Origin of the sequence: Moritella sp. 36, from assembly GCF_018219415.1 — a bacterium.
Taxonomy (GTDB): domain Bacteria; phylum Pseudomonadota; class Gammaproteobacteria; order Enterobacterales; family Moritellaceae; genus Moritella.
In genome coordinates this window covers 2537544-2595214 of the sequence record NZ_CP056120.1, presented here as the reverse complement: position 1 = coordinate 2595214, position 57671 = coordinate 2537544, and the positions used below count along the sequence as shown (strand labels likewise).

51 protein-coding genes (2 of these 51 cut by a window edge) are annotated in these 57671 nt (G+C 38.1%); 34 read left to right on the top strand and 17 right to left on the bottom strand.

Going from position 1 to position 57671, the window contains the following annotated elements; all coding sequences use genetic code 11:
- The 4 genes from rsmF to HWV03_RS11600 all read right to left on the bottom strand — a co-directional run.
- Window positions 1-316: the start of a 16S rRNA (cytosine(1407)-C(5))-methyltransferase RsmF gene (rsmF, locus tag HWV03_RS11615; protein ID WP_211676055.1), read on the bottom strand. Its footprint begins 1145 nt before the window's first position; the window shows 316 of its 1461 coding nt (coding positions 1-316); the start codon lies at window positions 314-316; its stop codon lies off the left edge, out of view.
- Window positions 317-408: 92 nt separating this feature from the next.
- Window positions 409-3123 carry a PqiB family protein gene (locus tag HWV03_RS11610; protein WP_211676054.1) on the bottom strand — a complete coding sequence of 905 codons (2715 nt, stop codon included), beginning with the start codon at window positions 3121-3123 and terminating at the stop codon, window positions 409-411.
- A complete protein-coding gene (locus tag HWV03_RS11605; RefSeq protein ID WP_211676053.1) occupies window positions 3110-3733 on the bottom strand; it encodes a paraquat-inducible protein A in 624 nt (207 codons plus the stop codon). The genes HWV03_RS11610 and HWV03_RS11605 overlap by 14 nt, the downstream gene beginning before the upstream one ends.
- Window positions 3720-4328 (bottom strand): paraquat-inducible protein A, encoded by a 609-nt coding sequence (locus HWV03_RS11600; protein WP_211676052.1) that lies wholly within the window; start codon window positions 4326-4328, stop codon window positions 3720-3722. The genes HWV03_RS11605 and HWV03_RS11600 overlap by 14 nt, the downstream gene beginning before the upstream one ends.
- A gap of 247 nt (window positions 4329-4575) precedes the next feature.
- Between HWV03_RS11600 and HWV03_RS11595 the strand changes: the two genes are divergently transcribed.
- The 13 genes from HWV03_RS11595 (at window position 4576) to HWV03_RS11535 (ending at window position 25330) form a co-directional block, all read left to right on the top strand.
- A complete protein-coding gene (locus HWV03_RS11595; protein WP_211676051.1) occupies window positions 4576-4887 on the top strand; it encodes a YebG family protein in 312 nt (103 codons plus the stop codon).
- Window positions 4888-5092: 205 nt separating this feature from the next.
- A complete protein-coding gene (proQ, locus tag HWV03_RS11590) occupies window positions 5093-5725 on the top strand; it encodes an RNA chaperone ProQ (protein WP_211671634.1) in 633 nt (210 codons plus the stop codon).
- A 113-nt stretch (window positions 5726-5838) separates the two neighbouring features.
- Window positions 5839-7839, top strand: a complete 2001-nt coding sequence (gene prc, locus HWV03_RS11585; protein WP_211676050.1) for a carboxy terminal-processing peptidase — start codon at window positions 5839-5841, stop codon at window positions 7837-7839.
- Between the two features lie 91 nt (window positions 7840-7930).
- Window positions 7931-10543, top strand: coding sequence for an aminopeptidase N (gene pepN / locus HWV03_RS11580; RefSeq protein ID WP_211676049.1), 2613 nt, complete (start codon window positions 7931-7933; stop codon window positions 10541-10543).
- Window positions 10544-10802: 259 nt separating this feature from the next.
- Complete coding sequence (locus HWV03_RS11575) at window positions 10803-15653, top strand: NAD-glutamate dehydrogenase (protein WP_211676048.1); 4851 nt, start codon at window positions 10803-10805, stop codon at window positions 15651-15653.
- A gap of 90 nt (window positions 15654-15743) precedes the next feature.
- Window positions 15744-16754, top strand: a complete 1011-nt coding sequence (gene pyrD / locus HWV03_RS11570; RefSeq protein WP_211676047.1) for a quinone-dependent dihydroorotate dehydrogenase — start codon at window positions 15744-15746, stop codon at window positions 16752-16754.
- Between the two features lie 101 nt (window positions 16755-16855).
- Complete coding sequence (locus tag HWV03_RS11565; protein ID WP_211676046.1) at window positions 16856-17416, top strand: cell division protein ZapC domain-containing protein; 561 nt, start codon at window positions 16856-16858, stop codon at window positions 17414-17416.
- Window positions 17417-17569: 153 nt separating this feature from the next.
- Window positions 17570-19702 (top strand): bifunctional 23S rRNA (guanine(2069)-N(7))-methyltransferase RlmK/23S rRNA (guanine(2445)-N(2))-methyltransferase RlmL, encoded by a 2133-nt coding sequence (rlmKL, locus tag HWV03_RS11560; RefSeq protein WP_370629405.1) that lies wholly within the window; start codon window positions 17570-17572, stop codon window positions 19700-19702.
- The gene (locus HWV03_RS11555) at window positions 19702-19938 is read left to right on the top strand and encodes a glutaredoxin family protein (protein ID WP_211676045.1); all 237 of its coding nucleotides are present in this window, start codon (window positions 19702-19704) and stop codon (window positions 19936-19938) included. Before rlmKL ends, HWV03_RS11555 begins: the two co-directional genes overlap by 1 nt.
- A 166-nt stretch (window positions 19939-20104) precedes the next feature.
- A complete protein-coding gene (uup, locus tag HWV03_RS11550; protein ID WP_211676044.1) occupies window positions 20105-22015 on the top strand; it encodes an ATP-binding cassette ATPase Uup in 1911 nt (636 codons plus the stop codon).
- A gap of 15 nt (window positions 22016-22030) precedes the next feature.
- A complete protein-coding gene (locus HWV03_RS11545) occupies window positions 22031-23779 on the top strand; it encodes a DUF3466 family protein (protein WP_211676043.1) in 1749 nt (582 codons plus the stop codon).
- 149 nt (window positions 23780-23928) lie between these two features.
- Window positions 23929-24105 (top strand): ribosome modulation factor, encoded by a 177-nt coding sequence (gene rmf, locus HWV03_RS11540; RefSeq protein ID WP_067049208.1) that lies wholly within the window; start codon window positions 23929-23931, stop codon window positions 24103-24105.
- 370 nt (window positions 24106-24475) lie between these two features.
- Window positions 24476-25330 carry a hypothetical protein gene (locus HWV03_RS11535; protein WP_211676042.1) on the top strand — a complete coding sequence of 285 codons (855 nt, stop codon included), beginning with the start codon at window positions 24476-24478 and terminating at the stop codon, window positions 25328-25330.
- Window positions 25331-25544: 214 nt separating this feature from the next.
- Here HWV03_RS11535 and HWV03_RS11530 read toward each other — a convergent pair whose 3' ends face one another.
- Entirely contained in the window at window positions 25545-25964 is a 420-nt protein-coding gene (locus tag HWV03_RS11530; RefSeq protein WP_211676041.1) for a hypothetical protein, read from the bottom strand.
- Window positions 25965-26663: 699 nt separating this feature from the next.
- Here HWV03_RS11530 and HWV03_RS22785 point away from each other — a divergent pair.
- The 7 genes from HWV03_RS22785 to HWV03_RS11495 all read left to right on the top strand — a co-directional run bounded on the left by HWV03_RS22785 (window position 26664) and on the right by HWV03_RS11495 (window position 31443).
- The gene (locus tag HWV03_RS22785; RefSeq protein WP_211676040.1) at window positions 26664-27953 is read left to right on the top strand and encodes a methyl-accepting chemotaxis protein; all 1290 of its coding nucleotides are present in this window, start codon (window positions 26664-26666) and stop codon (window positions 27951-27953) included.
- 527 nt (window positions 27954-28480) lie between these two features.
- The gene (locus HWV03_RS11520; protein WP_211676039.1) at window positions 28481-28882 is read left to right on the top strand and encodes a putative signal transducing protein; all 402 of its coding nucleotides are present in this window, start codon (window positions 28481-28483) and stop codon (window positions 28880-28882) included.
- A 101-nt stretch (window positions 28883-28983) separates the two neighbouring features.
- On the top strand, window positions 28984-29469 hold the full coding sequence (locus HWV03_RS11515; protein ID WP_211676038.1) for a GNAT family N-acetyltransferase: 486 nt from the start codon (window positions 28984-28986) through the stop codon (window positions 29467-29469).
- Between the two features lie 22 nt (window positions 29470-29491).
- A complete protein-coding gene (locus HWV03_RS11510; RefSeq protein ID WP_211676037.1) occupies window positions 29492-30019 on the top strand; it encodes a GNAT family N-acetyltransferase in 528 nt (175 codons plus the stop codon).
- Between the two features lie 24 nt (window positions 30020-30043).
- Complete coding sequence (locus HWV03_RS11505) at window positions 30044-30520, top strand: GNAT family N-acetyltransferase (RefSeq protein WP_211676036.1); 477 nt, start codon at window positions 30044-30046, stop codon at window positions 30518-30520.
- A 93-nt stretch (window positions 30521-30613) separates the two neighbouring features.
- Window positions 30614-30955, top strand: coding sequence for a hypothetical protein (locus HWV03_RS11500; RefSeq protein ID WP_211676035.1), 342 nt, complete (start codon window positions 30614-30616; stop codon window positions 30953-30955).
- Window positions 30956-31113: 158 nt separating this feature from the next.
- On the top strand, window positions 31114-31443 hold the full coding sequence (locus HWV03_RS11495) for a low molecular weight protein tyrosine phosphatase family protein (protein WP_211676034.1): 330 nt from the start codon (window positions 31114-31116) through the stop codon (window positions 31441-31443).
- Here HWV03_RS11495 and HWV03_RS22780 read toward each other — a convergent pair.
- Window positions 31440-31607: a hypothetical protein gene (locus HWV03_RS22780; protein ID WP_446724904.1), complete on the bottom strand. Its 168-nt coding sequence runs from the start codon at window positions 31605-31607 to the stop codon at window positions 31440-31442. The genes HWV03_RS11495 and HWV03_RS22780 overlap by 4 nt on opposite strands.
- Window positions 31608-31738: 131 nt before the next feature.
- Here HWV03_RS22780 and HWV03_RS11485 point away from each other — a divergent pair, with 131 nt between their 5' ends.
- The 10 genes from HWV03_RS11485 to HWV03_RS11440 all read left to right on the top strand — a co-directional run bounded on the left by HWV03_RS11485 (window position 31739) and on the right by HWV03_RS11440 (window position 40772).
- The gene (locus HWV03_RS11485; protein WP_211671577.1) at window positions 31739-32047 is read left to right on the top strand and encodes a hypothetical protein; all 309 of its coding nucleotides are present in this window, start codon (window positions 31739-31741) and stop codon (window positions 32045-32047) included.
- Window positions 32048-32172: 125 nt separating this feature from the next.
- On the top strand, window positions 32173-32562 hold the full coding sequence (locus tag HWV03_RS11480; RefSeq protein WP_211676033.1) for an HIT family protein: 390 nt from the start codon (window positions 32173-32175) through the stop codon (window positions 32560-32562).
- Between the two features lie 191 nt (window positions 32563-32753).
- Window positions 32754-33329, top strand: coding sequence for a YdeI/OmpD-associated family protein (locus tag HWV03_RS11475; RefSeq protein WP_211676032.1), 576 nt, complete (start codon window positions 32754-32756; stop codon window positions 33327-33329).
- Window positions 33330-33377: 48 nt separating this feature from the next.
- Window positions 33378-33728: a cupin domain-containing protein gene (locus tag HWV03_RS11470; protein ID WP_211676031.1), complete on the top strand. Its 351-nt coding sequence runs from the start codon at window positions 33378-33380 to the stop codon at window positions 33726-33728.
- Window positions 33729-34209: 481 nt separating this feature from the next.
- Window positions 34210-35037 carry an NAD-dependent epimerase/dehydratase family protein gene (locus HWV03_RS11465; protein WP_211676030.1) on the top strand — a complete coding sequence of 276 codons (828 nt, stop codon included), beginning with the start codon at window positions 34210-34212 and terminating at the stop codon, window positions 35035-35037.
- Window positions 35038-35096: 59 nt separating this feature from the next.
- Window positions 35097-36863, top strand: coding sequence for a protein adenylyltransferase SelO (locus tag HWV03_RS11460; protein WP_211676029.1), 1767 nt, complete (start codon window positions 35097-35099; stop codon window positions 36861-36863).
- 126 nt (window positions 36864-36989) lie between these two features.
- On the top strand, window positions 36990-37493 hold the full coding sequence (locus HWV03_RS11455) for a GNAT family N-acetyltransferase (RefSeq protein WP_211676028.1): 504 nt from the start codon (window positions 36990-36992) through the stop codon (window positions 37491-37493).
- A 92-nt stretch (window positions 37494-37585) separates the two neighbouring features.
- Entirely contained in the window at window positions 37586-37927 is a 342-nt protein-coding gene (locus tag HWV03_RS11450; protein WP_211676027.1) for an AAA family ATPase, read from the top strand.
- A 292-nt stretch (window positions 37928-38219) separates the two neighbouring features.
- A complete protein-coding gene (locus HWV03_RS11445; protein ID WP_211676026.1) occupies window positions 38220-38969 on the top strand; it encodes a hypothetical protein in 750 nt (249 codons plus the stop codon).
- A 267-nt stretch (window positions 38970-39236) separates the two neighbouring features.
- Window positions 39237-40772 (top strand): Ig-like domain-containing protein, encoded by a 1536-nt coding sequence (locus HWV03_RS11440; protein WP_211676025.1) that lies wholly within the window; start codon window positions 39237-39239, stop codon window positions 40770-40772.
- Window positions 40773-41188: 416 nt separating this feature from the next.
- Here the strand turns inward: HWV03_RS11440 and lepB are convergent, their stop codons facing one another.
- From lepB to HWV03_RS11415, 5 genes are all read right to left on the bottom strand, one after another.
- Entirely contained in the window at window positions 41189-41722 is a 534-nt protein-coding gene (gene lepB / locus HWV03_RS11435; protein WP_211676024.1) for a signal peptidase I, read from the bottom strand.
- A gap of 828 nt (window positions 41723-42550) precedes the next feature.
- Entirely contained in the window at window positions 42551-43069 is a 519-nt protein-coding gene (gene fabA, locus HWV03_RS11430; protein WP_211675836.1) for a bifunctional 3-hydroxydecanoyl-ACP dehydratase/trans-2-decenoyl-ACP isomerase, read from the bottom strand.
- Window positions 43070-43163: 94 nt separating this feature from the next.
- Window positions 43164-45137, bottom strand: coding sequence for an AAA family ATPase (locus tag HWV03_RS11425; protein WP_255546781.1), 1974 nt, complete (start codon window positions 45135-45137; stop codon window positions 43164-43166).
- 243 nt (window positions 45138-45380) lie between these two features.
- Complete coding sequence (locus HWV03_RS11420; RefSeq protein ID WP_211676022.1) at window positions 45381-45920, bottom strand: DUF2058 domain-containing protein; 540 nt, start codon at window positions 45918-45920, stop codon at window positions 45381-45383.
- Between the two features lie 159 nt (window positions 45921-46079).
- The gene (locus HWV03_RS11415) at window positions 46080-46913 is read right to left on the bottom strand and encodes a Tim44 domain-containing protein (protein ID WP_211676021.1); all 834 of its coding nucleotides are present in this window, start codon (window positions 46911-46913) and stop codon (window positions 46080-46082) included.
- A 271-nt stretch (window positions 46914-47184) separates the two neighbouring features.
- Between HWV03_RS11415 and HWV03_RS11410 the strand changes: the two genes are divergently transcribed.
- Complete coding sequence (locus HWV03_RS11410; RefSeq protein WP_255546780.1) at window positions 47185-48216, top strand: S1 family serine peptidase; 1032 nt, start codon at window positions 47185-47187, stop codon at window positions 48214-48216.
- Between the two features lie 66 nt (window positions 48217-48282).
- A complete protein-coding gene (locus tag HWV03_RS11405; RefSeq protein WP_211676020.1) occupies window positions 48283-49197 on the top strand; it encodes a L,D-transpeptidase family protein in 915 nt (304 codons plus the stop codon).
- Between the two features lie 94 nt (window positions 49198-49291).
- Here the strand turns inward: HWV03_RS11405 and HWV03_RS11400 are convergent, their stop codons facing one another.
- The gene (locus HWV03_RS11400; protein ID WP_211676019.1) at window positions 49292-49558 is read right to left on the bottom strand and encodes an Lpp/OprI family alanine-zipper lipoprotein; all 267 of its coding nucleotides are present in this window, start codon (window positions 49556-49558) and stop codon (window positions 49292-49294) included.
- 282 nt (window positions 49559-49840) lie between these two features.
- Here HWV03_RS11400 and HWV03_RS11395 point away from each other — a divergent pair, with 282 nt between their 5' ends.
- Window positions 49841-50830: a phospholipase A gene (locus HWV03_RS11395; protein ID WP_255546779.1), complete on the top strand. Its 990-nt coding sequence runs from the start codon at window positions 49841-49843 to the stop codon at window positions 50828-50830.
- Here the strand turns inward: HWV03_RS11395 and HWV03_RS11390 are convergent.
- Window positions 50825-51193: a PilZ domain-containing protein gene (locus HWV03_RS11390; protein ID WP_211676018.1), complete on the bottom strand. Its 369-nt coding sequence runs from the start codon at window positions 51191-51193 to the stop codon at window positions 50825-50827. The genes HWV03_RS11395 and HWV03_RS11390 overlap by 6 nt on opposite strands.
- 432 nt (window positions 51194-51625) lie before the next feature.
- On the opposite strand from HWV03_RS11390, the gene HWV03_RS11385 reads away from it, so the two are divergent.
- The gene (locus HWV03_RS11385) at window positions 51626-52327 is read left to right on the top strand and encodes an oxidative stress defense protein (protein WP_211676017.1); all 702 of its coding nucleotides are present in this window, start codon (window positions 51626-51628) and stop codon (window positions 52325-52327) included.
- A 110-nt stretch (window positions 52328-52437) separates the two neighbouring features.
- Here the strand turns inward: HWV03_RS11385 and HWV03_RS11380 are convergent, their stop codons facing one another.
- From HWV03_RS11380 to HWV03_RS11365, 4 genes are all read right to left on the bottom strand, one after another.
- Entirely contained in the window at window positions 52438-53988 is a 1551-nt protein-coding gene (locus HWV03_RS11380; protein WP_211676016.1) for an alpha/beta hydrolase, read from the bottom strand.
- Between the two features lie 185 nt (window positions 53989-54173).
- Window positions 54174-55724: an alpha/beta hydrolase gene (locus HWV03_RS11375; protein ID WP_211676015.1), complete on the bottom strand. Its 1551-nt coding sequence runs from the start codon at window positions 55722-55724 to the stop codon at window positions 54174-54176.
- Between the two features lie 212 nt (window positions 55725-55936).
- Window positions 55937-56932: a polysaccharide lyase gene (locus HWV03_RS11370; protein WP_211676014.1), complete on the bottom strand. Its 996-nt coding sequence runs from the start codon at window positions 56930-56932 to the stop codon at window positions 55937-55939.
- Between the two features lie 130 nt (window positions 56933-57062).
- Window positions 57063-57671: the 3' portion of a polysaccharide lyase gene (locus HWV03_RS11365; RefSeq protein ID WP_211676013.1), read on the bottom strand. 381 nt of this gene lie beyond the right edge of the window; the window shows 609 of its 990 coding nt (coding positions 382-990); its start codon lies off the right edge, out of view — the gene reads right to left on this strand; its stop codon occupies window positions 57063-57065.

Below are 57671 nucleotides of genomic sequence, written 5' to 3'. Positions count from 1 at the left end.
CAGGTAGCATTGAACTGGCTTCTTGAATATAAAAAAGACCTGCGATATGTTCCCAGCTATTACCTAGCTTGGTATCTGTATTTTCTTGTTGTAACCAAAACCCTTCTTCACACCAAGGGATTGATGTGAGTGCCCATTGCTTGGTTTTTGCTAATTGTTTAAATTCTTCAACAGAAATTTTAAGCGTGTTAACACGAACACTGGTTTTCAATGGTGTTTTACAGCAAGCAATAAAGTCGTCCATAGAAAGATGGTCAGGGATAATGTTACCCATTAGTGTAAGGTAATCTTCAGGCAGTTTTATATTGGAATGCACTTTGCGGGCTCAATTTAGAAAGATGCGGGCATTTTACCATATACCCCAGCTACTTCAAGTTTATGAAACTCGTCGTAGCGGGGTATTATTTCTTATTTAGCGGGCTTTTGGATTTTGGTGTCCCACATCAACCAGTCGGGATTAACTTCTTGTGCCAAATTGAATTGTGTGAAAGGCGCAGCTAATTTGCTATTTTTATCTGGATTTGGTGTCGCAAACGCAATACCGCCAGCCAGAATCGTTTTTAATGATTCAGCTTTTAGGGTTGCACCAGTTAAACCAATATCAACATTAAACCCTGATACCGCCCAAAATTGGCTATCGTTACGAACAAGGTGTTGATACTCTGGCAGAATATTAAGCGTAATTAATATCTTATCACTAAGCGCCGACAATTCAGAGTGCGTAACTGAGCCAACTTCTACCTGACGGTAATAAACGGGGGTTCCAGCTGTTAATGACATTAATCGTTTACTTACTAGTGTCACCGATAAGCCTGCATCTTCAGCTGCGATATCCGGCGCAGCGTTGAGTACGTTAAACCGGTGAGCTTCATTACCTGTGCCTTTTGTTACGTTGATGAATGCGCCTGAAATTAAAGTATTCGCATTCTTAATACCATCTAGGCCTACTTCTATATTTTCTAACCAGTATAGGCTGCCTTGACGTGCAAAATAGTTAGCGTAATCAGTTTCTAATTTAGCCGTTGCTTCAACAAAGCCTTGGTCAACTTTAAGTTTAATACTGCTGATTTCACCAACCTTTATACCTTTATGTTTTATTTCGGTGCCAATGTTAATGTCTGAACCAGAATTAAACGTTAGCGTGACTGTTGGGCGGTTATCAGTTGCCGCAGCAAAGCTTTTGAAAAGTTTATAATGGCTCAATCTTGACTTGGCAAGACTCATTTTATTGTTATTGACAGGTTTGATGTTATCGAAGTTAATACCACCTGCGGCAATGGTTAATAATGACTCTGTTTGAACTTGTAAGTTACTTAAACTACCAGATATTTCAATACCTGATACATCCCAGAACACACTGTTTTTGTTGATAAGGTGTGCATATTGGCTAAGAATATCAAGCGTGATAATGACGTGTTCGTTGTCGGGTGCTAAATGAAAATCTGCAACGGTACCAACAACTAATTTACGGTAATATACAGGTGCGCCGTTAGAGATAACATGGTCTGGTTTACTGACTAAGGTAACCGTCTTATTTGCTTTGAAGGCGTTGTTACCTAATTTAGCAAGTGCTAAATTAGGGTAGAGGCGGTATCCCTGTTCTTTTCTTTTGGCTTTAAACGCAGGGTTGTTAACCAGTTCAATACCGCCACTGACTAAGGCTGCGATGGGGGAGGATTTAACGTTTATGCCAGATATACTCGCATTCACCGATACACCACTAACATTGATAAAACGTGATGATGGGGTAAGTAAATGCGCATAGTCTTGGTAAAGATTAACGTTTAAATCAATTAGGTTAGTTTTAGTATTAAAGCTCACATGACTAATATGGCCAATAGGGTAATTCTTATAATAAACCTTGTTACCTACGGCTAAGCCGTTAGCATCGTTAGCGGTAATCGATATTTGTTTATGTGGAATAAGATCATCTACGTTTGACACTAAATCAAACGTAGTCCGTAATTCACCTTGGCCTGGCGTAAAGAGAATGTAATTACCAGTGACTAAATTCACAATGTTTTTACTTTCAGAAAGGGACAGGTTTGCTTTTTCAACCCAAAATTGTGTGCTGTCACGAAACAGGTCTACAACGTCAGGATCAACATCGGCAATTGCGGTGGCGACAGATGGCGAGCCTTGTGTCGTCGGGATTAATGGTTGTGTCATTACTTGTGTTATTTCACCGACTTTCAAGCCGTTGAAGTAAATATTATTACCTATTTTAATATCATTACTGTTACTTAATTTGAATTCAATTTGAACAGCACGCTGTGCATCACTAATGCTGTTATATAGAGGGTATATTTGATTATCACTTGCTGGTTTACCAATGGGCGGTGAATCAAATGCAAGTGCACCACTGATTATGGCTGTTAAACTTTCTGTTTCTACTTTTACGCCATCAACCCCAAACTCAGCGTTAATACCACTTGCATTCCAAAATCGAGATGTGTCTTTAACAAGATAGCTATATTGTTTATTTATTACGGCTTCGACTAGGATCTCATCGGTTTTTTTATCCAGCGTAAAACTATGTACTTGACCGACAGGGATCTTCTTATAGAAAATCTCTGAACCAGGGCGCACAGATGAAAGCTTGTCAGCTGTTAAATGCACAATCAACCCCTCATCATCTGGCGGATTGTTCGGCGCATTCTGTATCGCTGTAAATTTGATACTGTATTCACCATCACCCGGTAAAAGGTCAATATAGTTTCCTGTTACTAGGGCGTCTAAACCTGAAATTCCTGCAATAGAGGCTTTTGGCGCAACGAGCCAAAATTGTGTGTTACGGCGCAGTACTTGTTCTGCTTTATTATCAATTTCAGCAGTGACGTAAACGCCTTTAAGGTTGTCATCTAGCGCGATGTTTTTTACCTTACCTATTATTAAGCCTTGATATTTAACCAGTGTTTTACCAGCGACAATGCCATTCGCATTCGAGAAGTGTACACGGATCTCGATACCGGCTTGGGTAATGCTTTGGTACATAAGGTAGAGTCCTAGTATGACTGCTACAATGGGTAACAACCATATTGGCGACATCACATTCGGCTTATGTAATACAGGTTTAGGTGCATTACAGTTATCCGGCATTTGTGGTTCGTTATTTTCTTTCATTTGTATGGTTTAAATCCCAAATTAAACGTGTATCAAAACTTTCTGCGGCGAGGATTGTTAATATAACAACCAACCCAAAGCAAGTTGCTCCATATCCGGGATCAACTGAGAGTAAATTTCCTCGGTTGAGCACCGCGACCATAATCGATATAACAAACAAATCCATGATGGACCATTTACCGATCCAATGAATTGCATTAAATAGCAATAATTTTCGTTTTTGTGTAATAAATATTTTATTTTGAATCGATAATAAAATCAGCATTAAACCTATTATTTTAAATAGGGGAACTAAAATAGAGGCGATAAATATAATGATCGCAATACCTAAATCATCACTTTTTGCGAGTGCGATGGTACCAGACATAATGGTGTCTGGCGTAGACTGACCAGCACTTGTTAGCGTACTTATCGGTAAAAAATTGGCCGGAATCATCATCACTGCCGCCGTAATCAAGAGTGCCCATGTTTTTTGGATACTACGTGGTATACGAAAATGAACACGCGTGAAACAACGCGGACAACGTTGTCGTTTAACATCCTGCTTCACATCGATTAATAAGTTACATTCATGACATTGGGCAATTTTATTATCTTTAGCGTTTTGCATTTTTCTCCATTTTCTGCCAGAAGATTTCTAGGTTGAGTCCATACATAATAAGGCTAGAAATAAACATAAGTGAAACAAAGCTAAGTAAACCTAACTGAAATTGGATATCAGCAATGTCAGAAAGTTTAAATATAGCGATCAAAAAACTAACAAGATAAACTTCTAACATACTCCATTCGGTAAAAAACTTAACGAGTTTGAGTAATAATATGAGCTGTGGTGTATTACGTTTAGTTAGTAGTAATAAACAAGCTTGTACGAGACAAGATAAAAATAGAAAGGGCGCAATAAAACTACAAAAAATAACGAGTAAACCGACGAAGTAAGACTTTTTTTGTAATAAGGCCCAAGCGCCTTGAATGAGTGTCGCTGATTCTTCGGCCCCGAGCATGGTGATCGTGAACATTGGAAACACATTTGCAATAACAACAAGTATAAGCCCGGTTAGTGAAAGAGCTAATATGGCGCTAATGGAAAAAGCATTATTTGTATATAATAACGAATTACAGCGGGGGCACAGTGCATGCCTATTTTTTGCAATAGGTATATGATCAACAATAAGATCACATTTATTACAGACATTAATATTCGACATTTACACCCGCCAATAGTTAATTCACTATGCTTTTAAAGTTAGCACAATCATATTCCGTTCATTAATAGCATTATTTTATTGCAAATATCAACAGTATCACAAGTTTATCCTTCATGATTCTGATTATTATTTGACTTAATTAGTCTGCCTTAACTTGAATCGGGCATATTTTATGATCAGTGACTTGAATTAACAGGGAATACTAAATACACTGTCATAATATACAGTGTATTTAGGGAATTAGTTTATGGCCGTAATAGTAAAGTATGTAGTTGAGCGAAATGGTGTGGAAAAAATGGTATCTACAAGTAAAAAAGAAGCGGATGCATATGACAAGATGTTAGATGTGGCGGATGGTCTTACAGACTTTATCGGTACGTCATCACTTGAAATTGATGACCGTCTTACAGAAGAGTTAGCATTATACTTGGCACAAAATAGTGCTTCGCTACAGGTAATCTTGAAAGGTGGTAAATTGAACGCGACTGAAGAGAATAAAGAAAAGGCACCAAAAGCTAAAAAATCGCCAAAAGTTACGGAAGGAAAAGAAGCTGATTAATCTTTCATACGCTTAATTATTGTTTGTCAAAGCATAAAAAATCACCGGAAGAGTTATTTTTTAACACCTTTTTGGGCTAAGTTGGCGGATTAAAGATAGCATTTAATTGCAATCGCTTTATAATAGCGATAAATTTTATACATGCGATATAGCAAGATTACAATTTTGTTATATCAGAACAATTAGAAGTAATTTAAGGTAATTCATGGAAAACATTGAAAAGCTAAAAAATAGCAAAGAAGTTATCGCTTATTTGGTAGAAATATTCCCAAAATGTTTCACTGCAAAGGGCGAAGCTAAACCGCTAAAAATTGGCATTTTTCAAGATCTAGCTGAGCGTCTAAAAGAAGATGATAAAGTTAGTAAAACATTATTACGTACGGCACTTCGTCAGTATACTGCAAGCTGGCGTTACCTTCACGGCGCTAAAAAAGATGCTGTACGAGTTGACTTAGATGGCAACGACGCAGGTGTTTTAGATGCAGAGCACATTGAGCATGCACAAAAAACACTTGAAGAAAGCAAAACTAAATTTTTCGCTGAACGTAATAAGAAAAATGCAGAACAAAAGGCAAAAGCTGAAAAGCAAAAACCTGCTGTTAAAAGAGCACCTAAAAAAGTAGCTAAAAAATCTGCACCTAAAGTAGATCAAAAGCCTACAGTTAAAGTTGAACGCCCTGTAAATGAGGCTGAACTTAAATCAGGTCAATCTGTCAAAGTTGTAATTGGTAAAGCACCGGTACAAGCAACTATCGTTGAAGTATCTAAAGATGGTGTTCAAGTTGAACTGCTATCTGGACTTTCTCTAAAAGTAAAAAAAGAGCACCTTTTTGTATAAAGCAATAAGAGTGTTCTGAATTTTTAATGGTCGAGTGTTAGCTAAATATATGAAATTTCGCTAATACTTGACTATTATGAGTTTAGCGTTACTTATTCTCAAAAGGATTTTTAATGAAAAAAGTTTTACAAAGAACTTTTATCAGTGCTTCGGTACTATTGGCCACGCATGCTTTTGCATTTGACCCTGCCATTTCTATTCAAGAACTCCCTACATTAAAGCAAGAAGCTCAGCATTCTGAAGCAAGTAAACGTCTTGTTAATCTCTTTACTCGTTCGCATTATAAATCGGTTGATTTTGATAGCGGTTTTGCTGTCGAAGTTTTTGATCGTTATTTAAAGCAACTTGATGCCTATCGCACCATTTTCTTGCAAAGTGATATCGATAGTTTTAATAAATACGCTCTGTCGTTTAAAAAAGATTTTCGTCAAGGTCGACTTGCACCTGCATATGATATTTATACTGTAGGTCTTCAACGTCGTTATGAACGTTTTGCATACGCATTAACGTTACTTGATACTGAAATCAAGTTTGATAGTGATGATGCGTATTATTTTGACACATCTAAATTAGACTGGGCAAAGTCGACTGATGAATTAAATGAGTTATGGCGCCAGAAAGTTAAATATGAAGCACTTAATTTAAAATTAACCGGTAAAGACTGGCCTGAGATTCAAAAATTACTGCGCAAACGTTACGATACTGCCATTAAGCGTTTAAAACAGACACAAAGTGAAGATGTGTTCCAAACATTAATGAACTCATACGCACGGAGTATCGAACCGCACACGTCTTATTTATCCCCACGTAATGCGGATCGTTTCAAAACTGAAATGAACCTTTCTTTAGAAGGGATCGGGGCAGTATTACAAACCGTTGATGACTACACCGTTATTCGTTCTTTGGTTTCTGGTGGCCCTGCTGCTGCAACTAAGCAACTCAAAGCAGAAGATAAAATTGTTGGTGTTGCGCAAGATGATAAGACGATTGTTGATATTGTTGGCTGGCGTCTTGATGATGTCGTCGACAAGATCAAAGGCCCTAAAGGCACAAAAGTCCGTCTCGAAATCATACGTGGCGAAGGTGCGAGTGCCAAGCATAAAATCGTGGAAATAATTCGCGATAAAGTACGTTTAGAAGACCGTGCTGCAAAATCGAACGTTATCGATGTTGAAGGCGAGAAGGTTGGTGTTATTGAAATACCAAGTTTCTATGACGGTTTAACTGAAAATGTACTGACTGAATTAACAAAGCTTAAAAAAGATAATGTGAGCTCTATTATTGTCGACTTACGCGATAATGGTGGCGGTGCATTAAAAGAAGCAAACTTACTTTCAGGTTTATTCTTCGATTCAGGCCCGACAGTACAGGTTCGTGATGCGAGAGATAAGGTAAATGTGCTCGAAGATCGTGATGGAAAAACGTACTATGATGGTCCGCTTGTTGTATTAGTTAACCGTTATAGTGCATCAGCGTCTGAGATCTTTGCTGCAGCATTACAAGATTATGGCCGTGCACTCATTGTTGGTGAGCAAACATTTGGTAAGGGCACTGTACAACAGCACAGAACCTTAGCACGTTTGTACGATCTATATGACAAACCAATCGGTAGTGTGCAATATACTATATCGAAATTCTACCGTATTAACGGTGGTAGCACTCAATTACGTGGTGTGCTGCCTGACATTACCTTTCCATCGGCAGTGAAACCCGAAGACACTGGTGAGTCAATTGAAGATAATGCGCTGGCTTGGGACCATATCCGTAAAGCAAGCTATCAACAATCGTTAGCATTGCAGTCAAAAGTGAATAAGTTAACTGAAAGTCACAACAAGCGTGTTGCTGTGAATCCTGAGTTTAGTTATATCCAAGAAGATATTCTTAAATATAAACAGGAACTTGATAGTAAAACAATTTCTTTAAAAGAGTCTGTACGTATTAAAGAACGAGAAGAGAGTGAAGCGATTCGTTTAACTCGTTTGAATGAACGCTTAGCACGAAAGGAATTACCTGCGGTTAAATCATATGATGATAAACCAGAGGACTTTGAGTTTGACGATACATTCTTATTAGAAGCAGCCAACATAGCGATTGATTTAAGCAAATCTAGCTAAACCACCTCTATTTTTACTTCAAGTGCAGCGGGATGCTGCACTTTTTTCCTTTATTTTTACGTCTCTATCCGTCGATAGATTAGGACTATAAATGACAGTTATGCCTAGTGCTAAGCATTTAAAAGACTATACAGCTCCCAATTATTTCATAGACAATATCGATCTTGATTTTAATCTTGATGATAGCAACACTAAAATTGTTGCGATCAGTAAGGTTCGTCGTAGTGGTAGTCATAATGACCCGCTTATACTAGACGGTGTTGACCTTACATTATTATCAGTGTCTATCGATGGTCATCGTATTGATAACTACTTAGTTAAAGATAATCAGCTGATCATCTCTGATTTACCCTCTGAATGTGTATTAATCATTGAGACGGAAGTCAATCCACAGGAAAACACCAGTTTAGAAGGCTTGTATAAATCCGTCGACGCATTCTGCACGCAATGTGAATCTGAAGGCTTCCGAAAAATCACTTATTATCTTGATCGTCCTGATGTACTGGCTGTGTTTAGTACTAAGATCACGGCTGACAAAGCGGCTTTCCCCTATTTATTATCTAATGGTAACTGTGTTGATCGTGGTGAATTAGATAATGGTCGTCATTGGGTTCAATGGCGTGACCCTTACCCGAAACCGGCGTATTTATTTGCGCTGGTTGCGGGTGATTTTGATGTATTACGTGATAACTACATCACGACATCTGGTCGTGATGTGAAATTAGAGTTGTTTGTAGATAAGGGTAACTTATCGCGAGGTCATCATGCGATTGAATCTTTGAAAAGTTCAATGAAATGGGATGAAGACCGCTTTGGCTTAGAATACGACCTCGATATTTATATGATTGTTGCCGTTGATTTCTTCAACATGGGGGCAATGGAAAATAAAGGGCTTAACGTATTCAACTCTAAATATGTATTAGCAGATGCGGCGAGTGCGACGGACGTTGATTATCTGGGTATCGAAGCTGTTATTGGTCATGAGTATTTTCACAACTGGACGGGCAATCGCATTACTTGTCGAGATTGGTTCCAGTTAAGTTTGAAAGAAGGCCTCACGGTATTCCGTGACCAAGAATTTAGCTCTGATTTGGGTTCGCGTGCAGTTAACCGCATTCAAAACGTTAAAATTTTACGTTCTGCACAATTCCCTGAAGATGCAGGGCCAATGGCACATCCAATTCGTCCAGCGTCTGTGATTGAAATGAATAATTTCTACACTGCAACAGTCTATAATAAGGGCGCAGAAGTTATCCGCATGATCCACACGCTTCTTGGTGAACAAAATTTCCGTGCAGGTATGGATCTTTACTTTAAACGTCATGACGGTCAAGCCGTGACGTGCGATGACTTTGTTGCGTCCATGCAAGATGCATCTAGCGTAGATCTCACCTTATTTAAAAACTGGTATTCACAATCAGGTACCCCGCAAGTAACGGTGACAGATCATTACGATGCTGAAAGCAATATTTATACGTTATCAATGCAACAACATACGCCAAGTACTGCTGATCAAAAAGTAAAACAAGTACTTCATATTCCTGTTGATATTGAATTACTTGACGCGCAGGGCGGCAAGATTGAATTAATATTTGAGGGTGAGGGCGTTCACAATATTCTAAATCTTACTGAAAAGCAGCAAGATTTTGTGTTTGAAAATGTAATGTCTGCACCAGTACCAAGCTTATTTAGAGAGTTTTCAGCGCCAGTTAAGCTTAACTATGCTTATACCAATGAGCAGCTTACAATGCTAATGGTTCATGCGAGTAATGATTTTGCACGTTGGGATGCATCACAGCTATTGATTAATAAGCATGTGATTGAAAATGTAACTCGTATTCGTGATAAACAGAATCTTGTTTTACCCGCAGTGTTTGGGCAAGCGTTCCGTGATTTAGTGAGCAATGAAGAGCTCGACCCAGCCTTAAAAGCTGAGATGTTGCAGTTCCCATCGACGAACAGTTTAATGGGCTTGTTTGACGAAGTCGATGTCGACGCCTTACTGACAGTGACTGCTTTTATTAAAGCTGAAATCGCTGTTAATGTTGCAACAACCTGCGCCTCTATTTATGCTGACATGCCTAAACGTGCTTACGAAGTAGAGCATGCACATATTGCTTTACGCTCATTAAAAAATGTGTGCCTTGAATATATCTCATTAGCGGGCGTTACTCATGTTAATGAATTGGTATTAGCTCAATTTAAACAGTCAGATAATATGACCGATACCATGGGGGCGATAAGTGCTGCAAATAAAGCACAATTACCTTGCTTTAAAACCATGATGGCTGCATTTGAAACCACCTGGTCTCATGATGGGTTAGTGATGGATAAGTGGTTTTCGCAAATCGGGGCTAGCCCAAGTGAAAACTGCCTCTCTGTCGTTAAAAATACACTGAACCATGTTAGCTTCTCTTTAGCTAATCCAAATCGAACGCGTTCATTAGTGGGTAGTTTTTCTGCACATAACACCAGCGCTTTTCATGCGATTGATGGTAGTGGTTATGTTTTCTTAACGGATATTTTATGTCAGTTGAATAGCAGTAACCCGCAAATTGCATCTCGATTAATTACGCCGCTTATTGAATTTAAGAAATTTGATCAAACGCGCCAAGCTTTAATGAAAGCGCAACTGATCCGTTTAAGTAAGCTTGGTGGTTTAGCCACTGACCTATTTGAAAAGATAGACCGTGCTTTAGCTTAACTCTACACCGCAGAAATATTTAACATTAAGTTAAACGTTTGTTTATGAAAAGTGGGTATTTTGATTAATTTTGGCGTCATATACCCACCTTGAGTAATTATTCAAGGTTTTATTCTTAAAAACCTTCATTTATCTTTCTATCTTGTTGCCTCTGTAGCATTTTTATTACAAATATTAATGTTAGAATGCCCGCTTGAATAACCTCATAAGTTACTTTTTTAGCTAGACTTAATAAACCAAGATTTGAAGGATTGCTAGTATGTTGAATAAAACGCCTATTCCCGTGTTACTGGAAAACGTAATCAGCCTTGTAAAGACTAAAGTAGATGCAAAAAACAATACATTAGTCGAGCAGTTTGTCACTGCATTATATGCTGGGATGAGGCAAGAAGATCTCTCTTCGCGTAGTGATAGTGATCTGTATTGTGCTGCAATTAGTTTGTGGAACAGATTGAATAGCAGTAACAATAGTGGCCCCGATATTTGTGTTTACAATCCAGAGATCAGCCTCAATGGTTGGCAATCAACACACACGATTGTTGAAATCATTGTCCCTGATTCATCTTTCCTGACCGAATCTGTAATGATGGCGTTATCTCGACTTGGCGTAATTTCACATTTGATGTTACATCAGCCAATTGCTTTGAAACGAGATGAGAACGGCCGTGTAAATAAAATTTTAACAAATCCTAAAAATGCGAAAAATTTCACCTCAGAAACAGTATTTTTAATTGAAATTGATCGTCAAACAGAAAGCAAAAAATTAGATGCGATTAGTGCAGAATTAAACTCTGTATTAAATGAAGTTGCTTTAGCTGTTGGTGACTGGTCTCCAATGCAAGAGAAACTAACATCTGTAATCACAAGGTTATCTTCGAAACCTAAACAAAAAGGTATCGACTATTCTGATACGCTTAAATTCCTAAAGTGGTTGTGTGATCATAACTTCACTTTACTTGGCTATCGCCGCTACGATATTGAAGCAATAAAAGGTGATTACGTTATTACACCTGACTGTGATTCAAGCCTAGGCATCATGAAAAATTCGGTTAATAACAAAGGCTATGCCTTAGCAAATCTTTCAACTGACGCACGACGCGAAGTATTATCACAGAACACGCTTATCTTAACGAAGAGTGATGCGAAATCTCGAGTTCATAGACCTGCTAATATCGATTATATTGGCATTAAATTGTTTGATGAAAATAATAACGTTATTGGTGAAGAACGCTTTATTGGTTTGTATGCGTCATCAATTTATAATAGCAGCGCAATTGATATTCCGCTTATCAGCGATAAAATTAAACGTGTACTTGTTGCATCTGGTTATAACCCGGTAAACCACTCTTATAAAGCACTATTAAACATTTTAGAAACGTATCCACGAGATGAACTTATTCAATCAAGTGAAGCAGATATCTTACATTGTGCGCTCGGTGTTTTACACATGCAAGATCGCGATCAAGTTAAGCTGTTTGTGCGTAAAGACTTATTCGGCCGTTATTATTCTTGCATGGTGTATGTCACAAAAGAACGCTACAACACGTTATTACGTGAAAAAACACAGCAAGTGTTAGCTGACTACTTAGGTAGTGATAAAGAAGTTGAATTCAATACTTATTTCTCTGAAGGTAACATGGCTAGAACGCAATATATTGTACACGTTGATCCAAATGATAAAGAATTGAAAGTTAACTTAGCTGAAATTGAGCAAAACTTATCTGAAGCTGCTAAATCATGGAATGATAAGCTTAAAACTGCGATTGTAAGTCACTATGGTGAAGAAAAAGGTCGTTATTTATCTGAAAAGTATATTCACGCTTTCCCACAGTCATACAAAGAATATGTGTTACCAAGCTCTGCAGTCGCAGACATTATTAAGTTAGAAGTGCTGTCGGCTGAGCACAAGCTTGAAATGATTTTCTATCGTGCGCAAGAAGAGCAGCATGACTCTAATCACGTACGTTTAAAACTATTCCATAAAGATCACCCAATTCATTTATCTGATGTTTTGCCTATGTTAGAAAATATGGGCTTGAAAGTACTTGGTGAAACACCATTTAAAGTAAAGACTGCTGACGGTGATGTGTACTGGGTGCTAGATTTCACCATGCTTTACACGGGTGATAATGTGCTTGATACAACAGAGCGCAGTGCAGACTTTATGTCTACTTTCCATCAGGTTTGGGAGCGTCGTTTAGAAAATGATGGCTTTAACAAGTTGGTTCTTAAGACTAAGTTGTCTGGTCGTCAAATTTCGGTGCTTAGATCATACGCAAAATACATGCGTCAAATTGGCAATAACTTTAGCCAGGCATACATCGAGAATACGTTAGCCTCACTACCTGAACTAGCGAATAGTTTGTATTGTTATTTCCATCAAAAATTTGCAATGGACCAAGGGCCGATTGACAGCCTCGATATTATTGCAAACTTTGAAAGTAAGCTTGAAAAAGTAAATAATTTGGATGATGACCGTATTATTCGTCGCTTTATCGATTTAATCACAGCAACATCGCGTACGAACTTCTATCAAATAGATCCAAAATCAACCGCGACTGATCAAAGTAAAGCCTATATTTCGTTCAAATTTGAATCGTCATTAATTCCGGATATGCCGTTACCATTACCTAAATTTGAGGTGTTTGTTTATTCTCCACAAGTTGAAGGTGTCCATTTACGTGGTGGTAAAGTGGCCCGTGGTGGTCTCCGTTGGTCTGATCGACGTGAAGATTTCAGAACTGAAGTACTTGGTCTTGTAAAAGCACAGCAAGTTAAAAATACGGTAATTGTACCTGTGGGTGCAAAAGGTGGTTTTGTTTGTAAAGAAATCCAGCCAAGCCACAGCCGCGATGAAGTATTTAGTATTGGTAAGCAATGTTACCGTACATTTATCCGTGGTTTACTTGATATCACAGACAACATTGTAGAAGGCGAACTGGTTCATCCACAAAACGTACGCTTCTATGATGAAGATGATTCATACTTAGTTGTTGCTGCAGATAAAGGTACTGCTACTTTCTCTGATATCGCGAATGAAATCAGCGATGAATATAACTTCTGGCTTGGTGATGCGTTTGCATCGGGCGGTTCAGTAGGCTATGACCATAAGAAAATGGGTATTACAGCGAAAGGTGCTTGGGAATCTGTTAAGCGTCACTTCCGTGAAATGGGTATTAACTGCCAGGAAGAAGAGTTCACTTGTATTGCCGTCGGCGACATGGCTGGTGATGTATTTGGTAATGGTATGCTGTTATCTAAAAGCACCAAGTTAATCGCTGCATTTAACCACATGCATATCTTTATTGATCCAAATCCAGATTGCGCAACAAGTTATGCAGAACGTGATCGTTTATTCAATCTGCCTCGTTCTAGCTGGACTGATTATGATCGTTCGATCATGTCTAAAGGCAGTGGTATCTTCTTACGTTCAGCAAAAGCTATCACGCTAACACCAGAAATTAAAAAGATGCTTGGTACAAAGGTGTCACTTATGACACCAACTGATTTGATTAAAGCTATCCTAACATCACAAGCTGATTTGTTGTGGAATGGTGGTATCGGTACTTACGTTAAAGCAACATCAGAAACAAATAACGATGTAGGTGACCGAGCTAATGACCACGTGCGTATTAACGGTAATGAACTGAACGTTAAGATTGTTGGCGAGGGTGGTAATTTAGGTTGTACTCAACTTGGTCGTATCGAATATGCTAAAAATGGCGGTCGTATTAATAGTGACTTCATTGACAATGTGGGTGGTGTAGATTGCTCAGATAATGAAGTTAACATTAAAATCTTGCTTAACAGCATTGTAAGTAATGGTGATTTAACTCGTAAGCAGCGTAATGAGTTATTGTATTCGATGACAGATGAAGTATCTGAAATTGTATTGAACAACGCATACAAGCAAACCCTATCTGTATCGGTTACTCAAACACGTGCAGCAGAACAGTTAAAAGAACAAATTCGCTTTATGCAAATGCTTGAGCGCTCAGGTAAGTTAAACCGTCAACTTGAATTTTTACCAAGTGAAGAAGAGTTGGCAGAACGTTTAGCTAAGAACGAAGGCCTAACGCGTCCAGAACTTTCAGTGTTACTTGCTTACGCTAAAATGCAATTGAAAGAACAGCTTAATTGCCCAGAAGTATTCGAAGACGAATTTTTATCTGAACTACTTATTATGGCATTTCCACAGCTACTACAAGACAAGTACAAAGATCAGATGCAACTTCATCCGTTGAAAAATGAAATCATTGCGACGCAACTTGCCAATGATATTATTAATGACATGGGGATGAACTTTGTTGGTCGTATGCAAGATGAAACTGGCTCTAGTATAGTTGAAATTGCAAAATGTTTTGTTATCAGCAAACATGTTATCGGTATGGAAAACATGTGGGATGTTGTGACTGGGCTCGATAATCAGCTTGATTCTGAAACACAACTAGATATGTTATTTGAAAGCCGTCGTTATATCCGTCGTGCCGTTTGTTGGTTAGTTCGTTACCGTGACCGTAACATGAGCATTGCAGAGACGATTAATTTCTACAAACCTATCTATGATGGTATGAAAGAAAATACAGAAGAAGTCCTTGTTGATGCAGACAAAGAAAAACAAAATATACGTATCCAAGGCTTGGTTGAAAAATCTGTGCCGAGTGCAATTGCAAACGAAATTGTACATCAGAACACGTTATTCTCGGCGTTTGATATTGCTGATGTTTGTAAACAACACCAAGTACCGATGTCATTAGTGCAGCATATTTTCTTTGCGTTAGGTAATAAGTTGCAGTTACATGACTTTATGCATCAAATTAACTTGCAACCCGTTGCTAACCATTGGCAGGCGCTTGCAAGAGCTGCATTTCGCGAAGAGCTTGCGCTACAACAACGTAGCTTAACATCTGTGGTGTTATCTACTTGTTCATCAACAGGTAAATGCGATATAATCATAGACGAATGGTTATCTGAACATGATGTGCTTGTTGTTCGTTGGCTGCAAATGTTGGCTGATTTTAATATGAGTTCTTCGCATGAATTTGCTAAATTCTCCGTTGCGTTACGTGAATTGAATTTACTTCACTTAAGCTGCCGTAATGCGAGTTAATGGATAAATTAGTGTTTACGTATACACTCAATTAAAATGATTTAATTATGAAGCACTGTTGATACAGTGCTTTTTTATGAGGAATAGAAAATGTTATATCGTATTGCACGTGAATTTTTGTTTATGCAAGACCCAGAAGTAGTGCATGAAATGACAATTAAAGGGTTAAAATTAACTGGCTCTACTCCTTTAAGTTGCTTATATTCGCAGAAATTACCGAGCAAACCAGTCACTGTAATGGGGCTGAAGTTTGATAACCCTGTTGGTTTAGCGGCTGGCCTAGATAAAAATGGCGAGAGTATCGATGCTTTTGCCGCAATGGGTTTTGGTTTTATCGAAGTTGGCACAGTGACTCCGCGTCCACAAGCTGGTAATGATAAACCGCGTATATTTCGAATTGTAGAATCGGAAGCGATCATTAACCGAATGGGTTTTAACAATGCAGGTGTTGACGCACTTGTTGAAAATGTAAAAAAAGCCAACTATAAAGGTATTTTGGGTATTAACATTGGTAAAAACAAAGATACGCCAATCGAAAAGGGGGATGAAGATTACCTGATTTGTATGGATAAGGTTTACCAATATGCGTCTTATATCACCATTAATATCTCATCACCAAATACGCCTGGATTACGTACACTTCAGTATGGTGAAGCACTTGATAGTTTATTAAGTTGTCTTAAAGAACGTCAGGCTGAATTAACTAAAATACACGAGAAATACGTACCGTTAGCGGTTAAAATTGCACCAGATTTAACCGATGAAGAGCTAGCGCAAGTTGCTGAGTCATTAGTAAAATATAAAATGGATGGTGTAATTGCGACGAATACAACGTTAGACAGAACATTAGTGCATGATATGCCACATGCTTGTGAAGCGGGGGGGTTAAGTGGTCGTCCTGTTCAGCACGCGAGTACTGAAATCGTACGTAAATTAGCAGTGTTGCTTGATGGTCAACTACCTATCATAGGTGTAGGTGGTATTGATTCTGTTGTCGCAGCAAAAGAAAAGTTCATTGCCGGGGCAGAATTAGTTCAGGTATATAGTGGATTTATCTATAAAGGCCCTAAATTAGTTAAAAACATTGTAAAAAGTTTGTAACTTTTAGCTTGGTTTTCGTCTATATTTCTGATATGGGTATTTACTTATGGATAGGGTGTAGTTAAACTACCTGAAGAGTTAATTACATTACTGGTATCAGGATGTTACTAGAACCAAGCAACAAGTGGTATTGGCAATACGACTGCGCAAGTCAATTCATCGTCATTCAATTATCCGATGGGCTTGCGATGTCTTGCCATTTAGATAAACGAAACATGAATAGCTTGTGTAAAGGCCGAATCAATTTTTGCGCCGAGGATTCAAGCTATTATTACTATTTCTTAGAATCCCTCAAAGATTTAGCATTAAGTGTGCCTGCAAAAGTACAAATTGCATTGAACGGGGTGACTAATTTACGGTTTCATAAAGTAAAAATGCCGCAAAGCTGGTTCTTTGAATATAATTATTCTGATGACAAGTTTAGTACGGGCGACGTTATTACTTTATCGTTAAGGGGTGATAATGTTCAGTTTGTTATTTTAGAAGCTGATGATCGTGTTTCAACGTGTATGTTATTAGAAAGTAGTGTGCAACTTTCTGACTCTAAAACGTTAAATCAGTTTGATGTTATCCGAGTAATGAATGATCGTGTTAAACTACAGAATACAGTAGAAAAAGCGCTAACAGATGATTCTTTTTCCTACGTTCAGATCATGGCATAGCATAATCTATCAATAATCCCCCGTTTATCTAATAATTTCCTCAACATTACTATGCGACTATAATGCCGCGTGGTACAATTCGCCCCCATTAATAATCACATTCCTTACTTTCTTTCTACTAGAAAGTATCTCGAAATAATATAGGCTTTCAAATTGACTACAATCAACACTTATTTTGCTTCTTCTCCGAAGGGATTGGAACTTCTACTTAAAGAAGAGCTAATTGAACTTGGCGCACAGGATTGCCGTGAAACCATGGCTGGTGTTTCATTTAAATCGACTCAATTAACAGCGTATAAAATTTGTTTGTGGAGCCGCTTAGCATCTCGAGTGACCTTGCAATTAAAAACATTCAAAATCTTCGATGTATTAGATCTATACCTTGCGGTATCAGGCATGCATTGGGAAAAAATATTCGATCTTGATAAAACTTTTGCCGTCTCTTGTTCTGGTACCAATGACAGTATTCGCGATACACAGTTTGGTGCGTTGAAAGTTAAAGATGGTATTGTTGACCGCTTCACTAAAAGTATGAGCGACCGTCCAAATGTCGCTAAAAATGATCCTGATGTACGTATTCACCTACACATTCGTCGTGAAGAAGCGACGCTTTCTCTTGATCTATGTGGTAATGGTTTACATCAACGTGGTTACCGTCAAGGTACTGGTGCGGCACCGTTAAAAGAAAATCTAGCGGCTGCAATTATCAAACGTAGTGGTTACACGGATGGTCTACTTGTAGATCCTATGTGTGGTTCTGCAACATTACTTATTGAAGCTGCATTAATGGCATTAAAAGTACCGGCTGGTATTTTACGTTCACGTTATTGTTTCCAACAGCTGAATGATTTCGATCAATCAGGTTGGGAAGAACTGGTTGCACAAGCTAAATACCAAGCACGTAAAAATATTGCGAACAGCGATCTTAAAGTATACGGTTTTGATAAGAGCTGGCGTGTACTTGATCAAGCAAGAGCCAACGTACGTGCAGCAGGCCTAGAACACATTATTGAATTAGAAACTGGTGACGCTAAAAACCTTGTTAACGATTTCACCAGCGAAGGTACATTAATTTGTAACCCTCCATATGGTGAGCGTATGGGTGAGCAACCTGAACTTATCGTGTTACACCAAGTATTAGGTGAACGTCTGAAAAGTGAATTCTCGGGCTGGAATGTTGCATTCTTCTCATCAAACCCAGATTTACTCTCACGTTTAGGCATGCGTGCAAACAAGCAATACAAATTGTTTAATGGTTCATTAGAATGTTTCCTTAAGCTTTACCAAATTTCATCGATTGCGCGTCAAGCCAAGGCACACGTTGAAACACAAATGACCCCTGGTTTTGCCGAAGACTTCCGTAACCGTTTAAAGAAAAATATAAAACAGTTAACGAAGTGGGCGAAAAAAGAGCAAGTTAACTGCTACCGTCTCTATGATGCGGATTTACCTGAATATAATGCTGCTATCGATTTATACGGTGATTGGATAGTTGTACAAGAATATAAAGCACCGAAAGACGTACCAGAGCAAAAAGCCAAACAACGTATCATGGATATTGTTGCTGTTACGCTTGATGTGACTCAAATTGATCCGAACAAGCTTGTATTGAAAGTTCGCCAAAAACAAAAAGGCAGTAACCAATACGAAAAAATACAACAAGTTAAGTCAGTGTTTACGGTAAGTGAATATGGTGCTCAATTTGAAGTGAACATGAAAGACTATTTAGATACGGGTCTGTTTATAGATCACCGTTTAACACGTCGCATGGTTGGTCAAATGAGTGCGGGTAAACGTTTCTTAAACTTATTCTCATATACAGGCAGTGCAAGTGTTCACGCTATTTTAGGTGGGGCTGAATCATCAGTGACTGTTGATATGTCGAATACTTACCTTGATTGGGCAAAACGTAACTTTGCGTTAAACAACATCAGCATGCGTAAGCACGAAGTTGTACAAGCAGACTGTCTCGCTTGGTTAGCACGTTGTGAAGATAAATTTGACCTTATTTTTATTGATCCTCCAACATTCTCAAACTCAAAGCGTATGGAAGACAGCTTCGATGTAGAACGTGATCACATACAACTGTTTACTTGGTTAGAGAATATTCTATCTGCACGTGGTGAAATTGTTTTCTCTAACAATAAACGTAACTTTAAGCTAGATTTTGAAGGACTCGAAAAACTGGGCCTTAAAGCAACCAATATTACTGAAAAAAATCGTTCTAAAGATTTCGCGCGTAACAAAAACATCAGTAACTGTTGGCTTGTTGAACGAGTAGCATAATGACTAAATACGCGTTCTATACCACAGAAGGTTGTCACTTATGTGAACAAGCTTGGGAACTGGTGACAGCTCAACACTTGGTCAGTGAAATCACACAAGTAGAGATCATCCATGATGAAGATGACATCGCCCGTTATGGTATTCGTATTCCTGTTATTAAGAACAAGGTGACTGATAAAGAAATTGGTTGGCCATTTGATTCTGAAGAATTGGCTGACTTTATCGCACAAGACTAATTTACGTGACTTTATCCGAGTGGATTCTCAATTACAGGTTAATTGTTAACGCTCGGATTTTTTCTATTTTACAACTTTATGTTAGAATCTATCTAACTGCTTGTTTCAACATTACCTATAATGGTTTTATTTTTGAAACAATTGAATTTTATATTGAGGAATTATCGTGGCTGTTATCACGTTACAAAATGCATGTTTAGCCTTTGGCGACTTACCATTATTAAACCATGCCGATGCTGTATTTGAACGAAAAGAACGTGTTTGTCTTGTAGGCCGTAATGGTGCAGGTAAATCGACAATGATGAAAGTTATTGGCGGCGAAATTCAACTTGACGATGGTGTCCTTAGAATTGAACAAGATGCAGTTGTTTCTCGTTTAGAGCAAGATCCACCAAAAGTAAGCGGCGTGACAATCTTTGATTTTGTTGCGGGTGGTCTAGCGGACATCGGTCAAGTACTAAAAGATTACCATCACCAAGCGATCCTTGTTGGTGAAGATTACAGTGAAAAAGCATTAAACAAATTGATGCGTCTACAAGAAGAACTTGATAACCGTAATGGTTGGGAGTTTGAACAAAACATTGAACAAGTACTTACGCGTTTAGATTTAGAAGCTGACATGTTACTTGATGATTTATCAGGTGGTTGGTTACGTCGCGCAGCATTAGCGCGCGCACTAGCAAGCAAACCAGATATCCTATTACTTGATGAACCAACGAACCACTTGGATATTGAATCTATTCTTTGGTTAGAAGAGTTCTTAAAAGATTTCGCCGGTACAATCATTTTCGTAAGTCATGATAGAAGTTTCATTCGTTCTATGGCAACACGTATTATTGATATTGACCGTGGTAACTTAATGTCTTTCCCTGGTAACTATGATGAATATCTAGTAGGTAAAGAAGAAGCATTACGTGTAGAAGATGAACAAAATGCATTATTCGACAAGCGCCTAGCGCAAGAAGAAGTATGGATCCGTCAAGGTGTTAAAGCACGTCGTACACGTAATGAAGGTCGTGTTAAAGCACTTAAAGAAATGCGTAACGAACGTAGCGAACGCTTGAACGTACAAGGTAAAGCGAAAATTACCGTTGATGAAACATCACGCTCAGGTAAACGTATCTTTGAAGGCGAGGACGTATTCTACGCTTACGAAAACAAGAAAATCGTTAACGACTTTACCTTTAACATTATGCGTGGCGATAAAATTGCATTCGTTGGTCCAAACGGTTGTGGTAAGAGTACATTAATCAAGTTATTGCTTGAAGAATTACAACCACAAGCTGGTATCATCAAATGTGGTACTAAGTTAGAAGTGTCTTACTTCGATCAACATCGTACAGAACTCGATCTTGAAAAAACAGTAATAGACAATTTAGCTGACGGCAAACAAGAAGTCGTGGTTAATGGCAAACCGCGTCATGCACTCGGTTATTTACAAGACTTCTTATTCCACCCACAACGTGCGCGTACACCAGTTAAAGTATTGTCTGGTGGCGAGCGTAACCGTCTGTTGTTAGCAAAATTATTTCTAAAACCATCTAATCTTTTGATTATGGATGAACCAACCAATGATTTAGATATCGAAACATTGGAACTTTTAGAAGAATTACTTGCCAATTATCAGGGTACGTTATTATTAGTAAGCCATGACCGTAACTTTATTGATAACACAGTAGAAAGTTGCTGGATGTTTGATGGTGAAGGTAACATCACTAACTTTGTTGGTGGTTACCATGATGCTAAGAATCAACAAGCAAATACGCAATCTATATCAGCAAAGCCAAAGGCAAAAGCTGAGGTAGTTGAAAAGCCAGTAAAACAAGAAAAACCAGTTAAGGCTGTTAAAACAAAGAAACTGCCTTATAACATTCAAGTTGAACTTGATAAACTGCCTGCAAAAATGGAACAACTTGAAGCACTAGTTGAAACTTTGCAAGCTGAAATTAATCAACCTGATTTCTTTAATAAGCCTGCTGACGAAACAAAAGCAATGCTTGAAAATCTTGCGAGTAAAGAGCAAGAACTAGAGACTGCATTTTCGCGTTGGGAAGAGCTTGAAGAAATGAAAGGCTAAGGAAATCTAAACATAATGCTTTTAAAAAAGACTAAGCTAGCAGGGATTATTAGTCTCGTATTGTGTACAACTGCGGTGGCTTCAACTACCGCTATTGTTGTAGACAGCAGTGGTGCTCACGACTTTGGTCCATATGTGTCAGCAATGGACACGTCAAGTGCTGCTACTGGTACGATGACCAGCGCGACGTACACTCAGAAATATGCACAACAATTTTCATACGATATTGGTGCGCCTTGGACATATAACGAATATTGCGTTTCTGATTCTGATGTGTGTAAGATGTTCTGGAATGGGTCAAAGACAGATAATAGTGATGGCCTATTCGTTTGGCGTCGTAATATCTTAAATACCTATGGCGATTACAATGGTTCTTATGAATCAGAAACGACGAGCTCAGTAAACACAATTGAAGTGTCTCCTGCCAGTTTACCCCTATCACGTAAAATCACTGCGTTAGATGGCGCAGTGGAAGTTGGTTATGGGACTTCAGCAGGCAAGATTGTTCGACGTGGTTATTATGGTACAACATCGCTTTTACCAGAGTTTACTGAAAATGGCGGTTTTAGTTCTGCGTATGATGCCGCAGATATCAATGTTACTAAAAGCGGTACTTCGACTACTTTCAATAACAAACTAATTGTTGGTCAAGCAAGTGTGCAGTGGTCAAACGCTGATGATACTGGTCGTTTTAATCGCTGTTTTAATTCAGCTGCTAATGATAGCCGCACGGATTATGATCAACTATATAATTGTCCTGGTTTTGATCTACAAGCAAGCTTTTGGGATGAAACAGGCATTACAGCTTCATACCTTACTGGTAAAACGAATTGGTTAAGTACGGGTAGCTACGCAACGTTTATTGCTAATGCTTATGCGATTAACACATCCGGCTTTGCCGTTGGTTTTTCTACGCAACAGATTTACCAATCGACAAGTGGTGGTCGTGCTCGTGCAACCATATTCAAGCCAACTGTTGAATCAGCAGATGTGCTTTCTTATATGATGACTGAAATCACAAAACCTAAAACGGATGCGGGTGGTGATTATAATGAGATTATTCGTGATACCGTTGCGATTGATATTACAGATAAAGTTTATGTTTCAGCTAGTTCATCATTTGCTACTGCAGATGGTACAGATAGTGACTCTCAAGCATTCATTGTTGTTGGCAATCGTACCTATAACCAGCTTCAAAACAGAAGTTATGCAACTGAGTTTTTTACTTATGATGTAAAAACACAAGAAACACGTTACCCATTCAAGACCAACCCTATTAAAGGTGCGAGTTCACAGGTGAGTAAAATCAATAATGACGGTATCGTTGTTGGTTGGCGTGATGATCGAGGGGAAACATCACCAACAGCACAAGGTTCTCCACGTTTTCAAAGTGCATTTATCTATGACTACAAAACTAAAAAATCAGCATATTTAGATGATTTGTATTGTAAAGGTATGGATGACAGTGATGTTAAATACAGATTTTCTAACGCGATCAGTATTAGTGATCCTGACGCCAATGGCAATGTAGTTGTCGTGTCTAATGCTTTCGATTATAAGAACATTGATAACTATAAGAATAGGCTCGGGTCTACTCCTGTCGTATTAACGATGACAATCAGTGCGGATGAATTGGCTAATTTGTCCACGACATCACAGTGTCCTATCAACACTGAAGAAAACTATTCACGTAGTGGCGGTAGTATGAATTGGTTCATATTGTTACCTACTATGTTGCTTTTATTCCGTCGTTTTAAACGTTAAACGCTAAATATTACGCTTTGTTTCATAAAGCCGCAGTAATTTCTTTACTGCGGCTTTTTTTATTTGATTTGTCGAATATCTTAACCTATTACTTAATAGAGACTTGGAAAGTCTCAAGTTTAAGTTAAACATTTTTTGAGGAATCTAGAATGAAGAGACAGAAACGAGATCGTTTGGAAAGAGCATATTCGAAAGGTTATCAAGCAGGAACAGCAGGTAGGTCGAATGAAGTTTGTCCATTTCAAAGCGCAGATTCGCGAGGTCAGTGGTTAGGTGGTTGGCGTGAAGCACAAGAGATCCGAAGTACAGGGCTCTTCATAAAATAATAAACACATAGTAAACACAAAGAAACCCCGTTGGCCCGCTGCTAACGGGGTTTTTCTGTTTAATAGCTCCGTTATATCTTTAAATCACTCATTACATTTTCTATCCAGCACCATCGAGGATAGCAATGGTGTTGGGTGGGGGAGTTTCAACCTAAAAATAGCAAATTAAGTATTCAAATTGAGTGTCGATAAGATTTACAATTAATAAATATTTAGGTAAGAAAAAACATTAGATAAATCTAATGTGTTGTTTCATTTAACAAAAAAATAATGGGCACACTACTTGCTGTAAGGTAGTAGCCAACCGCAATTATCGCCACAATATTTACGAGAAATGGCAATAAAAAGCGGATTTACCTAGGAGCGTGAAATGAAACATATACTCTGTAAATCATTATTAGCGAGTACTATACTCGTAACCACATCTGCTTATGCAGTGCCTGTGGACCTTGATTTTTCAAACCCATATAACGTGAACTTTGATACGAACCCTTATTGGGACCCCTCTCATCCGGCAACAACAGATGGGGTTGTTCACTATACGAATGTCGGTATGAGTGGTGGTAACACTATTGATGCTAAGGTTACAGCTACCGTCTTTGGTGGTTATGTACCTGATTACCAGATCCCAAATTATGAGAGTACAAGTGTTTCCGAACCAAATGGGGATCATGGCTTTCTTTATCGTCGAGATTCTTCAATACCGATAGGTCAAGCAGTAACTGGTGGACTAGAATTTGTTTTCGAATTATTTGATGGTTCCGGTGGCCTAACTAATACTTTTACAAATCCAATAACTGCCGATGAATTGAATATTATTGCTTATGACGTGGATGGCGAGCCACAACAAACGGAAAACTTACGGGTATTTAAAAGTGACGGCTTAATGTCCTATATCACGGGTACTAACCCTGCAAGTTTAGTCGCTACTGATATGGGGGCGAGTATTCTCTTTGAAGGTCCGGGTACTAACTTTAGTGAAACTGATACAACAGGCGCTGTGTTATTAAATTTTGCTAATACAGACAGCTTTACGTTACGATTTGAATCATCAACGATAGCTAATAATTCTTCTTTAGATAACCCTATTTTCAGTGCTATTGATGGGGATTTATTTATCCAATTTCAAGGTCCACCAGTAACGGTTCCTACACCCATTTCAGTTACATTATTGGGTCTTGGTTTAGTCGGTCTTGGTCTATCAAGAAAAAGAAATATAGCTTAATGTTATATTTTCAAAATCCCCTGTATCAAGAGGAAGTTATTTTATCTTACGAAAAACATAGCGTTCTAATATCTACAGTACTTCAAAGGAATATTAATAATATATGATTATGTGTAGAGTTAAGGCTATGGTAAATAAAGTAATGGGAGGGTTAGCCTCTCATTACTACCTTCTAAAATTCAATGGTTAAATAACTAAAATATTTATTCTACTTTTAGTTAGTCATTTTCTTAAACCAATAGCTATCCATGCTAGTAACCCAAGTGCCATCCTTTCTTTTGGGGATTACACCAGTCCACATAAGTTCTAACTCTCGGTTGTATGAACCAATAGAGTGTCCACCATATTTCCCTTCAAAAGCTAACACCATAGGTACTTGTCCACTTACACCTGCTTTTCCTTCATAGCAGATTAGTTTATTTTTATGCTCCTGATCTAGAGTGTAACTCACATCAAGGGATATGCAGTTATCTCCACATAAATCGCTAGATGGCGAAATTTTCATCGTGTAGCTATGGGAATTGTCCTGAGACTTCCAGATACCACTTATGTCTTTACATGAGTCGATGTCAGAAGCGTAGGCTGTTGATGTTGATAAGCAAAGCAGACTAAGCGAAATTACATTTACTTTCATATGGTTAATTCCATTTTAAAGCCAAAATGACCATGTTACATATATTGCAGTTTGATTCAACCATGTTTTACTTAAATTGATGTAATTAATGAAGTATTGTGTTGAAAAGGGTGTGATAAACTAGATTAATAGGCTAATCCTACGCACGTTTATTCCTATTCCGTACTGCGTATAATTGTAAGTCATAAGTAATAGAATTCATCGGAAATCGCGATATAAGCAACGAAATTTATCTAACTTCGCTTCATTTTTATCGATAAACTCTTCTAATCTTGCAGGCATAGCGTCGGGCCAATCTAGACCATAACCTTTGGGACTGATTAAAGGACCCCAAAATGGACCGCCTTGAGTGAAGAAGGGGATTACGATTTTCGGTTCTGCTAATAAGGTATGATAAAAATAGCGACGAATATGGACTCCAATTTCTACATCACAGTATTTTTCCTATTCTAGTGCTTTTTCTAATAGCTCTGGGTCTTTTGGTGACAGAGACTTTTCAGGATATTCGGCATCAAGATAATTTAAAATAGTGTAAACATTCTAGATAGTTTCATTTTGTATACTAGCAAGTTTTACATATCGAATATAGCTGTAAGCATATGTAAGCAGGTGTAAGGGAGCTTAAGCCGTCGATTTTAATTTAACCTATATTCGATATACTGGTCATAATTTAATATAGATAATAACTTGAGAGATAATATGTTTTTTAAAAGAAAGCCACCTGCAGTACTTCAGCCTACTTATAACGATAATATTGTCGACTCTATTAATAATTCAGTAGCAGCGATTGAATTTGATAAGAAGGGTAATATAAAAACGGCTAGCCCACTTTTCCTCAAAGCATTAGGCTATAGTCTTCATGAAATTGAAGGTGAGCATCACCGTATTTTTTGTAGTCAAGAATTTACCCACAGCCATGAATATAGCAACTTTTGGAATGACCTTTCTGCCGGTAAAGCCCTCTCTGGAACGTTCAAACGCTATAAAAAATCTGGAGAGGAAGTTGTTATTGAAGCTACCTATTTTCCTATTCTTAAAGAAGGTATCGTGGATGGTGTAATGAAAATAGCCAGTGATATCACTATTCAATATAACCAAGCAAAGACTCAAAAGGATTTAATTACAGCGCTTAATTGTAGTTTTGCAGTTATTGAGTTCGAACCGAATGGAACTGTGATAGATGCAAATACACTTTTTTTAGACACTTTTTCATACACATTGGATCAGGTAAAAGGTTCGCATCACCGCATGTTTTGCTACGATAGCTTTTACCAAGAACAGCCAGAATTTTGGGAGAAACTTTCTAATGGCCATACATTTTCTGGCCGCTTTTTACGAAAAGATATGAATGGGAAAGAGGTATGGATCCAAGCATCGTATAGCCCTGTTTTTGATACGAATGGCAAGGTATATAAAGTCGTCAAACTTGCATCAGATATAACTTCAGACGTTAAGAGAGAGTTAGAAATATCAGATGCTGCAAACATTGCATACAGTACTGCAGTCGAAACATCTCAAGTCGCGCTAGAAGGAAGTAAGGTACTTAATGATTCCGTCGATCTTTCTAATCAGATGTTGGGAAGCATAAACTTATCAATACAACAAGTTGAAGAGCTAGGGGTTTTGTCTAAAGATGTTTCTGAGATCGTTAAAACTATTAGTGGGATTGCAGCACAAACGAATTTACTTGCGCTTAATGCTGCGATTGAAGCGGCAAGAGCGGGTGAGCAAGGGCGTGGTTTTGCTGTTGTTGCTGATGAGGTCCGCCAACTGGCTTCTCGCACGTCAGCATCAACTGAAGAAATCAATTTAGTTGTAAGCAAAAATCTTATATTAACTAATGACGTGACAGACTCTATGGTTAAAATTGGCTCTGTAGCAGATGAGACTAATTTAAAAATAACAGAAGTATCTTCTATCATGAATGAAATTTATGAAGGTGCTGAAAGTGTATCAACAGCAGTTAATAGCTTTAAAGATAAGCGTTAATTATTGATACTATGCGTGACCTGTCCTGTCCTGTTGTCTCAGCTGCGAAAAATGTTGGTCCGCAATGAAGAAAGCAGGGCAGTGAAGGGATTAAGCATAACTCAGTAAGAAAAGATATGCTGTTTATTGGATACTATTAACGCCTAAAAATATAATTCAAATTTAAGAAACAGCGAATTATGAGTTTATATGGGCTGTCAACTAACTTGCTTTAAGCTTAATCGATTTGTTACAGTTATTACATTTATAGATACTGCTATAAATTAGCTCTTCAAACCATTTTCTATTCACTTTTACCATTATTGATTTTTTACAGCACTTCATTCTTTCATTTCCTGCGGAGATATCGTTAAATACAGCTTTTGTGGCAATGATAATCATTATCACTACTGTTGGCAATGGGTAAAGCTTAAAATATATGAATTACACTGTCTTACATTGACGCCGTTTACACGAGGTGAGTGAAACGGTAATCTAGTTGTTTATACGGAACTCCGTATAAACACTGTTATGCTTCTAGGATGGGTATGAGTAAATTTGTTGTAGTGTCTAAATATTCATTTCCTTTGGACGCAAATATAGCTAAAGCTAGCTTAGAAAGTGAGGGGATTCCTGCTTATATTGCGGATGAACACACAGTTAATATGCAGTGGCTTTACTCCAATGCTATTGGAGGAGTGAGGCTATTTGTCCCTGAGGAATTTGAAACTGAAGCAAAAGCCATATTAGACATGAATTTTTCTGAGGATGTCGATTTAGCTTTTAAAGAAAAGCCCGAACAATGTGCTCAATGTAGTAGTGGTAATATTGTCAATTACACGAAAGGTAAAAAGCCTGCATTCCTATTATTTATATTGTTAGGGTTCCCTTTGTTTTTTTATAAACATGGTAAAAAATGCATGGATTGTGGTTGGTTTAAAGAAACATAACAGGACATTTAGTCACAGACTTAATGCCGACTTTAAAAACGCACTTACTGGCTAATAGCCGATAAAGGTAAAACGGTGTTATATGCTGCGCGAGGTTACGCATGATAAGAAAAGCCACACAAAGTGACTGTATCAATTTGGCTGTTTTATCGCTGCAGGTTTGGTTACACACTTATGCAACGCAAGGTATCAGAACAAAGCTTTCCCACTATGCATTGTCTACGTTTACAGAGCAATATTTTAATAATATGTTGGATGATTCAACGTGTAACATTTGGGTTTACACCAAAGATGAACACCTTGTTGGTTTTATTGTTGTCGATTTAGCCTCGACCTTTGGTTGCGCCATGAATGGATATGAAGTGAAAACACTATATGTGTCTGAACATTTTCATGGGCAAGGCATTGGTCGAAAATTGCTTGATAAAATCAAAGTTCAACATGGGTATCCATTTTGGTTATCAACATGGGTAAAAAATGAAAGTGCCCTTCGTTTTTATCGTCATTTGGATTTTACAACTATTGGTGAGCTAAACTTTGATATTGATGGTGAGCTTCACGAAAATCATGTTCTATCATATTTTTGAGCACAACAAACTGGGAGTTCATATGGAAAGTGAAAGACTTAAGTTAGCTCCACCATCGTTGGAATTTTCCGAACCAATGTATGAAGTAATTGAGGATAGTAGAGCCGAGTTTTATCAATTTTTGCCTTGGGTTACAGAATCTCTCACGAAAGATGATGTCGTCAAAAACACCCAAGAGGCAATAAGAAACTACGAGGCGTTTATTGGTGAGTTTTGGTTCAACATCATAGAGAAAGAAACTGACTCATTTATTGGCGCAGTCGGATTTATTGTTCGAGATGGATCTGTTCCTTTCTTTGAAATAGGTTATTGGCTACAAACCTCCAAAACGGGCACTGGTTACGTTAGTGAAGCCGTTAAACTAGTGGAAAGGTACGCTTTTCTTGAAAAGGAAGCTAAGCGAGTAGAAATTAAAATGGCGGGCTCAAATACTAAGAGTCAGTTGGTTGCGAAGCGCTGTGGGTATCAATTGGAAGCCCAATTAAACAACGCTAGGCGTCTGCCGTCTGGTGAGTTAGATAGTACGTTAATCTACGCTAAACATACTTAACGCGGCGTTATAAGCGAGTTCATTATGCGTGATAATATCATCGTTAGAGACGGAACATTAACTGATGCAAAAGCAATTCAGGCTATTGCATCTCCTATCATGAAGAGCTACGGGCTTGAACCTGACTTTGCAGTTCTTGATTATGAGCTTGGACAGTTTGGCAAAAATTATGAAGGTTCAATCGCACAGCTTGTGGCTTGCTTGGATAATGTTGTTATTGGTTCAATTATACTGAAAGTACATAAAGAAAATGTAGCAAAACTTGTTGGGTTTTATATTTCAGATAATCAGCAAGGTAAAGGCGTAGGCAAAAAATTATTGAGTGCTGCTATTCAACGTGCCAAGTTATCTGGGCAAGATGCCATCTACTTAGAAACATGGGATAAAATGGAAGCCGCTACAAGTTTGTATAAAGCAATGGGCTGGAAAAAGACTGAAGATCCGCATCCCGATAGTGGAGCTGAGCGAGCTTACTCTCTAAATTTAAAGTGGGACTGCTAACAGTTTGTTCGGTTTAGGTTTTATCTGCGTTTTACCCACAATTTCAATCCGTTTAATGCGGCGTTATGCGAATAGAAGATATAAGGAAATACTATGAAAGTTATAGTTAAGGAAGCTCATAAATCAGATTACCCAAATCCCATTTCTTTTATCGATGGTGAACCTCTAATTCTTGGTCATTTTGATACTGAATTTATCGGCTGGATTAGAACTATCACTAGTGATGGAAATGAAGGTTGGGCACCGGTTGATTATATTGAAATGAATCAATGTAAAGCCAAAGGAATAGCCAAGTGTAATTATAATGCATTTGAACTTGATACAGAAATTAATGAATCGTTAGAGGTTCTATCTGAATTAAATGAATGGTTTCTTGTGGTAAATACTCGTGGTGAGGAAGGTTGGGTTCCGCTGCAAACTGTCGGTATCACATAACATATAAGAATAGGTGCCGCGCAGCCGACATCTTATTCGAGTGTTGAGTAAGAATTGAGATAAATAACAGGCCTGTTATTTATCAATGATCTAGTTAGCTTTCACCATAAACGTTGAGACAACAGTTCGATGATGAAATGCCAATTGAGGATTATAAAGTGAAAAACATCCTATTTATATGTAGTCGTAACCAATGGCGTAGTCCTACTGGAGAACAAGTTTGGAAAAATCACTCCGAACTAAGTGTTAGATCCGCAGGTACGAGCCCTAAAGCTAAAAGAACAGTAAACGCCAAAGATATTCAATGGGCAGACGTGATTTTGGTGATGGAAGAAAAACATAAAAACAGGCTTAAAGCAGAATTTACGAGGTTGCTTAATTATAAAGATATTCAAGTATTAGATATTCCTGATGATTATCAATATATGGATAGTGAGTTGGTAGAAATTATGCAACAAGCAGTGGGTAGTTACTTAAGTATCAGCTAACTTTGATTAGCTACCATCCTAACGCCGTTTGTAACTGATTGTTTAGTTAATGGATTCTTACCCAGATGAATTGGTTTGACGCCACGCACATCTTCGATATAAACGACCTCAATAAATGATTTGTGCGTGTCCATGCCAATAAAAACTATGTTATGTTTACTCATGCTAGTCTCCAGTTTTATATTTTTGACAAATATATTATGGCTCTGGTTTTTAAAACTAACCCACGAAGTTGGAGGCTAGCACCTTGTGGGAGTCATTATGTCTATAAGTCAACTCAGGATTGGTGATTAAATTGTCAAATATAGGTCATGTTCAATATTCAAAAGGTGATGTCACTGGCGAGCTAAAAGCAGTTTGGGTGCACGATGATTATGGAAGAGGCACAGGTTTAGCTACTGGGAATGCAAATTCTGAATTCGAGGGCAACTACCAAATCAAGTATTTTGATGAAAATAGCATTTTTCTGGCTGAGCTAGATTTAGAGATTATCAATAATGGTAGTAGCTATAATGTAACTTGGAGTAAGAGTGGTCGTGTTACTAGTGTTGGTATAGGAATGGAAAACGCTAGCACATTAACTGTAGGTTACTATGATGTGTAGTGACTTATAATAAGCTAATTAATAAGGACAAAAAACAGTGACTGTTTTCGTTCTTCAATATTTAGCCAACAATTTTTGGCCCATTATTTGGGCGTTTTAAGCCAAATCGAAAGTATAAGGAAAATATGACGATAGTTGAACAAATAGTTAGTCGTGAAATAGACGCTGTTATCATTTTTGAGTCAGCTAACGTTATTGCTTTTGCGGACTATGATCCTATTAACTTTGGGCATTTACTTATAGCCCCAACGTTTCCCTATGAAAATTTCATTGATGTTCCAGAGTTAGTATTCAAAGAGATAAATGAAGTGGCTAGAGATTTATACCGTAGGTTGGATTCTAAGTTTAACCCTGACGGCATCAGCTTTATTCAAAATAATGGTAAGTTTAATGATTTAGGGCATTATCATCTTCATGTGTTCCCACGTTTCGAGGGTGATAAGTTTGGTTGGCAAAGCAGTAATTTGGGAATTCAAAACATAAATGACTTACGCAAGTCGTTAGAAGGCTTATAACAAGCCTCTGAATTAAGAGTCACCAAGGCTGTCTGCCATTGCTGTGCAAATCGTCCACCAGCATATAGTTAACTTATTAACTTATTAACTTATTAACTTATTAACTTATTAGAGCGGTGTTTATGGCAATAGCACTAAGTATCGAGCCATTCACCTATTATTGAGGCTTGTGCTGAAGAGGAGCTAGTTTTATGCCTGAACCCAATCCAGCGAAAATAATGGCCTTTGCATCGCCGAAAGATCTTGCCCAGTGGCTTAAGGTGAATCATGTCATCGAAAGTGAACTGTGGGTGAAGATATTCAAGATAAAGACTGGGATTCCGAGCGTGACTTGGAACGATGTCGTTATTGAGGTTTTGTGCTGGGGTTGGATTGACGGTATTAAGAAGTCAATTGATGACCAAGCCTATCTCCAGCGAATTACTCCTAGGAAAGCGCGAAGCAACTGGTCAAAAAGGAATAGAGAGCATGTGGAGCGTTTGATAAGCGAAGGCCGGATGACGGAGCCAGGACTCGTGCTTGTTCGTGCTGCTAAAGCAGACGGCCGGTGGGAGAACGCCTATGTGACAAGTGAAATGAAAGTGCCGATGGATTTCCTAGCAGCATTAGAGAGTAAGCCGAAGGCTAAACAATTTTTTCAAACACTTAATAAATCGAGTCATTTTGTCATTGCGTATGGATTGACAAGTGCGAAGAAACCCGAAACCAGACTAAGGAGATTTGAAAAATTCATTGATATGCTTGTTAACGAAGAAAAGCCGACTTAAGTCTTTAAAACAAATGTTATTAATTGGGGAAAATAGAAAGGGACAGTAATGATTCGTAATTTCTACAACTGTGATAAAGAAGTTGATCACAACAGCCATGATGGTGTTGGCTCTATTGATATTTACCGTGTATTTAGACGTAAAGACTTTGATGGTGCTTGGGATTTTGCTATTCGTGTCATTATGCCGCCAGGTAGTTCAATGGGAGAGCATTCTCACGGAGACGATGAAGAAATGTATATCATCCTCAAAGGTGAAGGCTCAATGATTATTGAGGGGGAAAGCAAACGAGTGGTTGCTGGCGATATGATTGTGAATAAACGCTTTGGTACTCATGGTTTATTAAATGATTCAGTTGAAGATATTGAATTACTCATTATTCAAGCAAGTTTAAAGTAATGGCTATTTTGCTTACTTAAACTGCGTGTAAGACAATTACCATAACAATCGTATCAACACGATTTGAAAGCGGCTGGGTTGACCGTTTCTGCACAGTGAAACGGTGTTAGACCTGTACCCAACACTACCCATCCTAATGCCGCAAAAGTTCCGCCGTTCGCAATGATAAGTTATGGTTTTATATCGTATTATTTGTTTATTTCTAAGCTGAGTCTCAGTTTGTCAGATAAAAGTCTTTTTTCCTTTTCTATAAATTAAAAATCCAATAGAATCAGTTGTATATGAAGTCTTGTTAATCATTAATATGACTTATGAAATAAATAACAGGACTTCACACTTTCTAAGAATCTGCTTTAATATCACATTGGTATTTTATCTTATTTTTCATTTGATTAGTCGTTACTGACTAGGCTGAATAGATTTGGAAAGTCGAGAGTCCTGTTATACAAATTTTATGTGTAGATCTAATTCCCGAGGTAGTATGAAATTACTCATTGCAGGTTCAAATGGATATGTTGGAAGTCATGTAAGTGATCTATTCAAAGCTAAAGGTGTTGATGTTTATGTCTATAGCCGAAATGGTACTAGCGATAAATGTGACAATAGAAATATTTCAAGTAAAAATACTGAAATGCACGGGAGCTTTGATGTGGTCATTAATTGCGCCCGTGCACATTGGAAAAGATACACGCCTGAAGAGATTAGCCGGATTGAGAGAGATTTACTTTCAAATTTAAATCTTTTTGCGTCAGAAACTGCAAAAAAAATACATACGTCAGGTGTTTGGCTATTTGGTAATGCAAATGAAAAAGAGCTAAATGATTTCACCTTACGTCCTTTCGAGATGGTCAAAGATGACGAACAAACCATACATGATTCTTTATCTTTAAATTGGAATGTTGTTTATTGCCCGAGCATTATTTATGGTGGTAAGTCGTGCCAAATGCGCCGTATTATTGAAGGTTGGAAAAATTCAACTGTTACAGTGGCAATTCCTAGTACCGGTTATAATCAGTATGTTCATGTATTCGATGTGGCAGATTTTTATTATACATTAGTGTCCCAAAATAATATTCATCCACGCCAACACATCATTGCAGAAAGAAAAGGCTATACACCCGAGGCGTTTGCAGATCTACTTTATAAGAATTCAATTATTGAACGTGTTTGCAAAATCAGTTGGGACGAGTTTGAAATACATAATGGCTTTGGCGCTATAGATATTGAAAAACTTAATCTTAATTTACCAATTAGTCCATATTTCGCAGAAAAATACACAATTAACGAGTACTTCGAGCAATACACATAAATAACGGGGTAAGATACAAAGTATTAAAATTTATCTTTATGAGCTTGGTATAAACCATTATGACAAATCGACTCCCTCAGAAAACGTCCTCGACTATATCAACGCTTAGCGATCTTGCGAAGTTGGCTAATTATTCCCTCATGGACACGCTCAACAGTGATCCTGATGCGACAGAAAACGGAGCCGACCATGCGCCGCGACAAGTATTCACGGGTCATTATGTCCCCGTCAACCCTACGCCAATCAAAGACCCAGAGTATGTTGCGCACAGCAAAACCTTTTTTTCCGAGCTTGGCTTCGCCGACAGTATGGCAGAGTCCTCCGACTTCGTTCGCATGTTCTCCGGGGACATTTCTCAGGTTCCAGAGCCGATGCGCAAGGTAGGTTGGGCGAGTGGGTACGCACTTTCCATTTACGGCACTGAATACATCCAGCAATGCCCGTTCCAAACCGGCAACGGATATGGAGACGGTCGTGCAATTTCTGTGCTTGAGGCCGTCATCAACGGTCGACGCTGGGAAATGCAGCTGAAAGGTGGCGGCCGCACGCCATATTGCCGCGGCGCGGACGGTCGCGCTGTCTTGCGGTCTAGTATCCGTGAGTTCTTGGCTCAGGAACACATGCACGCACTGAGCGTACCCACATCACGGTCTTTGAGTTTGTACGTTTCAAAAACGGAGAAGGTAAAGCGACCGTGGTACTCGCAGGGCACGCGATCGGAAAATCCCGACATGCTTATATCTGAAGCCGTCGCTATCTCGACACGTGTCGCACCGTCGTTCATCCGTGTAGGCCAACTCGAACTTTTCGCTCGCCGTACTCGTCAAAACGAACACCTGAACGCGATGGTGGAACTCGAGAAGATAGTGCTGCACTTGATTGATCGTGAGTACGCTGACGTTGTCGATAGGCAACTCACCACCTCAGAAAAAGTGGTGTTGCTGGCGCGTGAGTTTCGTAGCCGCCTCACGTTGCTGGTGGCGAATTGGATCCGCGTCGGCTTCTGTCAGGGTAACTTCAACAGCGATAACTGCGCAGTCGGTGGCTTTACACTTGATTATGGTCCCTTCGGCTTTTGCGATGTGTTTAACACGTACTATCAGCCTTGGACGGGTGGTGGTGGTCACTTTGCGTTCATGAACCAACCAAACGCAGCGCAAAGAAACTTCGACATGTTTTGTTCGGCGTTACGGCCGTTGCTGGCGTCGCATCAGGACTATTTGCTCGAGCTCGACGAGATTCAAAGTGGATTTTCGAAAGTCATGCACACGCAAATGGAAACGATGTGGGCTTCGAAGCTGGGTCTTAGCACTTTGAACACAGCTTCTCACAAGGTTCTTTGCAACGTACTGTTTAGCGAGCTAGAAACGCTCATGATGCAAACTCCTGTCGATTACACTATCTTCTTCCGCGAGCTGTCGTCGATACCCGACGACATTGGCCCACTCAAGAAAAGCTTCTACAATAATTCGCCGCATGATACAGAGTCCAAAGAGATGGACAAGCGCTGGGATGAGTGGCTCGAAAAATGGAAAATCCTCCTCAACAGCGCCTGTGATGCTAATGCTACATCGCCCCGAACCAGTGAGGAAATCTCTAGGCAGATGAAGCTCGTCAATCCAAAATACATTTTGCGAGAGTGGTTTGTTATGCCTGCTTATCAGCAAGCAATGACGGGAGATTACGCTCTAATCCGAGAGCTTCAGGACGTGATGACACAGCCATATGCAGAGCAGTCGAAGGACGTGGAGGACAAATACTATAGGTTGAAACCGCCTGAGTTCTTTGAGGTGGGTGGATTGTCACATCTTAGTTGTTCGTCGTGATTTTTTGGACTTAAAAAAGTAGCGCCAGAAACAACTTAATAGTGAAGGCTAGGTTTTTATTGATAAAAGATGGCTAAACTGCGCCGTTTAGCTTGACGTTGGTGCTTATGAGAAAAGGAGATTCAAGTGGATATTCGAGAAGTTAAAGTGAGTGATGCTCAATCTATGTTAGAACTGATGCTGTATCTGGATAGTGAAACACAATTTATGTTGCTTGAGTATGGAGAAAGGACTACTACGATAGAGCAACAAACTAAGATTATTGAATCATTTAGGGAAAGTCAGTCGCAGTCTATGTTTGTATTAGCGAACTCCTCGGGCATTAATGGTTTCATTGTTGGTATCGGCAATACTGCAAATCGAAATAAGCACTCAATGTATTGTGTTATAGGTATCAAGCAGAGTGCCTCTGGAAATGGCTATGGGAAGCAATTATTAGAGCATCTCGAATGCTGGGCTTCAGATCATGACTTTACGAGACTAGAGCTTACAGTTATGTGTCACAATGAGCCCGCGTATAATCTCTATTTATCTCGTGGTTTTGAGGTTGAGGGTGTCAAGCGACGCGCGATGAAAATCGATGGCCAGTATGTCGACGAGTTTTACATGTCCAAATTACTAGGAACCTAACAAGTTGCTCCAACACATGGCACTTTTGCTTTGCAAGTGTAGACATATGTTGGAGGCAGCTTAGCGAGGCGTAATGCGTAAAAGGAGAAAGGATGAAAAATCAAGGAAAGCTGTTCTTCTTCTGTGGCAAGGTGGGAGCGGGTAAGGCAACGAAATCCAAGGTCGTGGCTATCGAAAACGATGCTGTTTTAATATCGGAAGGTGAATGGTTGGCAGCTCACTTTCCGAATCAAATTCTGTCGTTTGATGACTACATCAAGTACGCTAACTTAATCAAACCGTTTATCAAAAATCATTTTCAAAGCCTTTTGAAAGTTGGGGTAAATGTTGTCATGGATTTTCCTGCAAACACGGTGAAGCAGAGGCTGTGGTTCTCGTCACTTTGTAATGAATTGGGATGTGACCACGAACTTTTGTATCTCAAAGATGGTTAAAGGTTGGAAGCGTTTCGGTGAACATGCGTGCCCACAAAGTATTACAAATGCTTACATTTTTTTGCCTGTATTTCTTAACTTAGAAGATATGATACCTATCCATCTCGTTAGTATTGAAAGCTGTTGTTTAAGATCCTGCTGCTGATACATTACTAAAATCATCGAGATCACAGAATATGGACTAAATTTTTAAAGCGAGCACCTGCTATAGAATGTTCTTGGTCGAAAGCTAGTTTTAGTTCAGTTTCGCCCCAAGTTCAAGCTAATAAATTTTAATATAGGAATAGGTAAAATGAAAATCAAGACCAAACAGTTCAAAAATAATCTTGCTTTAGGTTTGATAGCTATGGCTTTGACAGGTTGTGGTGGCAGTGGTGGTGGTTCTACGACTACAGTTACACCCGCTGAGCCACAGAAACCATATAAGCCAGAACATGCCATTAACCTTGATATTCTAAATTTAAATGATGGAGGTAATGTCGACACGGAGAAGGTTGAAAACACAGCCAGGTTAGTATCAGCTTTTTATGATCAGGTTATAAACAATATCTTTTCCGATCTTAATCTTCCAGAAGATCCAAGTATAGATAACCTAAGAAACTATATGGCAGGAAAAACTAACGATAGCCAAGATGCTTTATTCAGAAGTTACGTTATAAATAATACTTCCGTCCATATTGTAATGAAAAAAAATAGCCCAACAAATTTAGCCTCTAAGGATATTTTTGAAGATCAATCTAATCAGCTTGGTGATCGTTACTATGGTTTAGGTGGTTTTGTTTCGTTTGATAATGAAATGACATGTCTACTGATGCTTACGGGTGGTCACGAAAGTTTAAGATGTGGTAATGGAAGCTCAGCGATGGAACTTACTTATCGAAAACGACCATATGTGAATGATTTTGATTTAAAAATAAATGATTCAAGCTTTTCTTTTCCTAAAACCTCTGTCGAGTTTGATCCTAATACTCGTTCAGTTACCCTAAATACTAACAAAAAAGCAGCCTTGAATAGCGATAAGACCCTTAGTTGGGAACCTTAGCACTAGGATTTTGATATAATAACGCCTCCCATGTGGAGGTGTTTTTCGTTACTGAGCTCGTTAAAAAACCTTTATTAAAACCCAGAGTATTGCAGTCTGATATTTTGAAATAAAAGCGATTCCAATTTGTCCTTAAGTTGATATTTTTAGTCCTCATGTTATTACTAAGCCATTCCTATGTCCTATATACTTTACTAAGTCTCACAGGATCAATTATAAAAGCTAATCACACTTATTGGTTGAATCTATATTTAGAAAAGGTCGTATATGTATAAAAAACTTAGTTTAATTTTATGTGTTTTTGTATCACTCTTATTAGGAGGATGTGGAAGTGATCATGGGAATAGTAAAAATGATCCAGTGTTAGAAGACATAAAAATCACACCTCCTGCTATAACTATTCCTAAGGGAGCTTCTCTACCATTAAAGGCGACAGGGTATTATAGTGATGGTACAACAGCAGATATTACTCAATCTGTAGAATGGAATGTTAATGACGATGGGAAGGATATTATTAAGGTAGATAAGCTTCTTTATAATATCGTATCGGTAAAGGGGATCACTTCTGGTGACGCTGTTATCTCGGCAACAATGAATCGAACAGTAAGTTCTGAAGTAGCTCTAAAAGTTACTGATGCTAAATTAGTGCAATTAGAAATAAAGCAAGCATCTGTAGATGCCGATGCTAACATCGTTTTCCTTAATATACCTAAAACATATGAAGTTTTATTACATGCTATCGGAAAATATGATGATGGCAGTAATCTTGATCTTACTCCATATGTCACGTGGAAATCTGACAGCCCGAATGTTATTAATTTTGATAAGAATCTTTATAGTAGTTATTTAGTAGCAAGTGGAGAAGAGGTTGGTCACACAACTATGCGTGCTAAGTTTGAGGAAATTAGCTCATTTGTTTCTGTTGACATCACTGGTACTGAATTGACGAATATTAGAATTGAGCAACTGGGTTCATCAAACCATGATATTTCCGTAGCGGTAGGAAACACAGCCATATTAGCTGCAGTTGGTACATTTCAAGATGGTACTAGTCTTATTTTATCTAATAAAAAGCTCGCATGGAGCATCGATGATCAAGCTATAGCCGGAAGCTATAACTGGGGTCGTTATTTTCTTTTAACTGGGAAAACTGCAGGTAAAACTTTTATTAATGTAACACGTGATCAGATCAAAGATACACGAATCTTAACCGTGACTAATGCTGGTCTAGAAAAATTAGAGATTACTTCTGGTGGTAAAGAAGTGACATCTATGTCTATAACTGCTGGGGACGAGACACTATTGAGGGTCCGTGCGACATATGATGATGGAACTACTAGGCCTGTGTCTTTTTCTTCTTCACTTTATGTAGATAATCCTGATGCCGCCTATACAAGACAGCCAGTAGATGACTATTTTGAATTAATAGGAGTTAAAGCAGGCTCTACTACGAATCTTCTCGCAACATTCGGTGGTTTAAGCACTCCAACAGTAAGAATCGAAGTGGAAGAAAGAGAACAAGAATTTTCGGGTATAGAGATCACACCTAATGAAGCCATGTTATTTTTTGACAACACTCCATACATACAACCAACCGCGATAGGAATAAAAAGTAATGGTACTAAGATTGATATTTCAGATAGAGTCGAGTGGGTTTCTGAAAACCCAGAGATAGTGGATATGCATGGCGGTTATCTCTGGCCTAGTTCTACTAATTTTGGAACAACAACGGTCACAGCAAAAGCGGGGGATATAGTCAGTATTAATCCAATGACAGTTACTGTGGTATTGCCCAGAAATTAACTAGTCTCAGATAAGTTAAGCCATTGCTATTAGCCATTCTTTTCTGAATTGGTAATAGCGATGGTTATTTTGACCTGTCTTGTCTACGCATTTTTTTTGACTCTTTATCGCACTCTTCCAAATGTTGCCAAAACTGTTTATTCTTTTTAAGTAAATCAACCCATAAATGTTTAAACATATTCGCACCTTTGTTGAATTGTATCCATGCATACAAAGCGTTGTTGATTTGTAGTTACGTGTACAAAGTATTGTTGAATTGCATCTATGTGTATGAAGTGTAGTAAAGTTATGCGTTTATGTGGGAAAATATTGAAAGGGAGCTATTAACTTAATCATCAGTCCAACCTTTATACCCAAGACGTTTTTTAATTACTCTGATAGGATAAATAGGAAGGACTTTTTAGTTTGGCGTTAACTTACATTTCCAAGTCTATAACGCTGATAATATCATCTTTATTAATGATACCTAAATAACGGCTATCGTTAGCAACATCTCGATTGTCACCTAAAACGATGTACTCATCATTTTTCAAATGCCATTCCCAACTATCATTTCGAATATCGAGAGGTACTATCTTTTGATTGAGAAGTTGAATGTTATAGCCAGTCTGCTTACCTTCCGAAAAGATAGTGTTATCATTAGTGCTATAAAGAGAATTCTTCTCTAAGCACTTTGAATTAATACATAGATTGTTATCAATGTAAGTTATGTAGTCGCCTGGTAAGCCTATTAACCGTGCTATGAACGCATTATCTTTCGACTTAAATAGCACAGACACAATATCGAATCGTTGTGGTTCTCTAAACTTATCAGCACCAATAATATCACCTACTTGAATAGTCGGTAGCATTGATGACGAAGGTATTTCGTAATATTCATAACGAATATAAGTATATATAAACGTGGCAAATAAAATCCCCACAATAAAGCTTATTACTTTTTTTTTCATAATATAGTTTCTTTGAATTACAGATTTATTTTTCGTAATATATATTATCTATAAATATTTTGATGTAAGTGATTGTCAACTATGTAACATTTCTCTTGAACAGATAACTTCAACAATCAAACTGAAGTAACTAAATCTGTTGTTGGATAGGAATATAATTAAACAACACTTTGTATATATAGATATAATTCAATAAAAGGTGCGAATATGTTTAAACGCGTATTGGGTGGGTTACTAAAAAAGAATAAACAGTTTTGGTAATATTTGGCAACATTTGGAAGAGTGCAATAAAGAGTCAAAAAATGCGAAAAGAAGGCCAGTTAAGGAGTTAACCCTGTATATGGGTTAACTCTATCGAATTAAAAAAAGCTACGTAACGTCCATAGCCTATGATTTGTTTTTATAATGGCCTGCTTTAAGTTTAATCTTTTTTCCACAGTGATTACACTTATAAATACTGCCATAAAATAATTTTTCAAACCAGTTTCGATTCACTTTTCTCATTGTTGAGTCTTTACAGCACTTCATGATTACTTTCCTGTAGAATATATCTAAACACATCAGGATTAATGCTAGCGCTAACATTAATGAAAATGACAGTTATTATCAAGCGTGGTTTTGTAAGAAATTGTAAGTAAATTAGGTGGTTATTCAGTTAAGTGGGGGTTTATATGTATAGCGATAGCTTTTGGTTATAAGGTTTTTATTAATTGGTGACCGTGTGGTCAGTATATGGACGTTATTAAATTTAAATTGTTACATTTCAGATTCTTATAGGTAAATAAAAGCCTCCATAGGGAGGCCTTTAATTACATGTTTTTCAACAAGTTAAAATACGCTTGTATCTTGGAACAAGCCTACTTTAAGATCTTTTGCAGTATAAATTACTTTACCATCTACAAGCATTTCAGCGTCAGCAATACCCATTACCAAACGACGAAGTACAACACGCTTCATGACAATTTTATAAGTCACTTTTTTATTTGTTGGTAATACTTGACCTGTGAATTTAACTTCACCTACACCCAGTGCACGTCCTTTACCTTTAGCGCCATTCCAACCTAGGAAGAAGCCAACTAATTGCCACATTGCATCTAGGCCTAAGCAGCCTGGCATAACAGGATCACTGTCGAAGTGACAGTCGAAAAACCATAAATCAGGAGTAATATCGAGTTCTGCAATGATTTCGCCTTTACCGAATTCACCGCTTGTACTATCAATGTTTAGAATGCGATCCATCATTAGCATATTGTCTTTTGGAAGACGAATCTCAGAATCAAATAACTCACCGTTACCACATTTAACTAAATCTTCTTTATCGAAGCTGTTACGCTCTGTTGCTGACATAGGTACCACTTGAACCTCTAATTCATTTATCATAATAATATCCTTGTTATTTCGGAGCTATCTTAGCGTACATATGTACGCCTAACAAGTCCAATCAGTTGTTACGTCCCTGTTTAAAGGTTATTCTAGCGTACAATTGTTTAAGTTTGGTTACAAAAACAGATTCATCGTCTTCTAATTTTTCATCAATCTCTTCGGCGAGTTTCTGAATTATACTATAGATCCCTTCATCTTCATCAAGGTCACCAGCTTTGATATCCATTAACAGCTCTATGGCTTGGTCAATGTGCGTAATAGGATAGATTGCCAGTTGATTATCGTTCACTGCTGTTATGAGCTTATCACTTAAATTCAAATTTACAATATTAGCCGCAGGAATCAAAACGCCCATATTGGTTTGTCCGTTCAATTCACAGATACGCAGGAAACCTTCCAGCTTTTCGTTAATCCCACCAACTGCAAGCACAGTACCAAATTGGTCGATTGCACCGGTAACAGCGAGGTGTTGCGCAATCGGCTTCTGCGCGAGTACAGATAGTAATGCGCAGGTACCAGCTAATGCGGCGCTATCACCATCAATTTCGCCATAGGATTGTTCAAAGACTAAATTGGCACTAATAGGAAGTGGCATTGGTTTAGCAAACGTGTGTGTAAAAAAGCCCTGAATAATCATCATAGATTTAGCATGTATATTACCCGCTAACTCGGCTTTGCGTTCAACGTCTGAGATATCACCGTCACCATTTAAATGTCCTGTTGCTGTAATACGAATAGGTTCACCAAAGCTTTCTGGGTGACCATCTATCTCAAGAACAGATAAACCGTTTATTTGACCTATTCTAGCGCCATTGGTTTCTAAGATAACTTGTTTTTCGATAATACCTTCGTTACTCAGTCTAATGTGCGAATTTAACGCTTCATGTTGCAGTGTTAACACGGTATTTAAGGTATCACGGTCAATCATGTCTAACTTTTGTTCAGAGGCAACATGATGGCAATAGCTCAACAATGTCATTAATTTTGATTCATTTAAGCTAAGGTAGTTATTATGTTCACACCAACGACTGCTTAGTTGAAGTAGACGTGTTAGCCCACTTGAAGACAAGGGAAGTAACTGAGACTCAGTAATTAATGATTTAATATAACCGATGTATTTTTCGATATTTTGATCTGTGACATTAAACTCAGCAGGAAAGTCGATAAATGAATTTGTAATACTCGTCAGTTCTCTATCACCTTCAGCTAATTGGCTAATGGCAAGTCGGTCACCGAGTAAAATGACTTTTACATCGATTGGCGCTGGATCTGGTTTTAATTCTGTTTGTACTGCTTGGTTACTTGAGCGCCAATCCAATTTACCTTGTTTGATTACTGTTTTTAATTGAAACCATAGGTCAGGATTGTTAATTAACTCATCAATCTTGATTAGGATATAACCACCATGCGCTTGGTGTATTAGTCCTGGCGTTAATTGAGCGACATTACTGCTGTAACTGCCGTTTGTATAAAGCGTGTCTTGATTACCAAATAAAGTAGTTTGGGTAAGGTTATTTGTATCAACGAGATTCGGTGTTGCAGTCTCGCCATTGGTAATGATTTTAAATGCCTGTTCAACATTAAACTCATTGAGGTTCAATAACAGCGGAACAAGACACGGGTAGGGCTTAATGATACACGAGTTTAACTGTTCGTCCGCACATTTACCTGTCGTAATAATGTTGTCAATAACTTGCTTGAACAAGACTGTTTTGTCTCGCCAAATTTCAAACGCATGTGCAGGTCCTATTTTTGTTACATCTTCGATATAACAAATGGATTTAGCACGTTTAGTCGACATAGAGGACAACATATCTGAAAAGGATTTAGTATGTTCAAAGCCTTCAAAATCGGTTGCTACAAGTAGTTTAGCGCTTACTGTATTGTGGAATAATGTGAAGAGTCGATTATTTTGAGGATATAACTGGTCTCGCTTTACTGTATCAAACTCATCGAGTTTACAGCGCGAACCTAGATCAAAGGCAGGGACTAATTTATCAGCAACAATTTTCTCAATTAACAAGGCTATCACTCATTGGAAGGTAGATAGTTAAATTATATGAGATTGTCGTATAAACAGATAGGATTATTCACATGTTGTCATGAATTGATGGTTTAAAGCGGAATTAATAACCAGAACTGACGGTGTTAACAAAAATGGTCATCATTTTATAAGTGGTTATATTTACGATTATAGTCCAAAACTAACCCCATAAAATGTGTATAAGCTGATACACATTAGGGGTTAGCAGGACGCTTGATTAATGTTCTCTGATTACCACATTAGGTCATCAGGGATCTGGAAATCAGCATATGGGTCGTCTTCTTCAACTTCCGTTGCGGTGTTTTCATTCAGTACCAGTACGTATGCTTCATCAACGGCTCTAATTTTGTCGATAGCAATACTCGGCATAACATAAGATTTACCTTCAAGCACACATAAGCCAATTTGACCTTTGGTTAATGCGTTATAGCTTGGTTGATCGACAGATAGTGTCTTAACCTTGTTATCAAGCACGTAGTTAAACGACAACTCACCAGCGAAATCGGTGATGTGAAGTTGTTGAATCATTTGCTTCACTTTACCATGCTCGGACTTAAGCTCAATTTTTTCTTGGATCACTTTATTTCGATCTGCATCTAACTGTGCTTGAGCTTCTTTTTGGGCTTTAATATCATCTTGTAGGCTCGTGTCTGCACTTGCCTGATTTTTGCGTACGGCTTTATTTTTCTTGTTTTTTTCTTTGCGGATTTTTTTCGCTTTTTTCTCATCGCCTAAACCGGCCTTTAAAAGCTGTTCTTGTAGTGATGCCATGGTTATGAATTCCTGTAGTTTTCGTTTATGCGCGGATCATAGCAGTGTTAACTTTAATTCGCTAGATCCAAACACGGATAGACATTGTCATTGATTTTAGTGATCAAAAAAGGCGGTGATTAGCCGCCTTTTTAATATCAAATTAGGTAGTAAGTGTGTTTATTGCTCGATACCTGTAATTAACCATGGTGCATTTTCTTGTGTCAGGTTACGTTCTAAATGCCACACTTCGTTGATGTCTGCTTCTACATCTTCATGGCTATCACGGTAGCGACCACTAAATTTAACACTTACTTGCGAAAGTGATGCTGTAGATTCTGCACGAACTAACTCTGCGTCAAGGAACATTACTTCTGTATGTTGCTCGCCTTCAAGTTCTTTACGTTGTACACGTAATTCGTTGTATAGCTCGATGGATACGTATTCTTGGATTGTTTCCAAATCATTTTCATTCCAAGCTTTCTGTAGTGTTTTATAATGACTACGCGCACCTGTTAAGAAATTCGTTAGATCAAAGTCTGCAGGTAGGTTAAATGGCACCTCATTGCTTGAACCAGAAAAACCGCCTTGGCTTGCAGTGTTAAACGTTGCATCCGTTGGCGCTTCTTGTCTAAATACTGGCCCCGATGCTGTTTGCGGTGAGCCTTGTTGCGATGCTGCTTTTGCGCGCATCATGCCTTTGAATAGGCGGAATAATAAGAAGGCAACACCGGCCATGATAATCATGTCCATGAATTGGAAACCTTCAAAAGCACCACCAAACATAGATGCGATTAAGCCACCAACGAGTAGGCCGCCTAACATACCGCCTAGCATGCCTTTTTTGCTCATTCCTTGTTTAGCAGGTGTAGCAGCCGCAGGTGTTTGTTTTTGTGGTGCTGTCTTGTAGCTCTTGCCAAAAGACTTACTACCACCGAATTTTTTAGCGTGTACTTCAGGCGCCGCTAATGAGAAAGCGAATACCATCATTAGAACAGTTAAAATATTTTTCATTATATCCCTTCAATTAATACAAATGTCGTACGCGTATTTTACGTAACTGCATCATAGCAATGGTGTCGCGGGCGTCAATTGCCTTTGGTTACTATTTACACTAGTTGACATAAAATGTCGGTAAAATTATTTTATTTAATTAATAAAGTGATCTGTGTGGGGTTTATTTATTCTGGATATAGAATACTTGGTTATAATAAAAAGGAGTGGAACACTCATTACAATGAATATATAGCGAATAGTATGAAAGCAAATTTGAGAGAGATGAATTTTGATACTAGCGAAAATAATAGCAATGGTCGGTTTATCGGTCTCATTAGGTGCATATGCTAATGAGACCGATATCAAAACGACAACCCCCGAGATTAAACCCTTTGTAGTTGGTGGTGGTGATGGGAAAGCATCAGAATTACCCTGGCAGGTATATCTAGAGATAGAAAAGGGCGGTACCACCTATGCTTGTGGTGGTACGTTAGTGACTGATAGGTGGGTTGTCACCGCTGCTCATTGCATAAATAGATTTGAGAGTAGTTCAGTGTTTAGTCCTGTTCATGCAGACCAACTCACCGTTTACTCCGGTGGGATAGATCGGTCATTGAAGGATGACATGTCGAATAATAGTGTTATGCAGGTCGTTGCTAATCCACTATATGATCATTCAACTCACACTGGGGATATCGCGTTACTTCAATTATCTAAACCTGTAGAGCTACCTGCACAAGCAATTAGGTTAATGGACGACGCATTGCAAGTGGATGCGGACTTAGAATTTGATCATGGCGTTAGGAATAATGTGGTCTTATCCGGTTGGGGACGTACATCCACCGATGGTATAAAAAGTACGAACATTTTGCAAAAAATAGTGCTTGATGGCACCGATGATGATAGCTGCGCTCTCGCTTGGGGCTGGTCGGGTTTTGAAACAAGTTTTATTTGTGCAAACGCATATAATAAAGGCTCTTGCAGTGGCGATTCTGGCGGTCCGCTCATATGGCAAGATAAAAATGCGATAAGCGATAATGATCGAGGTTACCGATTAGCAGGTGTCGTAAGCTTTGGTAATGCACAACAATGTGCTTTAAATTCATTACCTGATGTTTACACCCAAGTTAGCAGCGTTTATGACTGGATTGTAGATGAAATTAACAAAACGTGTGTATATACAGAACCGGAGTCTTCTTTTACACAAGATATATTTATTGTTGAAGCGGCACCCCTGCTACAAAGTAAACAAGGTGGCGGGATAGGTTATTCATTCCTATTTATATTAACGAGTTTACTGCTATATCGTCGAAGAAACTAAAATTGAGAATATCTCTATCTAATAGGCCTATACTTACGCTATAAGATATTTATCTAGGGTGTAAGTATGGTTAACCTAAAGCTGAATCTTAACCGCCTATCAATTTGTTTCATTCTTGTCATCCTATGGTCTAAACCTGTTCTTCCTCAACCTTACGCTATGCCCATACTCGGTTCAAGGCTCATTGGTCAGCCGATACAATATACAGTGAAAGTGGGGGATTATTTTCATGCGATTGCGGAGCAATACAATGTCGGTATGATGGCGTTAATGGCATCGAATCCGACTGTTGATCCCTTTTTGCCCCGACCAGGGACTGTGCTTGATCTTCCAACCAGCATGCTGTTGCCTGACGCGCCATATAAAGGGATAGTGATTAACTTACCTGAGCTCAGGTTGTACTACTTTCCGCAAGATAAAAACATCGTGCACGTATTTCCCGTTGGTATTGGGCGGGAAGGGCGTAAGACACCACAAATGAACAGCTTTGTTAAAGCAAAGGTCAAAGATCCTATCTGGACTCCAACGCCCTCTACGCGTGCTGAGTATCTAGAAAAGTTTAAAACTGTGTTACCTCGTTATGTTGAGGCTGGTGAACATAATCCATTGGGGCGTTTCGCCTTGCAACTTGCTTATGGGCAAAGTAACTATCTTATACATGGCACGAATCAAAGTTTTGGCATTGGGATGAGGATAAGTGCGGGTTGTATTAGAATGAATCCAGATGACATTGAGTTGTTATATGCTCGCGTAGTGGTAAATGAACCTGTGAGGATTATAAATAAACCAGTTAAATTCGCGGTTGAACCGAATGGTCAGTATTTAGTTGAAGTGCATACCCCTTTGTCTTCTGAAACATTGGATGAAGATTTTAACATTACTGAGGTTCTTGATAGATTTGAAGATCATAAGCTTAATGAAGAGGCTCTCAATAATGCGTTACTGCTACATTATGGGTTACCTGTTAATGTCAGTATTTAATACGAGGTGAATTGTTAATAAAGGGAAATAGGTCAACGCTCACTATTGCTAACCTATCCAATGTATCGACCACAACAAAAAACAATGTTGTTAATTATTTGCTATAAGATGCGGCGATGTTATCGATGCGTGAGTTCGCTCGTTGTGCTTCTTCCGAAGCTTGTAGAGCCGCTGCTGCGTTAGATCCAATGTCAGACTTCATACTTCCTTGTTCAGATTCTAACACTTTCACTTGGGAGGTTAATTTACTGACTTGAGATGTCAAACTACCAACACTATTTTCTAGGTCGGCGTGATTTGCACAACCTCCAATGAGTGCTGAACTTACAATCAATCCAGCAATAAGTAATTTACTGTTCATGAAATACCTCTGTTTGTTAGCTTCGGAACATGCATACAACATTTTCCACTATCAGAGTTAAGTATGTCAGAGGTTAGATAATTTTCCACTTAACACTCTATTGTTTTTCCAATTAACAAATATTTATACATTATTTATAATTTCAACGGCCTCTGTTCACGTACTATTTTAATAGTTAAATTAGTTATATATGTCTATGATGACATCTAGTTTATTGATATCTGAAGGAGGTGGACGACTATCAAGTATTTAACAGGGATTGTTATAACTACAAATTTATTCATGGCTCATCATGTAATAGCTAAAGATAATTATTTTACTTTTCCGCATGAATTAGCCTATTTTAGCTCAGAAAAGCAAAAAGAAGATCAGATTAATGCGTGTTTGTCATCGAATGTGACCTCTGCAGAAGGAACTATGACGGTTGAAGTGCTAAGAGAGTTTTGTAATGAGGTTAAACCTAACTCGCTTAATCAGCGTATGGAATTAGAAAAAAGCGCAGACAACAACCCATTTGCTTTGATTCCCTATAAACCAAACTATATATTGCCTGTTACATATTCGCAGGGAAGCAATGAACCTTATAAAAACAATAATAAGGAATATGATTTTGATGATGTAGAAATCCAATTCCAAGTTTCATTAAAGTATATCGTCGCTGAGGACGTTATAAAGTCCGGATTTGACGTGCTGCTTGCTTTTACTTCTGTGAGCTGGTGGCAAGCGTATAACTCCGACAGTTCATCACCATTTAGAGAAACAAATTATGAACCTGAGATGATATTTCAATATAGTGAACCTTGGGATTTGTTTGGATTACCTGTCGCTATCACTGCGCTTTCTTTAAATCATCAATCTAATGGTCAATCTGGCAGTTTGTCTCGAAGTTGGAACCGTATCATAGGGACGATGGCATTCGCTCATGATGATGTTGTTTGGGCTGTTCGTGGCTGGTGGCGTGTACCTGAAGACAAGAAGCTCACTCCGGATTCATCACAAGGCGATGATAACCCCGATATCGAAAAATATTTAGGTTATGGCGATTTAAATATGGTTTGGAAACTACCTTATAGTAATAGTTTAGATTTTAAATTACGAAATAATCTAAGATCGGATAATAAAGGTTCGATACAAGTAGGCTGGTCCTTTCCGTTGAGTAAACATTTATTTGGTTATGTCGAGTATTTTAATGGCTACGGCGAAAGCCTTATATATTATGATCAACACGTTTCGAGAATTGGTGTCGGTTTTAGATTAACGAACTGGTTATAATTTGGGAATGGAGTGAGCAAGATGTTCTATATCTCGATGCAAAAGTGATTCATCGGCTAAGTTTAACTGAACTAAACGACGAAGTTCTGAAATACTATTAATATCAATTCTCGTACAACGTAACCCTAAAACATGCTCTTCATTATGAACTAGAATGGCTTCCATAATGATGACTTGTTCTTGGGTTAGGCTGATTGACAGTGTCATTAGCTGATTAATATTGAACTTTACATTTCTTGGTCTGGTACAGGATAGTCCACGTAAAGATAAATCGATTACATTTGTTGACCATTGATGCCCATTACAAGTTAACATGGCATTATGATCAAATAGTATTCGTTGAAAGTGACGCTTATTATTCATAATACTATCCTTAATAATTCTCCTGTATAACTTAATACTTTAGAGCAAAATGATTCATTTTGCTGAATTTTTAGTACTAATTACGTATCTAATATGATTTTATCATAGCCCCATTTGAGTTGGAGCCAATGAAGTGTCGCGTTTCCTGTTTTTTTTCATATATCATCGTTTATTAAGTCTATAACAGCTTGTTTGTTTAAAAAGATCAAGGTATATATGTGAAGATATGTCATGAAGTATATGGCGTAAAGTAACTATTTTATTAAATACAATTAAGCCTGATGTTGATTTGAGTATAATAAATGAACGAAAAGGGTTTATATTGTCTTATTTCACTCTAATCGTACATATTTATTAATATAAGGATAATTTCCAATTTGTTACTGTCGGACTATAAAAGTAAATAAATAACAATAATGAGAGGTTATTCGTATGAACAAACATTTATTCGCGGCTATTTTTAGTGCTAGTACATTTATTTCTACAGGTGTGATGGCGGCAGATGTCGATTTTCCTCATTTAGAAACCACAGGTATGGGTGAAGTGATTGCTAAGCCAGACATGGCCGTATTCTCTGTCCAAGTATCTGAAACGCGTAAAACAGCAAAAGAAGCAAAAGAAGTTGTCGATAATGCAATTGCTGCATTTAATGGGCGCTTGAAAAACGAAGGGGTGGCACGTACGGATATTGAAAGTTCTAACATTTCACTTCGTCCTGAGTATCGCTACAAGAGAGATCAGGAACCTAAACTTATAGGGTATCAGGCAAGTAGACAGGTGACAGTAACTGTCAGAGATTTAAATAAACTTAATAATTATTTGGATGGTGCGCTTGGCGATGGTATTAATAACATTAATAATATTCAACTGAAAGTAAGTAACGAGCCTAAATTTATAGAACTAGCACGACAAGCTGCAATCTTAGATGCAAAAGAAAAAGCACAGTCACTTGCGAAAGGGTTTGATGAAAAGGTTGATGGTGTTTGGAAAATCACTTACCGCTCATCACAACCTCGTCCAATGTTAATGAGGTCTATGCTTCTTGGCGCAGCAGCAGATGTAGAATCATCTTATCAAGATGATAAAATTATTATTCGAGACCAAGTTGATGTGGTATTTCGCCTCGAAGATTAATTAGCTATTCAGAGTAACAACTTTATTTAGCTTAGGATAGACTCGTTTATCCTCGATTAAATGAGTGTTACTAGCCGTCAGTCTCGATTTATGGCTGACGGTTATATCGTCTAGTCTTTATAAATAAACGTCCTATTATTGACGCAAGTAACATCTAGGTCATTTAGCTTCGAGGGGTCTCCAACAAAGGTTTTGATATTTTGCTTAATACAGTCCCCATCTTCAGAAAATAGAACAACATGATCAAGCGTATCATCTATAATAACCCGGCTGTTTGCAAAATCTTTTTTGATCAAATATCCCCATGCTAACGGTGTCTTGTAATCATTAGCACCTTGAGTAATCAGCACAGGGACACTATCATTTTTAACTGCTAAGGCTTCCTCTTCATCGGCCTTTTTTACATCCCATATTTTACACATCAGTGCGGTATAGTCCGCTTGAAAGCCAATATCGAAGACCTGTTGTACTTCACTTGGCCAGTTCACTCTTTCTGGGTTCATTTGTTTGTAGTAAGCAGGAAATCCATATTCTTCAGAACAATATACTGTTAACAGCATACCAATAAAATCATCTGGTATGTCAGTCTCCTCGTCTTGAGCGGATTTGCTCCTCTCTATTAACTCCTTTACTTCACTTATTGGTAGCTTAGCGAAAGCTGGAATTGTATATCTGAATTGCTTCTCTTCTGTTCTTTCGTAGGCAGTGAAATCTAGCAGTAGGCTTAAGTAGTACTCATGATCTTCTTTGGACAATTGAATAATTTGACTTTGAATCTGACTTTTTAGTGTGTTTGAATCACAGACTAAAGGAGATCGATTACAAACCTCAATAATTCGTTTAAGGTTCTCATAATTAACCCATGGATCGTCATAAAGTCCGTTAACTTGGATTGGGAAGATGCCGTCAAGTACCATTGCTTTAATCCCTGACTCTGTTTGAAAACCTTGTTTTATCAGGCGGTCTTCCTCACGTAATATAGTTATTGCTAATCTTGTGCCGTAAGAGATACCAGCTAGCGTCCATTTATCTTTAAGCTCTCCTATCGCCTCGAGTTTTTTACGTAATACAATAAAATCTAAAGCATTGTTTTTACTATTAAACTGGTTTAAATCTATGCCTCTATTTTCAAATTTTGATTTACAAACTGTTATATTTGTTTCATCGTTACTGCTTTCAAACTCACAGTATAGCGCTGGAGATGAATAACCAGTTCCTCTTTGATCAACAAAGTAAATATCATTTTCATCACGAATAGGACTTTCACCATAGAACGATAAGTCTGTAATGACAGAGCCTCCTGGACCACCTTGCAAAAAGGCAATCGCGCCTTTTTTACTACTGTTAATTGAGTTGGCTCTAGCGACGGCTAACTTAATCATTTTACCATTCTTTGGATCAGAGTAGTCCTCTGGTACAGTCAAAGTCCAGCATTGTTTGACAAAGTCTGGAGGGGTAAAGGATGACGTTTTTAGTTTAAAGTCGGAACAAGGTATTGAATCCAAATGCGATATGGCTAAAGCAGATGTGAAATTTTCGAACGGGGAAGGCGGCTTTTCAGCGCCACTATCACCGCCACCAGAACCGCCACTATCACCGCCACAAGCGACTAAAGAGCTCAAGATAACCAATGTAAGAACATATTTGGCTGTGGATCTCATAAGTAATTTACCCTAAACGTGAGCAATAAGTCTTACTAGTTTAGCTTATAACTTACAGGTTTCTTATTTAACATTATCAAACTATGCTGTCGAATCTGGATCTACAGCCCATAGAATCGGTGTGGGGATTAGGTCAACTGTGTGACTAACCGCCAGTCAGGACTCATGACTGACGGCTATATCGTCTAGTCTTTATAAATAAATGTCCTATTATTGACGCAAGTAACATCTAGGTCATTTAGCTTCGAGGGGTCTCCAACAAATGTTTTGATATTTTGCTGAATACAGTCCCCATTGTCAGAAAATAGAACAACATGATCAAGCGTATCATCTGTAATAACCCGGCTGTTTGCAAAATCTTTTTTGACTAGGTTCCCCCATGCTAACGGTGTCTGGTAATCGTTGCCACCTTGAGTGATAAGTACAGGGACAGTATCATTATTCACTGCTAAGGCTTCCTCGTCAGCGGATTTTTTTACATCCCATATTTTACATGCGGTAGGGGTAAACTCCATGTGAAAGCTATTATCGATGACTTGTTGTACTTCACTTGCCCAGTTAGCTCTTTCTGTATTCATTTTTTCGTAGTAAGGAGGAAATCCATACTCTTCAGCACAAATAACAGATAAGCCCATAGCATAAAAATCATCTGGTATATCTTCCACCTCGTTTAGAAAGTCTTCGTAAACCTCCAGTAATATCTTAACTTCACTTATTGGTAGTTTAGCAAAAGATGGTATTGTGTATCTAAATTCCTCCTTTTCTGTTCTTTCGTATTCTATGAAATATAGCAGTAAGCTTAAGTAGTACTGATGATCTTCTTTGGGCAAATCAATAATGTGACTTTGAATCTGACTTTTTAGTGTGTCTGAGTCACAGACTAAAGGAGATCGATCACAGACCTCAATAATGCGTTTAAGGTTCTCGTAATTAGCCCATTTAGCGTCATCAACCCCGTTAATTTGAATTGGGAAAACGCCGTCAAGTACCATTGCTTTAATTCCTGACTCAGTTTGAAAACCTTGATTTGTCAGGCGATCTTCCTCACGTAATACTGTTATAGCTAACCTGGTACCATAAGAGGCGCCAACTAGCGTCCACTTATCTTTGAGCTCTCCGGCATCCTCTAGTTTTTTACGTAAAACAATGAAATCTAGCGCATTATTTTTACTATTGAACGCGTTAAAATCGACGTCATTATTTTCAAAATCGGACTTACAACGTTTTAACTTTTCTTCGTCGGTACTAGTACCTGACTCACAGTATAACGCTGGTGTTGAATAGCCAGTTCCTCTTTGATCAACCAAGTAAATATCATTTTCATCACGGATCGACAGTGTTTCGAAGCCTTCGGAATCAATTACTATGTTTCCACCTGGACCGCCTTGCAAAAAGGCAATCGTGCCTTTTTTATTATTATTAGCTGAATTGGCTTTAGCGATGGCCAACTTGATTGTTTTACCGTTTTTTGGTTTAACGTAGTCCTCTGGTACAGTCAAAGTCCAGCATTGTTTGACAAAGTCTGGAGGGGTAAAGGATGACGTTTTTAGTTTAAAGTCGGAACAGGTTATTGAATCTAGATGCGATATGGCTAAAGCAGATGTGAAATTTTCGAACGGAGAAGGTGGCTTTTTAGCGCCACTATCTCCGGGACCTGCCCCCCCACCAGAGCCGCCACAAGCGACCAAAGAGCTGAAGGTCACCAATGTAAGAACATATTTGACTGTAGATCTCATAAGGAATTTACCCTAAACGTGAGCAATAAGTCTTACTAGTTTAGCTTATAACTTATAGGTTTCTTATTTAGCATTAGATTATCGAAGGAACCTCCATCTACAGCCCCGCGGTCACTACTACCGCTACTTCCTTTTCATTGAATGTAATTTACGCAGAAAAAAATTGACCTTGTTAGATAACAAGGTCAATTTTTAATTAATCATTTAGGGGATTATTTTGAATAGCTAATCGGTTTTGTACTTAATACTACATGATCTAAATAAGCTGTTGAATCACGATCTACAGCCCAGTCGTTACTGTTGCCACCGTGCCAAAGCTGGAAGTATTGATAGTTGATCGCATACTTTCCATTTTCAGAGAACGTCATATCCGTTTTCTCAAGTACTTTAAAGCCATTTACATATATTGTTACAATACCATTTTTCTGGTTTGCATTATTTATTTTTACATATTGTTCGATAAGGTATGTTTTTTCACGTTTAAATGAGAAGTTCTTACCTTCATGTTGATAATCAATTTCATCACCACATTTGTTGGTCTTATCTTGGTGATAGAAATAACCTATCGCACGACCATTTTCACGAAACATTGATCGTAAACTGAAACCGTCGTCTTTGCCGACAGTATTACAAGCATCAGGTTTATTCTTTATATCCGGATTCAATCCTGCTAATCCAGGTAATTTACCGCCCATAGAAAAGTCATAATTTTTGCCAAATATAATTTGATATGAAAAATACAGTTCGTTATGTTCGTTTAAATTCTTACCACTCGAAATACCTTGATAAAATTCATCTTTAGGGTGTGTTACCGCTAACTGTTTTGAACCATTTTTATCTAAAATATTTGCTTCAGCTTTATTATGAATATGACCCCATTCATTGTTAAAGTCTGTGTTAAGCATAGCTGATGTATATGTACCATTTTGACGGTGATCAAAATCGATATAATCGATAATACCTGGTGTGTTTTTATAATCTACATTTGGTACATTATCATGAATTTTTGCAGGATCTAACGGTTCTTCAGGTTCTACTGGTTCTTCAGGGTTTACTGGTTCTTCAGGGTTTACTGGCTCTTCAGGGTCCACTGGTACTACTGGAACTTCAGGTTCAGGTTTTTCTGTTAAGGGTTTGTCATCTGTGCTGCTGCCACCGCATGCAACCAAGAATGTGATCGTGAATATACAAAGTAATAAATTTTTCAATTCTGAATCTCTTTTCATTAGTTTAGATAAACTGATTCAGCGACTACTTCTTCACTGAATGTAATTTACGCAGACAAAAAATTGACCTTGTTATCTAACAAGGTCAATTTTTAATTTATCATTTAGAGGATTATTTTGAATAGCTAATCGGTTTTGTACTTAATACTACATGATCTAAATAACCTGTTGAATCACGATCTACAGCCCAGTCATTACTGTTGCCACCGTGCCAAAGCTGGAAGTATTGATAGTTGATCGCATACTTTCCATTTTCAGAGAACGTCATATCCGTTTTCTCGAGTACTTTAAAGCCATTTACATATATTGTTACAATACCATTTTTCTGGTTTGCATCATTTATTTTTACATATTGTTCGATAAGGTATGTTTTTTCACGTTTAAATGAGAAGTTCTTACCTTCATGTTGATAATCAATTTCATCACCACATTTGTTGGTCTTATCTTGATGATAGAAATAACCTATCGCACGACCATTTTCACGAAACATTGATCGTAAACTAAAACCGTCGTCTTGGCCGACAGTTTTACAACCATCAGGTTTCTTATCTATGTCAGAATTCAATCCTGCTAATCCAGGTAATTTACCGCCCATAGAAAAGTCATAATTTTTGCCAAATGTAATTTGATATGAGAAATACAACTCATTATATTCGGTTAATTTTTTACCACCCGAAATCCCTTGTTTATAGTGATCTTTAGGATGGGTAATAGCTAGCTG

Bases quoted from the DNA above. Each gene is read 5' to 3' on its own strand.
- lepB (WP_211676024.1), bottom strand. From the start codon at position 41,722: ATGAAAAAAAAAGTAATAAGCTTTATTGTGGGGATTTTATTTGCCACG.
- HWV03_RS11575 (WP_211676048.1), top strand. From the start codon at position 10,803: ATGTTGAATAAAACGCCTATTCCCGTGTTACTGGAAAACGTAATCAGC.
- HWV03_RS22785 (WP_211676040.1), top strand. From the start codon at position 26,664: ATGTTTTTTAAAAGAAAGCCACCTGCAGTACTTCAGCCTACTTATAAC.
- HWV03_RS11405 (WP_211676020.1), top strand. From the start codon at position 48,283: ATGGTTAACCTAAAGCTGAATCTTAACCGCCTATCAATTTGTTTCATT.
- HWV03_RS11610 (WP_211676054.1), bottom strand. From the start codon at position 3,123: ATGAAAGAAAATAACGAACCACAAATGCCGGATAACTGTAATGCACCT.
- HWV03_RS11595 (WP_211676051.1), top strand. From the start codon at position 4,576: ATGGCCGTAATAGTAAAGTATGTAGTTGAGCGAAATGGTGTGGAAAAA.
- HWV03_RS11545 (WP_211676043.1), top strand. From the start codon at position 22,031: ATGCTTTTAAAAAAGACTAAGCTAGCAGGGATTATTAGTCTCGTATTG.
- HWV03_RS11465 (WP_211676030.1), top strand. From the start codon at position 34,210: ATGAAATTACTCATTGCAGGTTCAAATGGATATGTTGGAAGTCATGTA.
- prc (WP_211676050.1), top strand. From the start codon at position 5,839: ATGAAAAAAGTTTTACAAAGAACTTTTATCAGTGCTTCGGTACTATTG.
- fabA (WP_211675836.1), bottom strand. From the start codon at position 43,069: ATGTCAGCAACAGAGCGTAACAGCTTCGATAAAGAAGATTTAGTTAAA.
- HWV03_RS11395 (WP_255546779.1), top strand. From the start codon at position 49,841: ATGGCTCATCATGTAATAGCTAAAGATAATTATTTTACTTTTCCGCAT.
- HWV03_RS11390 (WP_211676018.1), bottom strand. From the start codon at position 51,193: ATGAATAATAAGCGTCACTTTCAACGAATACTATTTGATCATAATGCC.
- HWV03_RS11555 (WP_211676045.1), top strand. From the start codon at position 19,702: ATGACTAAATACGCGTTCTATACCACAGAAGGTTGTCACTTATGTGAA.
- HWV03_RS11520 (WP_211676039.1), top strand. From the start codon at position 28,481: ATGAGTAAATTTGTTGTAGTGTCTAAATATTCATTTCCTTTGGACGCA.
- HWV03_RS11400 (WP_211676019.1), bottom strand. From the start codon at position 49,558: ATGAACAGTAAATTACTTATTGCTGGATTGATTGTAAGTTCAGCACTC.
- pyrD (WP_211676047.1), top strand. From the start codon at position 15,744: ATGTTATATCGTATTGCACGTGAATTTTTGTTTATGCAAGACCCAGAA.
- HWV03_RS11600 (WP_211676052.1), bottom strand. From the start codon at position 4,328: ATGTCGAATATTAATGTCTGTAATAAATGTGATCTTATTGTTGATCAT.
- HWV03_RS11385 (WP_211676017.1), top strand. From the start codon at position 51,626: ATGAACAAACATTTATTCGCGGCTATTTTTAGTGCTAGTACATTTATT.
- proQ (WP_211671634.1), top strand. From the start codon at position 5,093: ATGGAAAACATTGAAAAGCTAAAAAATAGCAAAGAAGTTATCGCTTAT.
- HWV03_RS11475 (WP_211676032.1), top strand. From the start codon at position 32,754: ATGCCTGAACCCAATCCAGCGAAAATAATGGCCTTTGCATCGCCGAAA.
- HWV03_RS11380 (WP_211676016.1), bottom strand. From the start codon at position 53,988: ATGAGATCCACAGCCAAATATGTTCTTACATTGGTTATCTTGAGCTCT.
- HWV03_RS11530 (WP_211676041.1), bottom strand. From the start codon at position 25,964: ATGAAAGTAAATGTAATTTCGCTTAGTCTGCTTTGCTTATCAACATCA.
- HWV03_RS11470 (WP_211676031.1), top strand. From the start codon at position 33,378: ATGATTCGTAATTTCTACAACTGTGATAAAGAAGTTGATCACAACAGC.
- HWV03_RS11445 (WP_211676026.1), top strand. From the start codon at position 38,220: ATGAAAATCAAGACCAAACAGTTCAAAAATAATCTTGCTTTAGGTTTG.
- HWV03_RS11450 (WP_211676027.1), top strand. From the start codon at position 37,586: ATGAAAAATCAAGGAAAGCTGTTCTTCTTCTGTGGCAAGGTGGGAGCG.
- HWV03_RS11460 (WP_211676029.1), top strand. From the start codon at position 35,097: ATGACAAATCGACTCCCTCAGAAAACGTCCTCGACTATATCAACGCTT.
- HWV03_RS11420 (WP_211676022.1), bottom strand. From the start codon at position 45,920: ATGGCATCACTACAAGAACAGCTTTTAAAGGCCGGTTTAGGCGATGAG.
- HWV03_RS11510 (WP_211676037.1), top strand. From the start codon at position 29,492: ATGGAAAGTGAAAGACTTAAGTTAGCTCCACCATCGTTGGAATTTTCC.
- HWV03_RS11505 (WP_211676036.1), top strand. From the start codon at position 30,044: ATGCGTGATAATATCATCGTTAGAGACGGAACATTAACTGATGCAAAA.
- HWV03_RS11500 (WP_211676035.1), top strand. From the start codon at position 30,614: ATGAAAGTTATAGTTAAGGAAGCTCATAAATCAGATTACCCAAATCCC.
- HWV03_RS11535 (WP_211676042.1), top strand. From the start codon at position 24,476: ATGAAACATATACTCTGTAAATCATTATTAGCGAGTACTATACTCGTA.
- HWV03_RS11480 (WP_211676033.1), top strand. From the start codon at position 32,173: ATGACGATAGTTGAACAAATAGTTAGTCGTGAAATAGACGCTGTTATC.
- HWV03_RS11565 (WP_211676046.1), top strand. From the start codon at position 16,856: ATGTTACTAGAACCAAGCAACAAGTGGTATTGGCAATACGACTGCGCA.
- rmf (WP_067049208.1), top strand. From the start codon at position 23,929: ATGAAGAGACAGAAACGAGATCGTTTGGAAAGAGCATATTCGAAAGGT.
- HWV03_RS11415 (WP_211676021.1), bottom strand. From the start codon at position 46,913: ATGAAAAATATTTTAACTGTTCTAATGATGGTATTCGCTTTCTCATTA.
- HWV03_RS11515 (WP_211676038.1), top strand. From the start codon at position 28,984: ATGATAAGAAAAGCCACACAAAGTGACTGTATCAATTTGGCTGTTTTA.
- HWV03_RS11605 (WP_211676053.1), bottom strand. From the start codon at position 3,733: ATGCAAAACGCTAAAGATAATAAAATTGCCCAATGTCATGAATGTAAC.
- HWV03_RS11440 (WP_211676025.1), top strand. From the start codon at position 39,237: ATGTATAAAAAACTTAGTTTAATTTTATGTGTTTTTGTATCACTCTTA.
- HWV03_RS22780 (WP_446724904.1), bottom strand. From the start codon at position 31,607: ATGAGTAAACATAACATAGTTTTTATTGGCATGGACACGCACAAATCA.
- pepN (WP_211676049.1), top strand. From the start codon at position 7,931: ATGACAGTTATGCCTAGTGCTAAGCATTTAAAAGACTATACAGCTCCC.
- HWV03_RS11375 (WP_211676015.1), bottom strand. From the start codon at position 55,724: ATGAGATCTACAGTCAAATATGTTCTTACATTGGTGACCTTCAGCTCT.